The sequence below is a fragment of the Cellulomonas sp. genome (genome assembly GCF_015234515.1).
Lineage (GTDB): Bacteria > Actinomycetota > Actinomycetes > Actinomycetales > Cellulomonadaceae > Cellulomonas.
Map to the genome: position 1 here is coordinate 468,969 of NZ_JADGMY010000028.1, position 52,137 is coordinate 521,105.

Genomic DNA, 52,137 nt, shown 5'->3' on the forward strand with positions numbered 1-52,137 from the left:
GGCGAGGTTCGTCTGGGTGGCGCTGGCCTGTGCGGCCGTCGTCCCCCCGGCGCTGTCCGCCGTCACGTCGATGCCCGTGAGGCCGAGGCCACCCGAGGACAGACCGCCCGTACCGGTGACACCGGTCGCGAGGCCGGCGAGGTCGGTGGTGGTGAGCCCGACCTTGATCTGGTTGTCGTCGCCCGTGTTGGCACCGACGTGGAAGACGCCCGAGTAGGTGCCGTCCAGGAGCTTCGCCCCGTTGAACTGCGTCGTCTTGGCGATGCGGTCGAGCTCGGTGCTCAGCTCGCCGATCTCGTCCTGGATGTTGGACTTCGCCGCGGCCGACAGACCACCGGTGTTGGCGGCCTGCACCGACAGGGTGCGCATACGCTGCAGGATCGAGTGCGTCTCGGTGAGCGCACCCTCCGCGGTCTGGACGACGGAGATGCCGTCCTGGGCGTTGCGGACGGCCTGCTTGGTGCCGCCGATCTGGGCGCGCAGGCCCTCGGAGATCGCCAGGCCGGCCGCGTCGTCGGCCGCGCGGTTGATCCGCAGACCGGACGAGAGCTTCTCGAGCGAGGACGACAGGTCACCCTGCGTCGCCGAGAGGTTGCGGTACGAGTTCATCGCCGCGATGTTCGTGTTGATGGAGAGACCCATGGTTCTCTTCCTCCTTGAGTCGGGTCAGGACAGCCCATCCGTGGGCACGACCTGCTCATCGGAGGCGCCGGCCCGCTCCTGAGGAGTTCGGTCCGGCGGCGTTCTCAGGCGGTGTGGACGCCGGTCTCCGAGGAGACCGGCCCGTGCTGCGTCGGCACGGCCGCCGAGGGCGCGGTGACGGCGCCGGCGAGCGCCGCCCGCGCCGCGATCGCCGCGTAGTACGCCTGCCGCCGCCGCTCGGCCACGCCGTCGGGCCGCGTGGGGGCGGCGACGAGGTCGGGGTCGAACGCGGTGTTCAGGCCGTCACGCATGAGGTTGAGCGCCTCGGTACGGAGCTGGCTGATGCGCGACTGCGTCACGCCGAGCTCGGCGGCGAGGTCCGCGATCGTGCCGTCGTGCAGGTACAGCCCTTCGACGACGACGCGCAGCCGCTCGGGCAGCTCGGCGACGGCGGCCCGCAGCCAGTGCGCGCGCTCCTGGGTGAGCACCTCCTCCTCAGGGGTGCGCGACGGGTCGCGCAGCGAGTCCGCGACAGAGCTCTCCGGCACGTCGAGGGAGAGCACACGCCGCTCGGCGTCGAGCCGGGCCGCGTCGACGGCCTGCGTGTCGACGCCCATGGCCTCGGCGAGCTCGGCCCTCGTCGGGGTCCGGCCGAGGGCCGCACGCAGCCGCTCCGCGGCGCACTCGAGCTCGCGTCCGCGCCGGCGGGCACCGCGGGTCGCCCAGTCCATCGAGCGCAGCTCGTCGAGGATCGCGCCCTTGATCCGCAGCGTCGCGTACCGCGCGAAGGGCACGTTCGTCGACGGGTCGTAGGCGCGGGCGGCGAGCACGAGAGCGAGCGCACCGGCGGACGCGAGCTCGTCGCGGGTGACGGTCGGGGGCACTCGGTGCAGCGCCTCGGTAACGTTGTAACCGACGAGGGGCAGGTGCTCGAGGACGAGGGCCTCAATGTCGGCCTCGGGAGGGGAAACGCTCACATCAATGCAGGTCGGCGGGTCACGGCCTCATTCTTGACCCCCAACGGGTAAGTGCATTGACCCGCGTCAGACGGACATTCCCCGCACGCACGTGCCGAACCGGTGCGAACCGGTTCAGCAGGCCGTCTCCGGGATGACCAGATTCGTGCAGAATGCAAGGAAGTCGCGGCACGCCGGTGTGATCAACGTCACTTGACCTGGACATATGCCCAGGTCGGCACGTCGCCGCAGGCGTGACGTGTGGGTGCTATCACCTAGGACCGGAGACCTGTGGGTCAGAAGCCGGCGCGGCCGGCCGATAGGCAGTGGAGGCACCACGAAGGGTGCCTCCGGGAGGAGCGTGAGCAGTGAGCACGAGAGCAGTCCTCGAGCGGCTGTCCGAGGTGCTGTGGCGCGAGCGCCACCTCCTCGAGCTGCTGCTGTTCAAGCTGGAGGAGGAGCAGCTCGTCCTCACCTCCGGGCGCACCCGCTGGCTCGGCCACGCCACTCGCGAGGTCGAGGCGGTGCTCGACGAGATCCGCACGGCCGAGCTCGGGCGCGCCGTCGAGGCGGACGCCGCCGCGCAGGCCCTCGGGCTCGAGCCCGGCGCGAGCCTCGCCGAGCTCGCCGCGCACGCGCCCGCCCCGTGGGACGAGCTGCTGCGCACCCACCGCGACGCGTTCGCGTCCCTCACCGCCGAGATCTCCGCGCTCGCCGACGGCAACCGCGAGCTGCTCGCGGTCTCGCACCGTGCCGCGCAGGAGACACTCATGTCCCTCCGGGACACCGTCCAGACGTACGACGGCTCCGGTCAGCGGAGCAACGTCGCCGTCCCGGACGCCCAGCTCGTCGACCGGTCCATCTAGGGAGCACCAACCACGTGAGCACCTTCTCCGGCCTCGGCACGGCCCTGAGCTCGCTCGTCGCGCAGCGTCAGGCGCTCGACGTGTCCGCCCAGAACGTCGCCAACGCGAACACCGTCGGTTACACGCGCCAGCGCGCCTCGCTCGTCGCGGTGCCCGGCCAGACGCTCCCGGCGATGTTCGCCACGGGCGACGGCATCGGCAACGGCGTGCGCGCCGCGACCGTCGACCGCCTCGGTGACGTCTTCCTCGACGCCAAGGTCCGCGCCGCGAGCTCGAACGCCTCGTTCCTCACCGCCCGCGCCGACGCGCTGGCCACGCTCGAGAAGAGCCTCGGCGAGCCCTCAGAGACGGGCCTCGCCGCCCAGCTCGCGGACTTCTGGGGCGGCTGGGCGGACGTCGCCAACGGCTCCGACCGCGACGCGGCCCGGGCCGTCCTGCTCGAGCGCGGCGTGGCCGTCGCCACGGCGGTGCAGACCCGCTACAGCGACGTGCAGACGCAGTGGCAGCAGGCACGTGGCACCGCCGTCGCGCTCGTCGACCGCGTCAACGCAGCCGCCGCGTCGATCGCCGACCTCAACGAGAAGATCCTGGCCATCGAGAACTCGGGCGGCACCGCCCACGAGCTGTCCGACCAGCGCGACCTGCTCGTCACCGAGCTCTCGGGCCTCGTCGGGGCGTCGATGCGGACCCGGGACAACGGGCAGGTCGACGTGCTCGTCGGCGGCAACGCGCTCGTCTCCGGCACGCACGTGAGCACGCTCGAGCTCGGCGGGCCCGCCGCGTTCTCGCAGGCCATGGCCGGGCAGTCCGTGACCGTCGTGTGGGCCGACGGCGCGGGGCACCGCGCCGAGCTCGGCGGCGGCCGCATCGCCGGCCTCGTCTCCGTCCTCGCGCCCGCGGGCGACGGCGGCCTGCTCACCGGCGCGGGCGCGCGGCTCGACGGTCTCGCCCGCTCGCTCGCGGACGCGGTCAACGACGTCCACGCCCAGGGCGTCACCCGCGACGGCACCCCCGGTGGGCCCTTCTTCACGCAGGACCCGGCGGGAGCGCTCGACCTGCGGGTCGTCCTCACCGACCCCGCCTCGGTCGCCGCAGCCGCCCCGGGCACGGGCGCGCTCGACGGGTCGGTCGCGGCGCGGGTCGCCGCGATCGGGTCGACGTCGGAGGGCCCGGACGCGACGTGGCGCTCGATCGTCACCGACCTCGGCGTCCAGGCCGCTGCGGCGACCTCGCGGGCCACGGTCTCGCAGAAGGCGCTGCAGTCCGTGTCGCTGCAGCAGCTCGCGAACGCGGGCGTCGACCTCGACGAGGAGTCGGTGAGCATGCTCGCGCACCAGCGTGCGTACGAGGGTGCCGCACGAGTCCTCACCGTGATCGACGAGATGCTCGACACGCTCATCAACCGCACCGGCATCGTCGGGAGGTGACCGGAATGGTCGCTCGCATCACTCATGGCACGATCCAGCGCTCCACGCTGGCCAACCTCCAGACCAACCTCACGGCCGTCGCGCGCCTCCAGGCCCAGATGTCCAGCGGCACGAAGATCTCGGTGCCCTCGGACGACCCGGCCGGCGCGCACGACGTGCTCCGGCTGCGTGCCGACCAGCGCACCGCGGTGCAGCACAAGCGCAACACCGACGACGGCGACGCGTGGCTCACCACCATCGACACAGCCCTCCAGGCCTCGCTCGCCATCGTGCGCCGGTCGCGCGACCTCGCGGTCCGCGCCGGTGCGCAGGGCTCGCTCGGCCCGGACTCCCGCGAGGCGCTGGCCGCCGAGGTGGAGGCCCGTCGCGACGAGCTGCTCCAGCAGGCCAACTCGACGTACTCGGGCCGGCACGTCTTCGCCGGGACGAGCGCAGACGCCGCGTTCGCCGTCGACACCTCGACGCCGACGCGCACCTACGTGTGGTCCGGCACCCCCGCCGCCACGGTGACCCGCGAGGTCGGGCCGGGCACGAACGTCCGGGTCGACGCCGACGGCTCGGCGGTCTTCGGTGTCGGGGGCGCGTCGGTCTTCGCGGCGCTCGACCGGCTCGCCGCCGACATCCGCGCCGGCGCCGACATCTCCCCGTCCATCGACGCGATCGACGCCCACATGTCGAGCATGCTCCGGGAGGTGGCCGCCGTCGGTGCCCGCCACAACCAGGTGCTCGGCGCCAAGGACGTCCTCGCCGAGCGCGACATCACGCTGCGGACGCAGGTCTCGGCCCTCATCGACGTCGACCTCGCCGCGATCATCGTCGAGATCCAGTCCCAGGAGCTCGCCTACCGCGGCGCCCTCGGGGCGGCGTCGAAGGTGCTCGCGCCCTCGCTCATGGACTTCCTGCGATGAGCACCGCGGGCGTGACCGTCGCCACGCCGGACGGGCCGCGCGCGCTGCCGGCCGTGCTGCGCACCGCCCGGCCGCTGCCCGGCCTGCCGGAGCACGAGGAGTTCACGCTCGCACCGCTCGACGGCTCGGGGGCGGTCCTCACCCTCACCTCGACGCCGGGTCGAGCGCGGCCGGTCCGGTTGTTCGTCGTCGCGCCGCACACGTTCTTCCCGTCCTACGCGCCCGAGGTGCCCGCCGACACCCGCGCGACGCTCGGCCTGGCCGAGGGCGAGAGCCCCGTGCTGCTCGCCGTCGTCCACCCCGCCGGCGTCGACCGCGAGGTGCCGTCGGCGAACCTGCTGGCGCCGCTCGTCGTCCACCCTGCCGACGGCCGGGTGGTCCAGGCCGTGCTCGACGGGGACCTGCCGTTGCGCGCACCGCTCGGCTGAGGGCGCCGCAGGGTGCAGCGGCTCAGGTCGGCACCGGGCCGGCCGATGGTGTGGGGGTGAGACCAGCCCCGTCGCAGGAGGTCGCGTGAGCATCCCGTCCACCCCCGTCCGCACCGGTGTGACGATCCAGCGGCAGCCCGTCCTGCACCCCGACCGCAGCGTCTTCGCCTACGCGGTGCGCGGCGTCGTCCCGGACGTCGACGGCCGCCCGATGCCCGAGGGCTCGGTCGAGCACATGGTCGACGCGATGTTCCGCACCATCGACCTGGAGACGCTCGCCGGCGAGCGCCCGCTCGTCGTGCGACTCACCCGCGGCCTGCTCGCCTCCCCCGGCGAGCTGCTCCACCTGCCACGCGGCGTCGTCCTCGAGGTCCCGCCGCACGTGCTCGCGGACCCGACGGCGCTCGACCGCCTGCGCGCCATGGTCGACGACGAGCAGCGCCTGGCCCTCGCGGACTACGTCGGCCGGCCGGACCAGGACGCGGCGCTGCCGCTCGTCCAGATGGTCAAGGTCGACGCCGCGTGCGACCGCAGGCTCCTCGACGTGCGCGTCGCGCGGGCGTCGTCACGCGGTGCCGTCGTCGTCGCCGAGAACGCCACGACGCCGGCCCGCGTCGACGCCGCCCTCGAGGCCGGTGCCGAGCTGCTCCAGGGGCCGCTCGTCATCGACCGCCGCCATGAGCCCGAGCGCGCGATGAGCGTCGGCGAGATCCAGTGCGTCGAGCTCATCCGCCTCGTCTCCGGCCCGAACCCCGACCCGGCCGCGTGCGCCGACACCATCTCGCGCGACCCGGAGCTCTCCATCCGCGTGCTCCACCTCGTCAACTCCTCGGCGATGGGCGTGCGGCACAAGGTGGACTCGGTGCAGCGCGCCGTCGTGCTGCTCGGCCCGCGCCCGCTCGGGGCGCTGGCGACCGCGGCGATCATCGGCTCGACGCCCGCGACGATGGAGACCCTCTGGTACCTGCTCACGCGTGCCACGGCCTGCGGCACGATCGTGGGCGACGACGTCGCCTACACCGTCGGCCTGCTGTCCTCGGTCGCGGCGCGGCTCCAGCTCCCCCCGGCGACGATCGTCTCCCGCTCCGGGGTCTCGGCCGAGGTGGCCGACGCCCTCGAGCGCGGCACCGGCCGCTACGGCCCGGTGCTGCGTGCCGTCCTCGCCCAGGAGCGCAACGACAGCGAGGGCGTCGCCGCGGCCGGGTTCGACCCGCGCGACGTCGCCCGCGCCTACCTCGACGCGGTCGCCACCGCGCTGTCCGTCGCGAGCCGCATCGCCGCGACCGGCTGACCGCCCGGCGGGCCGACCGCACGGGCCCCCGAGCAGCCCCGGACGCGCCGAGGGCCGGCCACCCCTGCGGGTGACCGGCCCTCGTGCCGTTCAGGTGGTGCTCAGCGACTCAGAAACCGCCGCCGAAGTCCTCGCCACCGCCGCCGCCGCCGGCCGGGGCCGACTTCTCCGGCTTGTCGGCCACGACGGCCTCCGTGGTGAGGAACAGCGCCGCGATGGACGCGGCGTTCTGCAGCGCGGAGCGCGTGACCTTGACCGGGTCGTTGACGCCCGCGGCCAGCAGGTCCTCGTACACGCCGGTCGCGGCGTTGAGGCCGTGCCCGGCGGGGAGGTTGCGGACCTTCTCCGCCACGACGCCGCCCTCGAGGCCGGCGTTGATGGCGATCTGCTTGAGCGGGGCCTCGATCGCGTACTTCACGATGTTGGCACCGGTCGCCTCGTCACCCTCGAGCTCGAGCTTCTCGAACGCGACCTTGCCGGCCTGGATGAGCGCCACGCCACCACCGGCGACGATGCCCTCCTCGACGGCCGCCTTGGCGTTGCGCACGGCGTCCTCGATGCGGTGCTTGCGCTCCTTGAGCTCGACCTCGGTGGCCGCGCCCGCCTTGATGACGGCGACGCCACCGGCGAGCTTCGCGAGACGCTCCTGGAGCTTCTCGCGGTCGTAGTCCGAGTCCGAGTTCTCGATCTCGGCACGGATCTGGTTGACGCGGCCCGCGATCAGCGAGGCCTCGCCACCACCCTCGACGATGGTCGTCTCGTCCTTCGTGACGACGACCTTGCGCGCGGTGCCGAGCACCTCGAGGCCGACCGAGTCCAGCTTCAGACCGACGGTCTCGGAGACGACCTGGCCACCGGTGAGGACGGCCATGTCCTGCAGCATCGCCTTGCGGCGGTCGCCGAAGCCCGGCGCCTTGACGGCGATGGACTTGAAGATGCCGCGGATGCGGTTGACGACGAGCGTCGCCAGCGCCTCGGACTCGACGTCCTCGGCCACGATGAGCAGCGGCTTGCCGGCCTGGATGACCTTCTCCAGCAGCGGCAGCAGGTCCTTGACGTTCGAGACCTTGGACTCGACGAGCAGGACGTACGCGTCCTCCAGGACGGCCTCCTGGCGCTCCGGGTCCGTCACGAAGTACGCCGACAGGAAGCCCTTGTCGAAGCGCATGCCCTCGGTGAGCTCGAGCTCGAGGCCCAGGGCGCTCGACTCCTCGACGGTGATGACGCCCTCCTTGCCCACCTTGTCGAGGGCCTCGGCGATGAGCTCGCCGATCGCGGGGTCACCGGCGGAGATGGCGGCGGTGGCCGCGATCTCCTCCTTGGTCTCGATCTCCTTGGCCTGGGCCAGGAGCTGCGCCGTGACGGCCTCGACGGCCTTCTCGATGCCCTTCTTCAGGGCGATCGGGTTGGCACCCGCGGCGACGTTGCGCAGACCCTCGCGCACGAGCGCCTGGGCCAGCACGGTGGCGGTGGTGGTGCCGTCACCGGCGACGTCGTCCGTCTTCTTGGCGACCTCCTTGACGAGCTCGGCGCCGATGCGCTCGAACGGCTCCTCGAGGTCGATCTCCTTGGCGATGGAGACGCCGTCGTTGGTGATCGTCGGCGCGCCCCACTTCTTGTCGAGCACGACGTTGCGGCCCTTCGGGCCCAGGGTGACCTTGACGGTGTCGGCGAGGACGTTGAGCCCACGCTCCATGCTCCGTCGGGCCTCCTCGTCGAAGGCGATGATCTTGGCCATGGGGCTGTGATCCTTCTTCCAGTTCGTGGGTGGCCGGTCGGTGCCCGCGACGGACGGACCGCCGCGCGCGCTCACGTCCCGCTCGCGACGACCCTCACCTGACGGCCGGGTGTTCTGTCACTCTCCACCGGAGAGTGCTAAGTCCAATGGTTAGCACTCGACCCCCTCGAGTGCAAGCAGCAGACGTGTCAGCCCCTTCGCCGAGCGCGAACCCCTAAGGTGCTCGTTGTGCTCGACACGGTGGTCGTGAGCCGCGCCCTGCGCACCCGCGCCGGCGCGGTCACCCTGCTGGGCGGCCTGCTGCTGATCACGAGCACGGCGGGCGGGACCCCCGGCGCCGCGCCGGGCACGGACCCGGTCGACATCGCCGTCGGAGCCGGAGCGGCCGCGGGCGTCGGGCGGGGGGTGGGCGCCCTGGCCGACGCGCAGATCCCGCTGTACCAGCAGGCCGTGTCGGTCCTGCCGGACGGCGCGCGCGACGCCGTGCCGTCGGACGCCCTCGCGGTCTACCTGCCCGGCACGCGCGTCCCGGACCCCGCGGCCGCGGTGCTCGCGGGCGCGGTCGGCGCGACACCGACCACGACCGTCGTCGTCGGGCCGCGCGCCGCCGCGTCCGCGGCCGCCGAGCAGCACGCGTGGCTCGCCGCCGGTCAGGTCCCCGGGGCGGGGGGACCGCACGAGGACCTCGCGCGTGCCGCCCTGCTCGACCTGCACTCGCTGACGGTCGCGGACGGGGTCGTCGTCGCCGGCTGGTCCCCGCGATGGCGCTACGTGTGGCCCCGCGACTCGGCCTTCGTCGCCGTCGCGCTGGCACGTACGGGCCACGTCGACGACGCGCTCGCCGTGCTGGACTTCCTCGCCGGCGTCCAGGCGCCCGACGGGTCGTTCCACGCGCGGTACCTGCCCGACGGCTCCGGCCCGCCCGACGACCGCGGCCTGCAGACGGACGGCACGGGGTGGGCGATGTGGGCGGCGGGCCTCGTCCTCGCCGAGGTCGACGACGCGGACCGGGTCGCCCAGGCGCAGCGCCTGGCGCCGCTCGTCGAGCGGTCGGCCGGACGTGCCCTGAGCCTCGTCGCAGGCGGTCTGCCGCCCGCGTCACCGGACTACTGGGAGGTCGCCGAGGGCGAGGTGACGCTCGGCACGGCCGCACCCCTGGTGGCCGGGCTGGAGCAGGCGGCGGTCGTGCTCGACGCCGCCGGCCTGCCCGGTCGCGCGGCGGCGGCCGCGACCGGTGCCGCCCGCGCACGCCAGGCCGTCGTCGACGCGTTCGGCCCCACCGGCTACGGCCGGTACGCGACCCGCACGGTGCCGGACGCCGCGAGCGCGTTCGTCCTCGCCCCGTTCTGGGCGCAGCCGCCGCCCGGCGCGGGCGCCGCGTGGCAGGCCTCCGTGCCCTCCATGCTCCGGCCGGCCCAGGGGCTGGCTCCGGGGGGCGGCTGGCGCCGCGACGGGGTGTCGTGGACGCCGCAGACGACGCTGTACGCCTGGGTGGCCGCCGAGCAGGGCGACCCCGCCGGGGCGGCGCACTGGTTGGGCGTCGTCGAGCGGCACCGGACGCCGTCCGGTGCGATCCCCGAGAAGCTGCTGGCGGACGGCGCACCCGCCGCGGTCGCACCGCTCGGGTGGAGCGCGGCGTGCGTGCTCCTCGCGATCGACGCCCTCGACACCGCGCGCTCGTCGCCGACGTGACGCCCGGGCCGGCGCGGTGCGCGTCGACCGGTCGGTGCGTGGGACCGCCGGTCAGGCGTCGGGGTCGCTGACCAGCACCACGGTGATCCCGCCGCCGGCCTGCTGGGGTGAGACCTCGATCGTCGGGACCCCGACGGTGGTGGCCACCAGCTCAGCGGTCGGGCGCAGGTCCTCCGACGTGACGAAGACGGTGGACACGGCCGGGACGGTACCGGTCGCGTTGTCCGGGAAGACGGCGGTGAAGCCCGCGCCCTCGAGCTCGTCCGCCACACGGCCTGCGAGCCCGGAGACGCGCGCGCCGTTGAGCACGGAGACCGGCGTCGCGAGGTCCGGCGCGGGCGGCGGGGGCTCCTCCGTCGCGGGCACCTCGGGCTCGGTGTCGGCCGGGGGCTCCTCGCCCGGGTCCTCGCCCGCGGCCGCGTCGTCGGGCGGCACCGCCGGCGCCTCCTCGCCCTGGGACGAGCCGCCCGCCAGCGGCAGGTCACCGGTGCGCGACAGGTACGCGACGGCACCGTAGGCCAGCACGGGCACCACCAGGAGCACGACCAGGAACGGCCACCACCGACTCCAGGCGGACCGGGGCGCACGGTGGACACCGGTCGGCGCGTCGGGCGAGATCGCGTCGAACTCGTCCTCGGGGTAGGGGTAGTCGGCCTTGCTCACGGCCGCAAGGCTAACCGCTCGCCGCGACGGGCAGGTCGCGCCCCGCCGCCGGGCCGCCGACCAGCCAGGAGCGACCTGGACGTACCCGGCACCCGGTCCTCAGGCCTCGGCGCCCAGCCGGCGCGCGGTACGGGCCCGCTGGCGCGACGACCGCATGCGGCGCAGCCGCTTGACGAGCATCGGGTCGTGCGCGAGCGCGGCCGGGTCGTCGATGAGCGCGTTGAGGAGCTGGTAGTACCGGGTGGCGGACATGTCGAACAGCTCGCGGACGGCCTGCTCCTTGGCGCCTGCGTACTTCCACCACTGCCGCTCGAACGCGAGGACCTCCCGGTCGCGCGGGCTCAGCCCGTCGCTCCCGCGCTCGTCGTCGCGCAGGTCGTCCCCGACCACGTGGGTCGCCGTGCCGGCTGTGCCGTCCATGGCTCTCCTCCTCGCGGGTCGTGCCGTGGGTGCTCCGCCCGGCATCGTACGCGGCGAACGACACGGGTGTCATTCGCACGCGCGGGTGGTGCCGTGGTCCGCCGACCCGGCGACGTCGGGGCCGTGGGGCGGTAGCCTGCGTCGCCGTGAACGCACCCCTGGAGGACCTGGTCGCACCGGACTGGGCGCACGCGCTGGCGCCCGCCGAGCCGGCGCTGCGTGCCGCCGGGCAGTTCCTGCGCGACGAGGTCGCCGCCGGGCGGGAGTACCTGCCCGCGGCGGACGCGGTCCTGCGCGCGTTCCACCGCCCGCTCGCGGACGTCCGCGTGCTGGTCGTCGGACAGGACCCGTACCCCACGCCCGGGCACCCGATGGGCCTGTCGTTCGCGGTCCAGGCGGACGTGCGGCCCCTGCCCCGCTCGCTCGACAACGTCTTCCGCGAGCTGGTGGCCGACGTGGGGGTCCCCCGTCCGACGACCGGGGACCTCACGCCGTGGGCGGACCAGGGCGTCATGCTGCTCAACAGGGTGCTCACGGTGCGCCCCGGTGCGCCCGCGTCCCACCGCCGCAGGGGCTGGGAGCAGGTGACCGACCGTGCGATCGCCGCGCTCGTCGAGCGCGGCGGGCCGCTCGTGGCCGTGCTGTGGGGCCGCGACGCGCAGTCGCTGCGGCCGGCCCTGCGCGACGTGCCGGTCGTGGCGAGCGCGCACCCCAGCCCGCTGTCGGCGTCGCGCGGCTTCTTCGGCTCCCGGCCGTTCTCCCGGGTCGACGCGCTGCTGCGCGAGCAGGGTGCCGACCCCGTGGACTGGCGCCTGCCGTGACCCACGGGCGGACACCGGCCCGCGGCGGTCCCGTTCGTCGCATGATGGGGGGATGACGTCGCACGAGGGGTCCCGTCCTACGACCGCCGGCGCTCCCCTTCCTGCCGGTCCGCCGCGCTGGACCCGCTACGTCGCCTGCGGCGACTCGTTCTCCGAAGGGTTGTGGGACGCGCCCGACGGTCCGGACGCGCCGCTGCGCGGGTGGGCCGACCTGCTCGCGTCCCACCTGTCGCGCCGCCGCACGGACGCCGGCTCCGAGCCCCTGCAGTACGCGAACCTCGCTGTCCGCGGCCGCCTCGTGCGGTCCATCCTCACCGACCAGGTGCCGGCAGCCCTCGAGCTCGAGCCCGACCTCGTCAGCATCGTCGGCGGCGGCAACGACATCCTGCGCCCGTCCGTCGACGTGGACACCGTGGCGGCCGACATCGAGCGGACCGTCGCTCAGGTGCGCTCGCGCGGCGTGGACGTGCTGCTGAGCACCGGCTTCGACACGCGGGACAGCCCGCTGGTGCGGGCGACGCGAGCTCGCGTGGGCGTCTTCAACGCGCACATCTGGTCGATCGCGCGGCGGAACGGCGCCTACGTCCTCGACCCCTGGGGCATGCGCAGCCTGCGGGACTGGCGCATGTGGTCCGACGACCGGATCCACCTGACCACCGACGGGCACGCGCGCGTCGCCCAGGGTGCGCTGGTCGCCCTCGGGCAGTCACCCGACCGCGCCGACTGGGACGACCCGCTCGCCCCCCTGCCGCCCGTCCCGCGGCTCGCCCGGGCCCGGCAGGACGCCCGCTGGCTGCGCGAGCACGCCTACCCGTGGGCGACGCGGCGACTGCGCCGACGGTCGTCCGGGGACCTGCTGAGCGCGAAGCGGCCACAGGCGCTCCCCGTGGAGTGAGCGACCCGCGGTGCCGGTGGGTCCGGCGCCTCAGTGGTCGTCCGCGAGGACCCCGAGCCGCATGGTGGCCTCCACCCGGGCACCCGTCGGGACGCGCGGCACGACACGCAGCGCACCACCCACGAGCCGCAGCCGCTGGTCCAGACGCGCCGTGCCCGACGCCGGGTCCGGCTCGGCGGGGGGCACGTACGGGTCGCCGTCGTTGGACACGACGATCCGCAGCTCGTCGGCCACCAGGTCGAGCTCCGCCTCGACGAGCGCGGGCGGTCCGTTCTTGAGCGCGTTGGACACCGCCTCCTCGACCACGCGCACCGCCAGCAGCCGCTCGGCGACCGTCAGGCCCACCGCGGACGGGTCGTCGACGGCCCGCAGCCCGTCACCCACCCGCAGCCGAGTCGCGATCGTCGCGGGCAACCGGCCCAGCAGGGCCCGGACCGCCGGCACCAGGCCCAGCTCGAGCCGGTCCGGGTACAGCAGCCGGCTCATCTGACGCACGTCCTGCTCGCGCGACTCCGCCAGCTCGGCGCGTACCAGCGCGATCTCCTCGGCGACCTCCGGCAGCACACCGGCGGCCCCCTGCTGGACCGCCGCGAGCCGCGCGTCCACCACCAGCAGCCGCTGCTGGACCGTGCCGTGCAGACCCTCGGCGACCTGCCGGCGCACCCGGATCTCCTCCGCCTCCAGCGCCTGCAGCGCGAGCTCGACGCTGACCGCCTGCCGCTCCACCGCGCGCGTGGTGACCCGCATCCGGCGACGCGAGACGAGGGCCCACACCCCGATGCCCGCGGAGACGAACGCGATGAACGCCCCGGTGGTGACCTCGGCCGCCAGCATCGGCTTGTCGTCCAGCGGGTGCACGCCCAGCACCACCTGCGCCGCGACCCGCAGCACGCCCATGAAGACGGCCGCCACCGCCGCGCGCCCGACGACCGCGACGACGCTCCGGGGGCGGTGGGCCCGCAGCACCGCCAACGCCGCGACCAGCCCCAGCACCGCGGTGCCGTTCGCCACCAGCCTGCGCCACAGGTCGACCTGCGCCCACTCGGGCACCAGCTCGGAGTAGATCCACTCGCTCTGGATCGAGGCACCCAGCGCGAAGCCGAGCGCGACGACCCCCGTGCCGCGCAGGAGCGTCAGACGGTCCGCCGCCTCGTCGTGCCGCCGCACGGCGGCGGGCGTCATGTCACGGTCGACCGCCATCGTCCCCCACCCCTCACGTCGACGTGCGCCGAGCCGTCCGCGCACGTCGCAGGCGCAACAGCCCAGGCGTGACCATACTGGTCCGGATGATCCCTCCACCGTCCCGACGCCTGCGCGTCGCCCTCGTCGAGGACCAGCCCCTGTTCCGCTCGATGCTGGAGCGGACGATCGCCGACATGCGTGGCCTCGACGTCGTGGCCGCGGTCGGCACGGTCGCCGAGGCGCGCCGGATCCTGCAGCCTGGCGTCGCCGACGTCGTGGTGCTCGACATCGACCTGCCCGACGGCAACGGCATCGCGCTGGGCGTCACGCTGCGCCGCGCGCAGCCCGATCTGGGGGTGCTGCTGCTGTCCGCGCACGACGCGATGGACCTGCTGCTCGACCTGCCGCCCGATGTCGCGCACGGCTGGTGCTACCTGTCGAAGAACAGCGGCACGAGCGAGCAGGTCCTGCTGCGCGCCGTCCACGCCGCCGCCGCAGGTGAGACCGTGCTCGACCCGGCCCTGCTCGACCGGGTCTCCCCGCGCGTCGGGTCCGCGGTCTCACGGCTGACGCAGCGCCAGTACGAGGTGCTGCGGCTGCTCGCCCAGGGGTTCTCCAACGCCGGCATCGCCGCGAGGCTCGAGATCGCCGAGAAGTCGGTCCAGAACCACGTGTACGCGGTCTACTCGGCCCTCGGCATCGACGCCGAACCCGCGCGCAACCCGCGGGTGAGGGCCGCGCTGCGGCTCCTCGAGGAGACGGGGCCGTCCCTGTGATCCCGGCGTGCGGTCCGCACGCCCGTCCGTCCGGAACGAGGAGGTCGTCGTGGTGCTGATCGGGGCGCACGTGCGCGGTACGGAGCCCGTGACCGAGGCCGAGCGTGTGGGTGCGCAGGCCGTGCAGGTCTTCCTCGCCGACCCGCAGGGCTGGAAGAAGCCGGTGCGTCGGGAGGACGCCGACGCGCTCGTCGCCTCCGGGCTCGGCATCTACGCGCACGCGCCGTACCTGGTGAACGTCGCGTCGACCAACAACCGCATCCGGATCCCGAGCCGCAACATGATCGCCCAGCACACCGCGGCCGCCGCCGACCTGGGCGCGCGCGGGCTCGTCGTGCACGGGGGGCACGTCGGCGACGGCGAGGACGTCGCGGTCGGTATCGACAACTGGCGCAAGACCTTCGAGCGCGCGACGTTCCCCGTACGCGTGCTCGTCGAGAACACCGCGGGCGGCGAGAACGCGTGCGCCCGCACGCTCGACCGGTGGGCGATGCTGTGGGACGCCATCGGCGGGTACGACGTGGGCGTGTGCCTCGACACGTGCCACGCGTGGGCGGCGGGCGAGGACCTCGAGACGATCGTGGAGCGGCTGACGGCCATCACGGGACGCGTCGACCTCGTGCACGCCAACTCCTCGCGCGACCCGCACGGCTCGAGCCGCGACCGTCACGCCGGCTTCGCCGACGGCACGATCCCTCTCGAGCTCATCGCCCACGTCGTGCGCGAGGCCGGCTGCGACGTCGTCGTCGAGACGCCGGCCGAGACGCAGGCCGACGACATCGCGTACCTGCGCGAGGCGCTCGACCTCTAGATGTACTTCCTCGACCAGGGCGTCTCGCACGTCGGGGCCTGCCAGCGGCAGGACTGCACGCACAACGACCACCTCGGGTGCAGCGCCCCGTCGGTGCGGACCGGCGCGGGGCCCGACCTCGCCGACTGCCTGACGTCCGCCTCGCGCTGAGGCACGCGACACGGCGGCCGCACCCGGACCGGGCGCGGCCGCCGAACCTGCGACCTGTGGCGGTCTGCCGGCGGTCGCGTGCTCACGTCGCCTACGGGGCGGCCGGGTGCAGCAGCTCGGCCATGCCGAGCCGCTGCACGAAGGCGGCGCGCGCCTGGTAGGCCGCCCAGTTCACGTGCTCGACCCCTGCGTCGGCGTCGTCGACGACCGTGCGGAACGGCTTGGCCCCGAAGGGCAGGGCCAGGACCCGGACGACCTCCTTCGCCACACCCTCGGCACCCTGGAGCGGTCCGGGTCCCAGGAGCCCCGCGGTCGCCTGCTCGTTCGCGGCGACCAGCGGGTCGAGCACCTGGTAGGCGCTGGTCCGCTCGAGGTCGCTCGCACGGCCGGCGTTCGGGAAGTGCTGGGTGCCCTGCGTGATCGGGCCCGGCATGACGATCACCGTCTCGATGCCGAACGCGTTGGCCTCGTAGGCCGTGGTGACGGCGAGGGCGTCCATGGCCGCCTTCGAGACGACGTAGGGCCCGAGGAACGGTGGCGTCGTGACCGGGATGGTGCTGCCGATGTACAGCAGCGTGCCCGACCGCCGCTCGCGGAAGTGCGGCAGGACGGCGCGGTTCACCCGGTGGACGCCGATGGTGTTGACGTCGATCAGGTGCATGAGCTCCTCGGGCGCGAACGCCTCGACGTACCCGACGTTGAGGTGGCCTGCGTTGTTCACGACGACGTCGAGCCCGCCCGCCTCGGTGACGACCCGGTCGACGGCCGCCTGCACGGAGGCCTCCGACGTCACGTCCAGCTCGACGACCCGCAGGTCGACGCCGTCACGCGCCGCGGTGTCGAGGAGGCTCGCGGCACGCTCGGCGTTGCGTCCGTCGACGCCGCGCATGCTGGCGAAGACGGTGTGCCCGTCGGCGGCGAGGTGCCGGGCGGTGAGGTTGCCGATGCCCGTGGCGGCACCGGTGATGAGGATGACCGACATGACTTCCTTCTTTCTCTTCCTGATGGTGTGTCGTGGGTGGTGGCGGACGACCGGCCCCGCGGGACCTAGGCCTGGCCGCCGTTGACGAAGAGCGTCTGGCCGTTGATCCACCGCGCGGGGCCGGCCAGCGCGGAGATCACCTCGGCCAGGTCGCCCGGGGTGCCGATGCGTCCCATCGGGTTCTGGCCGGCGATCTGCTCGACGAGCTCGGCGCTCTTGCCCTCGAGGAAGAGCGCGGTCGCCGTGGGGCCCGGAGCGACGGCGTTGACCGTGACGTCGCGGCCGCGCAGCTCCCGGGCGAGGATGAGGCTGAGCGCCTCGACAGCCGCCTTGCTCGCGGCGTACGCGGCGTAGCCGGGGGTGCTCAGCCGTGTCACCGACGTGGACACGTTGATGATCGCTCCACCCTGTCGGACCCGCCGGGCCGCCTGCTGAGCGACCACGAAGGTGCCGCGCACGTTGGTGCGGTGCATGCGGTCCAGTGCGACGAGATCGATGTCCGCCACCGGCGCCAGGACCATGACTCCTGCGGCGTTGACGACGACGTCGACGCCGCCGAAGTCCCGTTCCGCCGCGTCGAACAGTGCGGCGACCGCGGCCTCGTCGGCCACGTCCGCCTGGACGGCGATGGCGCGGCCACCGGCGTCCTGGATGCCGCCCACTGCGGCGTCCGCCTCGGCCTGGTTGCCGACGTACGCGATGACGACGGCGAGGCCGTCGGCGGCGAGCCGCTCGGCAGTGGCCCGACCGATGCCTCGCGAGCCTCCCGTCACGATGGCGACGCGACCCGTTGTCCCGTTCATGTGGTTCTCCTCGACTGGCTGGTGCCGTTGATAACACCGCGACACTATCACCGCTACCTGCCACTGACAACATCGATATGTTGTCAGCGGTAGTACCGCAGTTATCGCCGGTCCGTTATCATCGCCAGGTGGCTACCCCATCGACCCGCGAGCGCATCGTCCGGAGCGCAGCAGCCCTTCTCGCCGAAGGCGGCCGCGAGGCCGTCTCGACGCGGTCGGTGTCCGCTGCCGCAGGCGTGCAGTCGCCCGCCATCTACCGGCACTTCGTCGACATGAGGGCGCTCCTGGACGCCGTCGCCGAGCACGGGTTCGAGGACTACCTGCTGAGGAAGGGTGCTCTGGCCCCCTCAGGAGACCCGGTCGAGGACCTCCGGCGGGGGTGGGACCTGCACGTGGAGTTCGGGGTGAGCCATCCCGCGCTGTACTCGCTCGCGTACGGCCAGGGGCAGCCCGGCGTGCAGACCCCGGCGGCAGAGAAGGCCTCCGCCATCCTCGCTGCGCAGATCAAGGCCATCGCTCTCGCCGGACGGCTTCAGATGAGTGAGGGCACGGCGGCGCACCTGGTCCACGCCGCGGGCTGTGGCGTCACGTTCACCCTCATCTCGATGCCGCAGGACCAGCGCGACCCGGATCTCTCAGCGCGTGCCCGCGAGGCGGCGATCGCGGCCGTCACCACCGATGGCGGCCCCGGCGACGTCGGCCGGGGGCGGCGCGGCACCGTCGTCGCGATGCGTGCCATGGCGCCGGAGCTCACCGAGCTCAGCGACGCGGAACGCGCGCTCCTGGCGGAGTGGATGGAGCGCGCCTCGCGGTAGGACCCCCGGCGACGTCGCGGGGCCGCCCTCCGGGGTCAGGGTGATCACGCGGTGTCGAACCCGGAGGTCCTCGCTCGTGTCGAGGACGTCCGTGGGCACGGCACCTGGATGGAGCCCCCTGTCGGATTCGAACCGACGACCTGCTGTTTACAAGACAGCTGCTCTGGCCATCTGAGCTAAGGAGGCGAGGCGGCCAGGGTACCGGCCGCACCGCCGCGGGCGCCCGCCCCTCGCGGGGGACGGACGCCCGTGGCGTGTCGGGTCAGCCCTTGGCGGCCGCGGCCTCGAGGACCGCCTGGGTGAGCGGACCGGGGTTGTACAGGTCGCCCTCCCACTTCTCGCCGTCGATGAGCACGGTCGGCGTGCTGAGGCCGCCGAGGTCCTCCCCGGCCTGCTGCGTGGTCGCCACGACGAACGGGGCGAAGCGGCGCCACGTGCCCTCGCGGGACTCCTTCTCGTCCTCGGAGGTCGCGACCTCGAACGTGCCGTCCACCGTCTCCGTGAAGCTGTCGACGACCTCCTGCGGGACGCCCACCTCGGTCGCGATCTCGGCGATCCGCTTGTCCTTCAGGCCCGCGGTCGCCTCCTCCGGCTGGTTCGCGAACAGGGCCGTGACGAAGTCGGTGAAGTGCTCCGGGTCCTCCGCGGCGACCGTGGCGGCGGCGTTGGCGGCCCGCGTCGAGTAGAAGGTGCCCTGCGAGTTGCCGTCGAGGAAGGCGATGTTCTTGTAGACGACGGTCACGCCCTCGCCGGCGGCGAGCGCCTCGAGCTCACTGGAGTTGGCGAGGTCGAACTTCCCGCACCAGGGGCACATGAAGTCGTAGTAGACCTCGACCACGACGTCGTCCTCGCCCCCTGCCTCACCGACACCTGCGGCACTGATCGGGATGCCGCCGGTCTCGTCGGCGACGTCAGGGGTGTCGATGTCGTCGAACGCCGGGGCGAGCGCGTTCTCGGACCCGCCGGCGAAGACGACGTCGCCGTACGCCTCCGCGTTGGCCTGGCCCTGGCGGACGATCGCGAAGATCACGCCACCGAGCACGAGGACGGCCGCGAGCAGGCCGCCGATCGCGATCAGCCGCGTGCGCTTCGCCTTGCGCTCCTGCTCCTGGCGCATCGCGAGCGCCTTGGCACGTGCGTCGTCGCGGCGCTGCGACTTGGTGGGACGGGGGTCGTTGGTGGGCATGGGTGCTCCTGGTCTCGGGTGCCGGTCCGACCGGCGGGGACGTGCGGGGCTGCTGAGGTCCTGCGCGGGGTGCGCGTCAGGGCGCCGGGGGCCCGCGACGCGGGCGCGCGGGGTCGTGCCCTCGATCGCGCCGCACGCGGACGGCGACGCCCGACGTCGGCAGGCCCGACCGTCCGGGGAAGGCCGGGAGACCCACCACCGCGACGGGGGGCACGAGGTGCGACGCGAGCAGGCCGACGACAGCGGCCACACCACGGCGCGTCACCACCCCGAGGCCCAGGCCGCACGCGGTCAGCAGGACGTGGGCGGCGACCACGGGCAGCGCGACGCTCAGCAGCAGCACGGCACCGGTCGAGACGGAACCGAGGCCGAGGGCGCCGTCGGGGCACTCGGAGGCCGAGCGCAGCACCGCCATGCGGACCCCGAGGGCCGCCAGCGGGCCCTCGGCGCTGACGCACTGGTGCAGCAGGACGCGTCCCTGCACGCCCAGCACGACGGACAGCACGGCGAGCACGCCGGCCAGGGCCCCGAGGAACGGGGTCCGGGCAGCGACGGGCAGGCGGGCACGCCGAGCCACGGGGGCTACCGCCCGCACCGTCGACGTCGCACGCACGGCACCAGGGTAGGGCCACGCGCACCGCGGGTCATCCACCCGCTGTCCGGCCCGGGAGCGGTCAGGGACGAGGGAGGGTGGGCGTCGACGCGGGCCACCAGGTGATCGGCGGGACGTCCAGCAGGCGGTCGGTGAGCACCACCGCGGCGACGAGGGCGACGACGACCACCACCAGGCTCCCCACCGGAGCGGGCGCGACGGCCGCCAGGGTCCGACGGGCGCCCGTGCGCGTCATGCGGGAGAGCGGCCCCCACCACAGGAAGGCGATCGCGAGGACCACGAGCGCACCCACGACCAGCACGGCCGTCTGCCCCTGCGGCTCCTGGCCGGGGGGCGACCCGCCGATCTCCCAGCGTCCCGACGCCAGCAGCCACCAGCCCAGCCCGCCGACGATGAGCACGACCGCTCCGCCGACGAGCACCGCCGGCAGCACGCCCAGGACCGAGCGCAGCAGGTACCAGGGCGTCGACACCGCGGCGAGCAGCCGGTCCCCCCGGCGCACGCCGCGCCGCTCACGGCGGCCGTGCATCGCCTCGACGGTCGCCCCGACGGTGCGCACGACGACGACGAGCACCAGGACCACCGCGATGGTCGCGACCGGGTACTGCATGCCCGCGAGCGCGGCGACCGCCCCGAGTGCGAGCAGCGACCCCCAGCGGCGGCGGGCCGGCGGACGCTCGTACCAGGGCCCCTCCTCGTCGGTCCACTCCGACTCGTCGACGTCCTGGTCGAGCCAGTCGACGCCGTCGGCGTCGTGCTCGTCGGCGTAGGTGCTGTCGTCGTCGGGGTCGGTGGTGCCGTCCCCGGTCCCGGCGTCCGGCGGTGCAGCGGGTGACGCGGGACGCCGCACCGGGACCGCGACCGTGCGACCGTCGTGCACGGGCGCCTCGGCCGGTGCCACGACCGCGGCGGCACCTGCGGCGCCCGCCGAGGTCCCGACGGCGACGGTCGGCAGCTCGTCCCGCGGCGACGGTGGCCGCTGCGTGACGAGCTCGGTCGGGAGCTCGTCCTCGTCCCACGCGTCGTCGTCCTCCGCGTCGGGGTCCTCCGCGTCGAGGTCGTCGTCCGCGGGGTCCTCGTCCGCGAGGTCCTCGTCCGCGAGGTCCTCGCCCGCGTCGAGGTCGTCGTCCTCACCACGGTCCTCGGCGACGAGGCCCTCGGGGTCGTCGACGTCGTCCACATCGGCCTCGTCGACGTCCTCCGCGTCGGCGACGTCCTCGTCCACCTCCTCGTCGGCCTCGTCGAGCGCGCCGTCCAGGTCGTCGTCCGCGAGCGGGTCGTCATCCGGGTCGACGCCCGCCTCGGCGCCGGTGTCGACGTCCGCGTCGTCCGGCGTCCCGGCCGCTGCGAGCGCGCCGGCACCGGCGGCTGCCGCTGCGGCCGCCACCGCGGGCCCCGACGTCTCACCGCTCGAGAGCGCGATCGTCGGCACCGCACCGGGCGGCAGCTCCCCCTGCGTCGCGACGGTCCGGAGCGCTGCGACCACGTCCGCCGGGTCCGTGCGGTCGGCGGGGGCGGGACGCAGGGCGCCCGCGAGCGCGGCGCGCGTGAGCGGTCCCACCCCGAGAAGGTCGACCTCGCCGGCGCGGGCGCGCGCCAGCACGGCCTCCACCGGCCGGCTGCCGAACGGGTCCCGCCCGGTCGCCGCGAACGCGAGCACCGCCGCCCAGCCCCACAGGTCCGTCGCCGGGCCGGGCTCCCCGCCGTCGAGCAGCTCGGGTGCGAGGTACCCCGGGGTGCCCAGCACGAAGCCCGCGGTCGTGAGGTTCGCGTCGTCGTCGACGCCCTGCGCGAGCCCGAAGTCGATGAGCACGGGTCCGTCGTCCGTCAGCAGCACGTTCGAGGGCTTCATGTCGCGGTGCACGACACCTGCGGCGTGCACGGCCGTGAGCGCCGAGCGCAGCCCCTCGGCCAGCAGCAGGAGCTCGTCGGCGTCGAGCGGGCCGCTCGCGCGCACGCGCTCGGTCAGGGTGTCGCCCGCCACCAGCTCGGTGACGAGGAACGCCTCGGTCGAGTCCGCCTCGGCGTCCAGCACGGCGGCGACCGACCCGTGCCGCAGACGCTGCAGCGCGGCGACCTCCCGCATGAGCCTGGCGCGCACCACGGAGTCCGACGCGACGTGCGGGTGCAGCAGCTTGAGCGCGACGGGCTCGCCGCCGCCGTCGACCGCGCGGTACACGGTGCCCATGCCGCCCGAGCCCAGGGGGGCGACGATCGTGTACCCGCCGATCTGGGACCCCGGCGTCAGACCGATCCGCTCCATGACGGGAAACCTAGCCGGTCGGGCCGACGCACGGCGCGGTCCGGCGCCCGAGCGTGTCACCCGTGGGACGACTAGGGTCGGAGACCGAACCACCCGCGAGGAGCTGATCCGGTGCCCATCGACGCGCCACACGACGGCCAGGACCTGGTCGTCGTCGCGAACCGCCTGCCGGTCGACGTGACCCTGGACGACCAGGGGGAGCCGACCTGGACGCGGTCCCCCGGCGGCCTCGTGACGGCGCTCGCGCCGGTCATGGCCCAGACCAAGGGCGCGTGGGTCGGCTGGGGCGGGTCACCGGGCCTGGAGCTCGAGCCGTTCGACGTCGACGGCACCGAGCTGGTCCCGGTGATGCTGACGGAGACCGACGTCGAGCGGTACTACGAGGGGTTCTCGAACGACACCCTGTGGCCGCTGTACCACGACGTGATCGCCCCGCCGCAGTTCCACCGGCAGTGGTGGGACGCGTACCGGCGCGTCAACGAGCGCTTCGCGCAGGCGGCCGCCGCCAACGCGGCGCACGGCGCGACGGTGTGGGTGCACGACTACCAGCTGCAGCTCGTCCCGGCGTACCTGCGGGCGCTGCGCCCCGACCTGCGCATCGGGTACTTCCACCACATCCCCTTCCCCCCGCTCGAGATCTTCGCGCAGCTGCCGTGGCGCAAGCAGGTGGTCGAGGGCCTGCTCGGCGCGGACCTCATCGGGTTCCAGCGCGGCGGGGACGCGGCGAACTTCGTCCGGATCGTGCGGCGGCTGACGGACCTGACGACGCGCGGGCAGATGATCACGGTCGACGAGGGCACCCCGACGCAGCGCCACGTGCGCGCCCAGGCGTTCCCCATCTCGATCGACTCGCACGCGTTCGACCAGCTCGCGCGCACCGAGGCCGTCCAGGAGCGCGCGCGGGAGATCCGCCGCGAGCTCGGTGACCCGCAGTACCTGCTGCTGGGCGTCGACCGGCTCGACTACACCAAGGGCATCCGCCACCGCATCAAGGCGTACGGCGAGCTGCTCGAGGACGGGCGGCTGTCGGCCACGCAGACCACGCTGGTGCAGGTGGCCAGCCCCAGCCGCGAGAACGTCGGCGCCTACCAGCAGCTGCGCGACGACGTCGAGCTGCTGGTCGGCCGCATCAACGGGGACCACGGGCAGGTGGGCCACGCGCCCGTGCAGTACCTGCACCAGTCGTTCCCCATGGAGGAGATGGCGGCCCTCTACCTCGCCGCCGACGTCATGCTGGTGACAGCCCTGCGCGACGGGATGAACCTGGTCGCCAAGGAGTACGTGGCGGCGCGGTCGGACGAGCGCGGCTGCCTGGTGCTCAGCGAGTTCACGGGCGCCGCGGACGAGCTGGTGGGCGCCGTGCTGGTCAACCCGCACGACATCGACGGCATGAAGGACGCGATCACGTACGCCGTGCACCTCGACCCCAAGGAGGCGCGCAAGCGCATGCGCAGGTTGCGACGCCGCGTGCTGACCCACGACGTCGCCGCGTGGTCGGGGCAGTTCCTGGCCGCGCTGACGGCCGTACCGGTGAGGGACGGGAATGCCTGACGCGCCGACGCCCGACGACGTCGTCACGCACGGCCCCGACGGGGGCGTGCCCGCCGACCTGCGCGACCGGCTCCTGGCCCTCGCCGCCGACACCGCGGCGCGGCCCCTGCTCGTGGCCCTGGACTTCGACGGCACGCTCGCCCCGCTCCAGGACGACCCGGCGGCCTCGCGCATCCTGCCCGCGGGCGTCGAGGTGCTCGCCTCGCTGGCGGGCCTGGACGGCGTCGCGCTGGCGCTGGTGTCCGGACGCGCGATGGCGGACCTGCACACGCTCGCCGAGGTGCCCCCGGGGACGTACCTGGTCGGCAGCCACGGCGTCGAACGTGCGCGCGTCACCCCGTTCGGCCTGGACCGCGACGTCGTCGAGCTGACGCACGAGCAGGCGGACCTGCTCGCCGGCCTGGGGGCACGCGCGGCCGCGGTGGCGCGGGGTCGCGACGGCGTGTGGGTCGAGACCAAGCCGACGGCCGTGGTGGTGCACACGCGCCTCGCGGAGCCGCAGGACGCCGTGCCGGCCGAGGCCGAGGCCGTCGCGCTCGGCACCGAGCTGGGGGTGGGCACGCTGCACGGCAAGGACGTCGTGGAGCTGACCGTCCTGCGGGCGGACAAGGGGACGGCGCTGCAGGCGCTGCGCCACGAGCTGGGGGCCCCCGTCGTGCTGTACGCCGGTGACGACGTCACGGACGAGCACGCCTTCGCCGCCCTCGACCCGCAGGACGTGACGATCAAGGTCGGGCCGGGGACGACCGTCGCGCGTCACCGCGTCGCGGACCCGGCGGCGGGAGTCGCCGCGCTGGCCGTGCTGCGCGACGCGCTCGAGCGGGCGTCGCGCGCCTGACGGACGGTCACGTGCACGGCACGCTGCGTCCCGGGCCTGGTCCTGCCCCACGTGTCCTGTGCCATACTGTCCGCGACCGGGGGAGGTCCGACGGACCCCCCTCGTTCCGTGTCAGCGGAGACACATGGGCTCAGCAGGCCCGCACCCGCGGACCTGCGTTGACACTCTTCACGACGGATCGTCCGGCACGTACCTGCCGGTGAAGGGAAAGTACAACCATGGCTACGGTCAGCTTCGACCACGCGACCCGGATCTACCCGGGCACCGAGCGTCCCGCGGTGGACGCCCTCAACCTCCACGTCGAGGACGGCGAGTTCCTCGTCCTCGTCGGCCCCTCCGGCTGCGGCAAGTCGACCTCCCTGCGCATGCTCGCAGGTCTCGAGGACGTCAACGCCGGGCGCATCCTCATCGGTGACCGCGACGTCACCGACGTGCAGCCCAAGGACCGGGACATCGCGATGGTGTTCCAGAACTACGCGCTGTACCCGCACATGACGGTCGCCGACAACATGGGCTTCGCGCTCAAGATCGCCGGCACCCCGAAGGCGGAGATCCGTCAGCGTGTCGAGGAGGCTGCCAAGATCCTCGACCTGCAGCAGTACCTGGACCGCAAGCCGAAGGCGCTCTCCGGTGGCCAGCGCCAGCGCGTCGCCATGGGCCGTGCCATCGTGCGTCAGCCCCAGGTGTTCCTCATGGACGAGCCGCTGTCGAACCTCGACGCCAAGCTCCGCGTCCAGACGCGCACGCAGATCGCGTCGCTGCAGCGCCGCCTCGGCGTCACGACGGTCTACGTCACGCACGACCAGACCGAGGCCCTGACCATGGGTGACCGCATCGCGGTCCTCAAGGACGGCATCCTCCAGCAGGTCGGCACGCCGCGTGACATGTACGACACCCCGGCCAACGTCTTCGTCGCCGGCTTCATCGGCTCGCCGGCCATGAACATCGGCACGTTCCCCGTGCTCGAGGGCTCGGCGTCGGTCGGCTCGTCGCGTCTGGCGCTCCCGCGCGAGGCCATCACGACGCTCACCGACGACGACCGCGGCCACATCACGGTCGGCTTCCGCCCCGAGTCGCTGGACGTCGTCCCCCAGGGCACGCCGGACTCGTTCCCGGTCGTCGTCAACATCGTCGAGGAGCTCGGCTCGGACGCGTACGTCTACGGTGCGCTGACGAACGACTTCGGCGAGGCGTCCGCGGTGCACTCCGGCGCCGGTGACGCGCAGATCATCGTGCGCGTCGACCCCCGCCAGGTCCCGCCGAAGGGCTCGACGATCTTCGTCCGCATCCGCCCGACGGAGCAGCACCTGTTCCACGCGGGCTCGGGCGAGCGCATCTCCTGACACCCAGCACCACACGCAGAGGCGGGTCCGGCGCATGCCGGGCCCGCCTCTGGCGTCTCGTAGGCCAGGGGTCGCGGCAGGATGTCGCCAGGACCTGAGAAGATCTGTGCATGAGCGTCACGGCACAACGCCTGCAGATCACGGCGGCGAACCCGGACCCCGCCCTCCTGGACCTGCCGTGGCACATCCCGCTGGAGGACTGGCCCTCGGAGACGCTGGCGGCCCTGCCGCGCGGCATCTCCCGGCACATCGTGCGGTTCGCGCGGCTGTCCGGGCGAGTGATCGCCATCAAGGAGATCGGCGAGACGGTCGCCTACCGGGAGTACGAGCTGCTGCGCCAGCTGCGCAAGCTCGACGTCCCGAGCGTCGAGCCCGTGGGGGTCATCACGGGACGTCGTTCACCCGAGGGCGAGCCGCTCGAGGCCGTGCTCATCACGCAGCACCTGAGCTTCTCGCTGCCGTACCGCGCCCTGTTCAGCCAGTCGCTGCGGCCCGACACGGCGACCCGCCTCATCGACGCCCTCGCCGTGCTCCTCGTGCGCCTGCACCTCGCGGGCTTCTACTGGGGCGACGTGTCGCTGTCGAACACGTTGTTCCGCCGCGACGCCGAGACGTTCGCCGCGTACCTGGTCGACGCGGAGACCGGCGACCTGCACGACGTCCTGACCCCCGGGCAGCGCGGGTACGACCTCGAGGTCGCGCGGGTCAACATCATCGGCGAGCTCATGGACCTGCAGGCCGGGGAGTTCCTCGACGAGGACGAGGACGCCGTCGGGATCGGCGAGGCGCTCGTCGTGCGGTACGAGGAGCTGTGGCGTGCGCTGACCGAGACGGAGTCGTTCGGGTTCGGCGAGCGCTGGCGCGTGCAGGCCCGCATCGACCGGCTCAACGACCTCGGGTTCGACGTGGGTGAGCTCGCCATCACGACGGACCTCGACGGCACGTCCGTGCGGATCCAGCCGAAGGTCGTCGACGCGGGCCACCACTCCCGTCGGCTCATGCGCCTGACGGGCCTGGACGTGCAGGAGAACCAGGCGCGGCGCCTGCTCAACGACCTCGACGAGTTCCGGGCCGCGACGGACCGGCAGGCCGACGACGAGGCGTTCGTCGCCCACGACTGGTTGACCGACATCTTCGAGCCCGCGGTGCGCAGCGTGCCGCGCGAGCTGCGCGGCAAGCTCGAGCCCGCGCAGATCTACCACGAGCTGCTCGACCACCGCTGGTACCTCTCGCAGCAGCAGCACCGGGACGTCCCGATGCCCGAGGTCGCGGCGAGCTACGTCGACACCATCCTGCCGACGCGCCCCGACGAGCACGCCGTCCTGGGCACCCGGGCGGAGGACCTCCGCGACGGCGAGCCCGGCGCCGGCGGTGCCGACGACGACTACGACCCGGATCAGGTCATCGGCTGACGCACACCGAGGTCGAGCGCGAGCTCGACCTCGGCGGCGCCGTCGGCGACGACGTCAGGCGCGCTGCCGGGCGACCTCGTACAGGGCGATGCCCGCCGCGACGCCCGCGTTGAGCGACTCCACGGCCGAGGCGATCGGGATCGAGACGATCGCGTCGCACTGCTCGCGCACGAGCCGTGACAGGCCCTTGCCCTCCGAGCCGACGACGAGCACCAGCGGGTCGGCGGCGAAGGGCAGGCCGCTGAGCGGCACGTCCCCGCCGGCGTCGAGCCCGACGACGAACACCCCGGCACGCCGGTAGTCCTGCAGGGCGCGTGTGAGGTTCGTGGCCCGTGCCACCGGCACGCGCGCCGCGGCACCGGCCGAGACCTTCCACGCCGACGCCGTCACGCCCGCAGCCCGGCGCTCCGGGACGAGGACGCCGTGGGCGCCGAACGCACCGGCGGACCGCAGCACGGCCCCCAGGTTGCGCGGGTCGGTGACGCCGTCGAGCGCCACGACGAGCGGAGCGGTCTGCGAGGCCTCGGCGGTGTCCAGCAGGTCGTCCGGGTCGAGGTACTCGTACGGCGGCACCTGGATCGCGACGCCCTGGTGCACGGCGCCGTCGGTGAGCCGGTCGATCTCCGCGCGGCCGACCTCGAGCAGGGGGTACCCCGAGTCGGCGGCGATGGAGATGATCTCGCGCGTGCGGTCGTCCGCCTCGAGGCGGGCCGCCAGGTACACGGTCGCGACGGGGATGCCGGCGCGCAGCGCCTCGAGGACGGAGTTGCGCCCCGACACGATCTCGTGGGTGGAGCTGGTCTTGCCGCCACGCTTGCCCTGGGCGCCGCGTGCGGTGCGCGCCGACGGGCGACCCGAGCCGCCCGGCGCCTCCGCAGCCTTCTCGGCCGCGACCTTGCGCTTGTGGGCGACGTGGTACGGGCGGTCCTCCGCCTTGGGCGTCGGGCCCCTGCCCTCGAGCGCGCGGCGGCTGTGACCGCCGGTGCCGACGCGGGCACCCTTCTTGGATCCCGCCTTGCGGGTAGCGCCACGGCGCTGGGAGTTGCCGGCCATCAGTCCTCCGAGTTGTCGGTCGCGGACGCGGCGAGCGTCCAGCGCGCGCCCGTCGGGGAGTCCTCCACGACGACGCCTGCAGCAGTGAGCCGGTCGCGGATCGCGTCGGCGGTGGCCCAGTCACGGGCAGCGCGCGCGGCAGCGCGCGCGTCGAGCTCCGCGCGGACGAGCGAGTCGAGGGCACGGTCCGTGCGGCTGTCGCCCCCGGTCGTGCTCCAGTGCGGCGAGCCCGGGTCGAGCCCCAGGACGTCGAGCATGCCGCGCAGCGTCACCATCGCACGGCGCGCGACGGCGTCGTCACCGGCCGCGAGCGCGGTGTTGCCGGCCCGCAGGGTCTCGTGGACGACCGCGAGCGCGGCGGGCACGTTGAGGTCGTCGTCGAGCGCGGCCGCGAACGGTGCCGGCAGGTCGACCGCCGTCACCTCGTCGGGCGCCACGGCGCCCACCCGCTCGGTGGCGCGCTGCACGAACCCGGCGAGCCGCTCCCACGTCGCCTCGGCCTCGGCCAGGGTGTCGTCCGTCCACTCGAGCATCGAGCGGTACTGCACGGCCGTCAGCGCGTACCGGACGACGGCCGCGGGCGCCTTCTCGAGCACCGCGGTGACGAGCAGGCCGTTGCCGAGCGACTTGCTCATCTTGGCGCCGCCCTGGGTGACCCAGCCGTTGTGGAGCCAGTACTGCGCGAACCGGTAGCCGGCCGCACGCGACTGCGCCTGCTCGTTCTCGTGGTGCGGGAAGCGCAGGTCGAGCCCGCCACCGTGGATGTCGAACGCCTCGCCGAGGTACCGGTGGGCCATCGCGGAGCACTCGAGGTGCCAGCCCGGCCGGCCACGCCCGTACGGGGTCTCCCAGGACGCCGTGGCCGGCTCCCCGGGCTTCGACGACTTCCACAGCGCGAAGTCGTGCGGGTCGCGCTTGCCGGAGCCCGCGTCCTCGGGGACGTCGGTCATGTCGTCGACCCGCTGGTTGGTCAGCGAGCCGTACTCGGGCCAGGAGCGGACGTCGAAGTACACGTCGCCAGGGCCGGCGGCGTAGGCGTGGCCGCGCTCGACGAGGCGGTCCATCAGCTCGAGCATCGCCGGGACGTGCGCGGTGGCCCGCGGCTCGTAGTCGGGCGGCACCACGCCGAGGGCGTCGTAGGCGGCGGTGAAGGCGCGTTCGTTGGCCAGGGCCCACGCCCACCACTCGACACCCGCCGCAGCGGCCTTCGCGAGGATCTTGTCGTCGATGTCGGTGACGTTGCGGATCACCGTGACACGCACGCCCTTGCGACGCAGCCAACGCACGAGCACGTCGAACGCGACGGCCGAGCGCACGTGGCCGACGTGCGGGGGCGCCTGCACCGTGGCACCGCACAGGTAGACGCCGACCTCGCCCTCGACGAGAGGGACGAAGTCACGCACCGACTGGGTGCCGCTGTCGAACAGCCGCAGGCTCACGCGCCCAGGCTACCGGCGCGCGGGCTCGCGCCCGACCGCAGCGGGCGCCCACGCGCTCAGCCGACGCAGACGCCCTCGCCGCGGTACGTCGGCACGGTGGCCTCGACCCGCTCACCCCGCACGAGGTGCACGTGCGTGAAACGCTCCATCACCTCGCCGGCCTTGGCGTGGCGGAACCACACCCGGTCACCGATGCGCAGGTCCGCCCGGGCGGGCACGCGCAGCGGCGTCTGCACCTCGCCCGCACCCTCCCGCGGGCCCAGGCGCAGACCCGCGGGCCACACGGGTCGCGGCAGCCGGCTCGCGGAGGCGGGACCCGACGCGACGTAGCCGCCACCGAAGACGGTCGCCCACCCGTCACCGGGCACGCGGACGACGTCGAGACCGAAGTAGGCAGCGGGGCGCGGCGCGAAGGCGCGGTAGCCGTCGAAGAGGGTCGGGACGAACAGGCCCGAGCCGGCCGTCACCTCCGTGACGCCCGGTGCTGACGCACTGACCTCGAGGCACCCGGTACCACCCGAGTTGACGAGCTCGAGGGCCCGGCCGAGCGCGTCGGAGACGGCGTCGACGACGTCCGTGCGCCGGCGCGCGAGCTCGCGCACCGACGCCCGCTTCACGAGCCGCACCGCGGCCGAGCTGTCCGGCAGCCCGGCGACCTGCGCCTCGTAGAACATCACGCCCCGGACCTCGAGGCACCCGCGCCGCTCGACGGCGGTCGCGAGCGTCGCGACGTCGTCCGGCATGCGCACGGGTGAGCGGCGGACCCCGAGGTGGACCGTCAACGGGCCGCGACCGAGCCGCAGCGACGCGTCCACGTCGAGGCAGACCCGCAGCCGCCGCCCGTGGCGTCGTGCGGCTGCCGCGAGCAGGTCGGCCTGGGCGGTGTCGTCGACCATGAACGTCACCGCCCGCGCCGCGTCGGCGTCGGCGGCGATCGCGTCGACGGCCGCGGTGTCGACCGTCGGGTAGCCCAGCAGCACGTCACGCACGCCGTGCGCGACGAGCCACCGCGCCTCCGCGGCGGCGTACGCCATGACCCCGCCGAAGCCGGGCCGTGCGAGCACGTCCTCGAGCACGTGGCGCACCCGCACCGACTTGCTCGCGACACGGACGGGCGTGCCCCCGGCGCGCCGCAGGACGTCGTCCGTGTTCGCGTCGAGGGCGTCGAGGTCGACGACGACCACCGGCGCGGGCAGGTGCGCCGTGGCCGCGTCGAGCCTCTGGCCGAGGGTGCGCGGGGCCACCCCGGGGGACCTCTCCGCGTCGCTGTGGCGGGTCGTCGTCGGGGCGGTCATGCCCGGTGCCTCGTCATGCCAGGGCAGACACCCCCGCCGGGACGGTCGGTGCGGCGAACGGGTGCACGTCGGCCGCGGGCTCGTCGGCCGCGGTGGTGCCCGTACCCAGCATGGCCGTCTCGTCGATCGGGACGGCGAGGGACGCGAGGTGCTCGGCGAACAGGCGCAGCCCCTGGTAGGCGGCGTCGTCGTCCCCGTCGACCAGCCACGCGAGCGAGAACCCGTCGATGGTCGCGATGATCGTGCGCGCCACGGTGTGGCGGGGCACACGCCACACGATGCCGGCCGCGCGCTCCACCTCCTCGAGGAAGCGCTCGGCAGCCGCCCAGCTGACCACGTACTGGTCGACCCCGACCTGCCGGAGCTCGGGGTGACGCAACGAGGTGGTGGTGAGCTCGTAGGTCAGCAGCTGCGGCCCGCGCGTGGCCCGGATGTTCGACCAGAGCTCCTCGAGGACCCCCAGGACGAGGTCGCGCGCCGGTGCGGACTCCGGCATCTCGGCGACGCCACGACCGAGGTTGCGCTCGGTGATGGTGTGAGCCATCGCACGCAGGAGCTCGTCCTTGTCGCGGAAGCAGTAGTGGACGACGCCCAACGACACGCCCGCTTCCGCGGCGACGGCGCGCACCGTGGCACCGTCGATGCCCTCACGACTCGCGACACTGAGTGCTGCTTCGATGAGCTGCTCACGGCGCTCGGCAACCGGCAGACGGTTCATGGCTTCCTCCTAGCGGACGCATCGCCACACACCCCCCCGGGTGCGGTCATATGCGTCTTCGGGATCATCTCATCGGTTGTCTTGACGATAGTCAAGACTTTCGTGCACTTGACTTGGACACTCGCCCAGCCGATCCTGCGAAGATGGGAGCACGTCGTGCCGGACGACCGGCCGGCTCGTGGCAGAACTGGGCTCGCACGCAACGCGCGAACCCGCGCAGGGTGGCACGTCCGCGCGACGTCGGCGAGCTCGTCCAGGAGGTGGGCGCGGCGACGGCCGCCGGGACCCGCCTGCGGGCCGTCGGTGCAGGCCACTCGTTCACGGGCGCCGCCGTGACCGACGGCGTCCACGTCCATCTGGACGCCCTGGCGGGGTTCGAACGGGTCGTCACGCGCCCGGACGGCTCCGCGCTCGTGACGGTCGGCGCGGGCATCCGGCTCGCCGCCCTGAACGCCGGGCTCGCCGCCCGCGGCCTGGCCCTGCGCAACCTCGGGGACATCGACGCCCAGTCCCTGGCGGGCGCCATCAGCACCGGCACGCACGGCACCGGTGCGCGGCTCGGCGGGCTCGCGACACAGGTCGTCGGCTGCCGTGTCGTCACCGGAACGGGTGACGTGCTCGACGTCTCGCCCGAGCAGGATCCCGACGTCTTCGAGCTCGCGCGCCTGGGGCTGGGGACGGCGGGCGTCCTGGCGTCCGTCACGCTGGAGGCGGTGCCCTCGTTCCGACTGCTGGCCCGGGAGGAGCCCTCGAGCCTGCACGAGGTCCTCGAACGGCTCGACGCCCTCGTCGACGGCAACGAGCACTTCGAGTTCTTCTGGTTCCCCCACACCGACCGCGTGCTCAGCAAGCGCAACAACCGCGCGACGGACGACGAGGACCGCCCGCTGTCCCCGCTGCGTCACCTCGTCGACGACGAGCTGCTGTCCAACGGGGTCTTCACCCTGACCAACAGGGTCGCCACCGCGCGGCCGACCCTCGTCCCCCGCCTCAACGCCCTCGCCAGCCGCGCGCTCACCGCGCGGACCTACACCGGCGCGTCGGCCGACGTGTTCGTCTCCCCGCGTCGCGTCAGGTTCCGCGAGATGGAGTACGCGGTCCCGCGCGAGCACGTGCCCGACGTCCTGCGCGAGGTCGACGCGTGGCTGCGCACGACGGGCGACCCGGTCCCCTTCCCCGTGGAGGTGCGCTTCGCCGCGCCCGACGACCTGTGGCTGTCGACCGCCCACGGCCGCGCGACGGGGTACGTGGCGGTGCACCAGTACCACCGCATGCCGTACCGCCGGTACTTCGACGCCGTCGAGCGGATCGTCGCGCAGGTCGACGGGCGGCCCCACTGGGGCAAGCTGCACGGGCTCGACCACACCCGCCTGGCGGAGCTGTACCCGCGCATGCCGGACGTGCGCCGGGTCCGCGCCCGCGTCGACCCCGCCGGCACGTTCCGCAACGCCTACGTCGACCAGGTGCTCGGGCCGCCGGCCTGACGGGCGCCTGTCGAGGTTTCAGGCGAACGAGCGACCCGCCCCGCCTGGTCAGCGAGGCGATCCGGCGTCAGGCTGGCCCGATGGCGGACGTGGGACGAGCGGTCGTGGCAAGCGCTCTCGGCGGGCCGGAGGTGCTGCGGGTCCTGGAGGTCCGGGCACCGGAGCCGGGGCCCGGCGAGGTCCAGGTCCGTGTCGAGGCCGCGGGCGTCAACCCGTGGGACTGGAAGTCGTACGCGCCCGGTGCGGGCGGCCGGCCGCCCGTCCGCCTCGGGCTCGAGGTCGCGGGCGTCGTGCAGGCGGTGGGACCGGGCGTGCGCTGGTACTCGCCGGGCGACGAGGTCGTCGCCTGGCCCGTCACCGGCGGGTACGCCGACGTGGTGACGGCGCCGCAGCGGGTGCTGGTGCGACGGCCCGACCAGCTCGGTGCCGTGCAGGCGGCGGGGCTCCTCGGGTCCGGCGTCGCCGCGGCGCACGCCGTGGCCGCGACCGGCGTGGCGGACGAGGACGTCGTGCTGGTCCACGGGGCGTCGGGGGGTGTCGGGCGCATGGCCGTGCAGCTCGCGGTGCTGCGAGGGGCGCGGGTGATCGCGACGGCGTCACCCCGGTGGCACGACTGCCTGCGGCGTTTCGGGGCCGAGCCCGTCGACTACGGACCGGGCCTCCTCGGCCGGGTCCGTGACCTCGAGGCGACGATCGGCCGCGTGACCGTCGCGATCGACGCGGTCGGCACACCGGAGGCGCTGGACACGTCGGTGACGCTGGTGACGGACCGGCGCCGCGTCGCGACGCTCGTCGCCCTCGACCGTGCGGCCGAGCTCGGGATCCTCGGCCTGGGCCACGGGGCAGGAGCCGATCCCGGCGTCGACATCCGGGACGCCGCACGCAGCCAGCTCACGGCCCTCGCGGCCGACGGCTCGCTGGACGTGCTGGTCACGGGCACGTACCCGCTCGAGGAGGCGGCTGCCGCCCACCGGCGCAGCCGCGAGGGTCACGCGGGAGGCAAGCTGGTGCTGGTCACCGGGTGACGCGCGGCTGGCTCCCCGTGACGCGCGGGTGGCTGCCGGTCACCGGCGGCCACAGGTCGGCCGGGGGGTCGAGCGGCGCGGTGGGGCGTGCGCTCTCGTCGACCTGCTGCAGGCCGGCGAACGTGGCCTCCAGCGTCTCCAGCGCCACCCGGTTGCGAGGCCGGACGGGCAGGGTCCGCGCACGCTGCGGCAGGCCGGTCGGGCCCGTCGCAGGCGTCGGCGCGTCGCGCGTGGGAGCGCGTTCGCTGTCGGTGGGTGGCGCAGTCACGTGGACGGACGGTACCGGCGATTCGTCCGGATCGCGACGCCTCGGGAGCCCTCGACCTCGTCACTTTCGGAATCGGTTCCGACAGTTCACCCGGGCGAGTGGCGCCCTGCCCACATCCTGACACGTGCGTCCGGGACCGCTCTCTGCGCTCCGCACGCCCCACAGGGGTGGCACGCGACCCGGCCCAGCACGCGTGGACGCACCCGGCCACCACGGCCCCACGGGGCCGACCACGGACCCCGCTGCGGTGGCGAGCGTCACCTGAGCCGGCGGGCAGCGGCGGGCGGGTCAGACGGTGTCGAGCGTGATCAGTGCGGTCGCGATGGCCGCGACGCCCTCGCCACGACCGGTCAGGCCCAGCCCGTCGGTCGTCGTCGCACTGACCGTGACGGTCGCACCGCAGGCCATGGACATGATCGCCTGCGCCTCGACGCGCCGCGGCCCCAGCTTGGGGCGGTTGCCGACGACCTGCACCGCGACGTTGCCGATCGTGAACCCCACCGCCCGGACCCGGCGTGCGGCCTCGGCGAGCAGCGCGGCGCCGGACGCACCGGCCCAGCGCGGGTCGTCGGTGCCGAACTGCAGGCCGAGGTCGCCCAGGCCCGCCGCGGACAGCAGCGCGTCGGCCGCGGCGTGCGCCGCGACGTCCGCGTCGGAGTGACCCGCCAGGGGTCGCTCGCCGGGCCACTCCAGGCCCGCGAGGTGCAGCACGGCGTCGGGTGCGGGGTCGGGGTCGTAGGCGTGCACGTCGATGCCGATGCCGGTCCGCACGTTCACGCGAGGGCTCCCGTCGTCAGGGCGTGGGCGACGAGCAGGTCGCGGGCCGTCGTCACCTTGGCGGCCCGCTCGTCACCGGGCACCACCCAGACCGGCACGCCCGCCGCCTCGACCAGCCCGGCGTCGTCCGAGGCCGCCGTCGCCTCGTGCGAGCCGAGCCCCGACCCCACCGCGTGCGCCCGCTCGAGGACGTCCCGGGCGAAGCCCTGCGGCGTCTGGACCGCGACCAGGTCGGCGCGCGGCACCGTCTCGAGGACGGGCCGCCCGGTGGCGTCGCCCCGCCCGACACGCTTCACCGTGTCGACGACGGGCAGCCCTGGCACGACCGCGGGGTGGCCCGCACGCACGGCGTCCACGACGCGGGCGACGAGCTCCGGCGGGACGAAGGGACGTGCGGCGTCGTGCACGAGGACCACGTCGACCTCGTCGACCAGCTCGGCCAGGCCCGCGGCGACGGACTCCTGCCGGGTGCGTCCACCCCCGACGACGTCCAGCCGCACGTCCGACGCCACCGCGTCGACGACACCGCCGACGAGTGCGGCCACCTCGTCGAGGTGAGCGGCAGGGGCGGTGACGACGAGCTGGCTGACGGCGGAACCGTCGGCCGCGCGGGCGGCGAGCAGCGCGCGGGCCGCGTGCACGACCAGCGGCTCCCCTGCGACGGGCACGACCGCCTTGGGCAGGTCGAGCCCGAGGCGCGACCCGCTCCCGGCGGCCGTGAGGACTGCGGCGATCGTCATGTGCGCATCGTGCACCGTGCGGCTCCCGGACGCTCACCCGACACAGCAGACGGCCCGGGCGCCGTGCACCCGGACCGTCGCGTGCGGATCAGGACGCGAGGACCTCGTCGAGGATGGCCTCGGCCTTGTCCTCCTCGGTCTTCTCGGCGAGCGCGAGCTCCGAGACCAGGATCTGACGGGCCTTGGCGAGCATCCGCTTCTCGCCGGCGGACAGACCGCGGTCGGCGTCACGGCGGGAGAGGTCGCGCACGACCTCCGCCACCTTGATGACGTCGCCGGACTGCAGCTTCTCGAGGTTGGCCTTGTAGCGTCGCGACCAGTTGGTCGGCTCCTCCGTGTACGGGGCGCGCAGCACCTCGAACACGCGGTCGAGCCCTTCCTGGCCCACGACGTCACGGACACCCACGAGATCGACGTTCTCCGCCGGCACCTCGATCGTCAGGTCGCCGTGCGCGACCTTGAGCTTGAGGTAGAGCTTCTCCTCGCCCCGGATGGTCCGGCTCTTGATCTCTTCGATCTTGGCTGCACCGTGGTGCGGGTAGACGACGGTCTCCCCAACAGTGAAAGTCATCTGTCGGTGTCCCCTTTCGCAGACGTGTATGGTATCACGCCCGCTTCGTGCGGATTCCGTGGCCGGGACGGTGTCCGCGCTGGTCAGCGCGGGGTCGAGCGGAGCCGACGACCCGCTGGAGCACCGGTCACGCCCTCGACCCGGCGGCCCGACGGTAGGGTGGTCGCGACCTGCCTGTGTCCGGCCGCCGCCGTCGGCCCGGACCCGGGCAGCCCGCCCACCCGCACCCGCCGCCTCCGCGCGCGAGACCAGCAGGAGCCCTCGTGACCCGCCTCCGCCCCCGCCCCGCCCGGGCCGCCGTCGCCGGCCTGGTCGCCGCCGCCGCCCTCGCCCTGACCGGCTGCTCGGCGACCAACCCGATCACGACGAGCTGGGACTACGAGGCCTCCGACGGCGCCGGCACCACCGTGGGCGACGTCCGCGTGCTCAACATGCTGGTCGTGACGGCCGAGAAGGGCGCACCTGGCGTCCTCACCGGCGCACTCGCCAACGGCTCGTCGGACGACGAGGACGTGACGCTCGCGGTCGGCGACGCGGAGCCGGTGCGCGTCAGCGTCGGCGGCGGCGGCACGGTGCTGCTGGGCGTCAGCGACGCCCCGCCGCGCTACACGACGCAGGACGTCCCGCTGGCCGCCGTCGACACCGCCCCCGGCGGGCTGACCAGGCTCACGGTCACCACCTCCAGCGGCGGCACCGTCGAGGTGCGCATCCCCGTGCTCGACGGCGCCCTGCCCGAGTACGCGGCTGTCCTCGAGGCGATCGAGACGCCGGGCGCGACCCCGACCGACGACACCACCCAGGACGCCTCCGAGCCGCAGGAGCAGGAGCAGGAGCAGGGCGAGTAGCACCCGCCCGTCAGCGAGCCGTCGCGCACGAGGGGCCGACCACCGCCCGGTGGTCGGCCCCTCGTGCGTCGGTGCGCGGGTGCGTCAGCCGAAGCGACCCGAGATGTAGTCCTCCGTGGCCTGCTCGCGCGGCGAGGAGAACATCGTCGAGGTGTCGTCCATCTCGATGAGCCGGCCCGGCTTGCCGGTGCCTGCGATGTTGAAGAACGCCGTGCGGTCCGAGACCCGGGCGGCCTGCTGCATGTTGTGCGTGACGATCACGATCGTGTACTCGCTCTTGAGCTCGGCGATGAGGTCCTCGATCGCGAGCGTCGAGATCGGGTCGAGCGCCGAGCACGGCTCGTCCATGAGCAGGACCTGCGGCTTCACCGCGATCGCGCGCGCGATGCACAGCCGCTGCTGCTGCCCGCCGGACAGGCTCGACCCGGGCCGCGCCAGGCGGTCCTTGACCTCGTTCCACAGGTTCGCGCCGCGCAGGGAGCGCTCGACGAGCTCCTGCTGGTCACCCTTCGACATGCGGCGGTTGTTCAGGCGCACACCCGCGAGCACGTTGTCCGCGATCGACATCGTCGGGAACGGGTTGGGCCGCTGGAACACCATGCCGACCAGACGCCGGACCGTCACCGGGTCGACGTCCGCGCCGTACAGGTCCTGACCGTCCATGAGGGCCTTGCCCTGGACGCGGGCACCGGGGATGACCTCGTGCATGCGGTTGAGGGTGCGCAGGAACGTCGACTTGCCGCAGCCCGACGGGCCGATGAGCGCCGTGGCCTGCCGCGCCTCGATGGTCATGTTGACGCCCTGCACGGCGAGGAAGTCGCCGTAGTAGACGTCGAGGTCCGAGACGTCGATCCGATTGGACATGGGGGTCCTTCCTGGGGTCGGTGCGGCCCGCGTCAGCGGGCGCCCTTCGGGGCGAACCAGCGGCTGACGAGCCGGGCCACGAGGTTGAGGAGCATGACGAGCAGGATCAGCGTGAGCGCGGCGGCCCAGGCCCGGTCGATGCCGGTGCCGCCCTGCTCGTACTGGCGGTACGCGAACACGGGCAGCGTGGCCATGCGCCCGTCGAAGAGGTCGGTGTTGGTCTGCGCGACCAGGCCGACCGTGAGCAGCAGGGGCGCGGTCTCGCCGATGACGCGCGCGACCGCGAGCATGACGCCCGTGACGATGCCGGCGGCCGAGGTCCGCAGCACGACCTTGACGATCGTCAGCCACTTCGGCACACCCAGCGCGTACGACGCCTCACGCAGCTCGTTGGGCACGAGCCGCAGCATCTCCTCGACCGAGCGGATGACGACGGGCGTCATCAGCAGGGCCAGCGCGACGGCGCCCATGATCCCCGCGCGGTACGCCGGGCCCATGACCAGCGTGAACAGCGCGAACGCGAACAGCCCCGCGACGATCGACGGGATGCCCGTCATGACGTCGACGAGCAGCGTGATGCCGCGCGCCAGCGGACCGCGGCCGTACTCCACGAGGTAGATGGCCGTGAGCAGCCCGACCGGCACGGAGATGACCGCCGCGGCGAGCGTGACCAGGAGCGTCCCGACGAGCGCGTGGGCGATGCCGCCGGACGTCATCTCACCGAAGACGCCGACCATGTCGGTCGTCAGGAACGTCCAGCCGAACGACGACGCGCCCCGCGTGACGACGAGCACGACGAGCGACACCAGCGGCACCAGGGCGAGCAGGAAGGCGCCGGTCACCAGGGTCGTCGCCAGGCGGTCCGCGGCCCGCCGGGGCCCCTCGACGACGCGGGACGTGATGCTCGACGACAGCACGAACAGCACGGCACCGAGCACGACCACGCTCGTCGGCGACGCCGCGCCGGCGGTCACCAGCACGAGCAGCGCCGTCGCGAGCGAGCCGCCCGCGAACGCCCACGGGCTCCACGACGGCAGGCGACGGTACGCATCGTCGGTGAGCAGGCCCGCGGTGCGCGCGGGGGCGGTGGCGTGGGTCATCAGTTGGCTCCCGAGAACTCGGCGCGCCGCGCGATGACCCACCGCGCCGCGAAGTTGACCGCGAACGTGATGACGAACAGCGCGAGGCCCGTCGCGATGAGCGCGCTCACGCTCAGGCCGCTGGCCTCGGGGAACTTGGACGCGATGTTCGCGGCGATGGTCTGCTGCTGGCCGGGCTTCAGCAGGAAGAACGAGAACAGGAACCCGGGCGAGATGACCATGAGCACGGCCATCGTCTCCCCCAGCGCGCGCCCCAGGCCGAGCATCGAGGCGCTGATGACGCCCGAACGGCCGAAGGGCAGGACGGCCTGGCGGACCATCTCCCAGCGGGTCGCGCCGAGGGCGAGCGACGCCTCCTCGTGCAGCCGCGGGGTCTGCAGGAACACCTCGCGCGAGACGGCGGTGATGATCGGCAGGATCATCACCGCGAGCACCACCGACGCCGACATGATGTTCTTGGCCGGCGCCTGGTAGTCCGCGAACAGCGGGATGAAGCCGAGGTTCGACGACAGCCACGTGAACACGGGGTCGAGCCGCCCGATCAGCCACAGCGCTCCCCACAGGCCGTAGACGACCGAGGGGATGGCCGCCAGCAGGTCGATCAGGTAGCCGAGGCCGCTCGCGAGGCGGCGCGGCGCGTAGTGCGAGATGAACAGCGCGATGCCGATCGACACGGGCACCGCGAGCGCCAGCGCCAGCAGGGAGGCGAGCAGCGTCCCGAAGATCAGCGGGCCCACGTACTGCGCGACCGAGCCGCCGTGGAACCACGAGATGGCCTCGAGGTCCTCCCGGGAGGCGGTCAGTGCCGGCCACGCGCGCAGCACGAGGAAGACCGCGACCGCGGCGAGCGTCACGAGGATGAGCAGGCCGGCGCCGGTCGACAGGCCGGCGAAGACGCGCCCGGCCAGCCGTCCGGTCGAGGCGGCGCGTGCGGCGGCGCCCGGCGGGTCCGCGGCGTCGGACGAGGGACGCGCGGACGCGCCGCCTCGCGGGGGTGGGGTGGTGGTGACAGCCACTGCTGCTCCGTCGGTCGGGGAGGGTGGGGGCACCGCGCGTGCCGTCCCGGGGTGGGCGTCGTGCCCGACCCGGGACGGCCCGGCGTGGTGCGGTCGTCCGGTCGTCGTCAGCCCGCGGCAATCGAGTCGATGGCGGCCTGGACCTCGGCGCGCAGGGCGTCGGAGATCGGTGCGGAGCCCGCGACGCCCGGGTCGGCGGCGCGGTCCTGGCCCTCGGCGCTCGCCACGTAGGTGAGGTACGCCTTGACGTTGTTCGCGTCGGCCTCGTCGGCGTACGTCGAGCACGCGATCGAGTACGAGATGAGGACCAGCGGGTAGGTGCCGGCCTCGGTCGTGGTCCGGTCCAGCTCGACGACGAGACGCTTGTCCGTCGCGCCCTCGGCACGCGGCGAGGCGTCGACGACCGCGGCTGCGGCCTCGGCCGAGAACGGCACGTACTCGTCACCGACCTTGAGCGCGACGGTGCCCAGGTCCCCGGCGCGTGACGCGTCCGCGTAGCCGATCGCGCCCTCGGCGCCCGAGACCGTGTCGATGACACCCTGCGTGCCCTGGCCCGACTGCCCGCCGGACAGCGGCCAGTCACCGGAGGCCTCGTGGGGCCAGGCGCCGTCCGACGCGGCCTCGAGGTACTCGGTGAAGTTCTCCGTGGTGCCCGACTCGTCGGAGCGGTTCACGGGGATGATGTCGATCGACGGGAGCGTGACACCGGGGTTCTCCGCGGCGATCGCCGCGTCGTCCCACGTGGTGATGTCGCGGTTGAAGATCTTCGCGATCGTCGCGGCGGACAGCTGCACGTGGTCCGCGTCGACGTCGGGCAGGTTGTAGACCACCGCGATCGGGCTGATGTACAGCGGCAGCTCGACGGCCTCGCCGCCCTCGCAGCGCTCGGCGGCCGTCGCGAGCTCGTCCTCCTTGAGCGCGGCGTCGGACCCGGCGAGCTGCACGGCGCCCGCGAGGAACTGCTCGCGACCCCCGCCCGAGCCCACGGCGTCGTAGCTGACGGCCACGTCGGGGTGGGTGTCGTTGAAACCCGCGATCCAGCCGGCGACCGCCTTCTCCTGCGAGGACGCACCGGCGGCCGCGAGCGAGCCGCTGAGCTCGGCGCTGCCGGCGGTCGATCCGGGCTCCGCCGACGACCCGGAGCTGCACGCGGCGAGCACCAACGCCACCGCGCCGGTGAGCGCGACGGCACCGAAACGGCTGTGGGGGGTGAGCTTCACTGTGTCCCGTCCTCATCACGTCTGCGCGCACCGGTCGGTGCGCGGCCGACGCCGACGCTAGGCGGGGCAGGTGACCGCACCGGCGGCCCCGGGTGAACCCCGGGTGAACGCTCGTCGACCAGACGCGCGCTACTCCCCCGTGCCGTCGGACAGCTTGTAGCCCAGGCCCCGCACGGTCGTCAGCAGCGTCGGCGCGGACGGGTCCTGCTCGATCTTCGCGCGGACGCGCTTGACGTGGACGTCCAGGGTCTTGGTGTCCCCCACGTAGTCCGATCCCCACACCCGGTCGATGAGCTGCCCGCGCGTCAGCACCCGGTCCGGGTTGCGCAGCAGCATCTCCAGCAGCTCGAACTCCTTGAGCGGGAACGGCACGAGCTCGCCGTCCACGTGGACGGTGTGCCGGTCGACGTCCATCCGCACGCCGCCGACCTGCAGGACCCCGTCGTCGTCCGCGTCGGCCGTCCGCGCGCCGGTGTCCCTGCGGCGCAGGACCGCCCGGATGCGTGCGAGGAGCTCGCGCGACGAGTACGGCTTGGTCACGTAGTCGTCGGCGCCCAGCTCCAGGCCCACGACCTTGTCGATCTCGTCGTCCTTGGCGGTCAGCATGATCACCGGGACGTCGGACTCGAGCCGCAGGCGCCGGCACACCTCCGTGCCGGGCAGGCCCGGCAGCATGAGGTCGAGCAGGACGAGGTCCGCGCCGTGCTGCGCGAACTGCTCCAGCGCCTCGGGCCCGGTCGCCGCCGTCACGACGTCGTAGCCCTCGCGGCCGAGCTGGTAGGACAGCGGGTCGCGGTAGGACTCCTCGTCCTCGACGAGAAGGATGCGGGTCACGTGGCGCTCCTGGAGGGGGTCGTGGCGGTGCCGGGCCGGGGCGTGGACGTGGGCGCGTCGGCGTCGACGGCGGGCGCGGCGACGGGCAGGCGCAGGGTGAACGTGGACCCGCGGCCCGGCTGCGACCACACCGACACGTCGCCGCCGTGGTCGCCCGCGACGTGCTTGACGATCGACAGGCCCAGGCCCGTCCCGCCGGTGTCGCGCGAGCGCGCGGGGTCCACGCGGTAGAACCGCTCGAAGACGCGTTCCTGGTCGGCCTCGGCGATGCCGACGCCCTCGTCGACGACCGCGACCTCCACCAGGTCGCCCCGGCGCCGCACGCCGACGCTGACCCGCGTCCCGTCCGGCGAGTACGCGACCGCGTTGTCGAGAAGGTTGCGTACGGCCGTGACCAGCAGGTTGCGGTCCCCGATCACGACGACGCCACGGTCGCCGCCGGCCACGACCCGGACCGCCTTCGCGTCGGCGGCCGTGCGCGCGCGGTCGACGGCCTCGGCGACGACGTCGTCGACCGCGACCTCCTCGGCGTTCTCCAGGGCGCCCGCGACCTGCAGGCGGGACAGCTCGATGATCTCGTGCACGAGGGCCGAGAGCCGGGCGGCCTCGGTGAGCATCCGCCCGCTGAACCGGCGCACCGCCTCCGGGTCGTCGGCCGCGTCCTGGACCGTCTCGGCCAGCAGCGACAACGCGCCGACGGGGGTCTTGAGCTCGTGCGACACGTTGACGACGAAGTCGCGGCGGACGGCCTCGAGCCGTCGTGCCTGCGTGAGGTCCTCGGCGAGCAGCAGCAGGTGGTCCGGCGTCACCTGGGCGACGCGCACCTGCAGGAGCAGGCGCGAGGGGCCCACGGGGCCCCGCGGCACGTCGAGCTCCTCGTCGCGGATCACGCCGTCGCGGCGGACGTCGGCGACCATGTCACGCATCGAGGCGTGCACCAGCTGCCCGTCGCGGACGACGCCGAGCGCGTACGCGGGCGGGCTCGCCCGCACCACGCGGTCCTCCGCGTCGAGGACGACCGCGGCCGAGCGCAGCACCGCGAGCGTGCGCACCAGGCCGTCCTCGAGCTCGGGCTCGGCCTGCGGCGGCACCGTGTGCTGCTCCCGCTCGCTCCAGCGGAACGCAGCGACCGCGACGGCGCCGACGAGCACGCCGATCAGCCCCGCGACCAGGGGCGCCGCCTCCAGGATCCAGTCCACGACATCCACAGTAGGCCGCCCGCCCGGCCGCCCCGAGCCGCCGTCAGGCCCGGACGCCCAACCGCCGCCACGTGTTCACCTGCCGGGCGGCAGTCGTTCACCGGCGCGTGCGACCGTGGCGGCCGCGACACCGACGAGAGGGAGCACATGCGGGACATCTTCGAGGCCGAGCTCACCCAGCTCGGCCAGGACCTGGTCGCGATGAGCGGCCGGGTCGAGCACGCCATGAGCAACGCCGGCACCGCGCTGCTGACGGCCGACCTCCAGCTCGCGGAGTCCGTCATCGCCGACGACCTGGCGATCGACGCCCTCGAGCGGGACCTCGACGACCGGTGCGTGCGCCTCCTCGCGCAGCAGCAGCCCGTCGCGACGGACCTGCGCGTCGTCGTCTCGGCGCTGCGCATGAGCGCGTCGCTGGAGCGCATGGGCGACCTCGCACGGCACGTCGCCCAGGTCACGCGCGCCCGCTACCCCGTCGTCGCCGTGCCGACGGGCATGGAGGCGACCTTCACGCAGATGCAGGACGCCGCCGTGCGCGTCGCCCGGCGCGTGACCACGCTGCTGCGCACCCGGGACATGGCCCTCGCCGAGTCGATCCAGCAGGACGACGACCTGCTGGACGCGCTGCACGCCAGCACGTTCGCCTCCATGCTGTCCGGCCCGTGGGACCGCTCGGCGCAGGAGACGGTCGACGTCACGCTGCTCGGGCGGTACTACGAGCGGTTCGGCGACCACGGCGTGTCCGTGGCGCGGCGCATGGTCTACCTGGTGACGGGCGACGTGGCCGACGCGCTCGACCCCGGCGCGGTGCGCGCACGCTGACACCCGGACCGCGGGGCCCGTCGTGGTCCCGTGCACGCGAGAGGCGCCCGTGCCGGGGAGGGGGCGGGCGCCTCTCGTCGTGGTGGTCGCGTCGGGACCCGGGTCAGCGACCCTGGTTGGCGACCGCCGCGATGGCGGCCTTGGCGGCCTCGGGGTCGAGGTACATGCCGCCCTTCGTGACCGGCTTGAGGGTCTCCTCGTCCAGCTCGTACAGCAGCGGGATGCCCGTGGGGATGTTGATGCCGGCGATGGTCTGCTCGTCCACGTCGTCGAGGTACTTGACGATCGAGCGGATCGAGTTGCCGTGGGCGGCGACCAGGACGACCTTGCGCGCCTTGAGGTCGGGCACGATCTCGGCCTCCCAGTACGGCAGCGCCCGCTCGAGGACCTGCGCGAGGGCCTCGGTGCGCGGGATCGGCTCACCCGCGTAGCGGGGGTCGGCGTCCTGCGAGTACTCGGAGCCGAGCTCGATCTCCGGCGGCGGGACGTCGTACGAGCGGCGCCAGAGCATGAACTGCTCCTCGCCGTACTCCTCGAGCGTCTCCTTCTTGTTCTTGCCCTGCAGCGCGCCGTAGTGACGCTCGTTGAGGCGCCACGACCGCTTCACGGGGATCCAGTGGCGGTCCGCGACGTCGAGCGCGAGGTTCGCGGTCGTGATCGCGCGGCGCAGCAGCGACGTGTGCACGACGTCGGGCAGCACGCCCGCGTCGGTCAGCAGCGTGCCGCCACGCTTGGCCTCCTCGACGCCCTTCTCGGACAGGGGCACGTCCACCCAGCCGGTGAACAGGTTCTTGGCGTTCCACTCGCTCTCGCCGTGGCGGAGCAGCACGAGGGTGTAGGTCATGCCCCTCATCCTGCCGCAGCCCCGGAAGACCCGCAGGGACGTCCGTCCCCCGGTCGCACCCCCCAGAGTTCGTGAGAGTGCAATCCAGCACCCACCCCAGGTGGTGACAGTGCAACCCAGCACCCACCCCAGGTGGTGACAGTGCAACCCAGCACCCACCCCAGGTGGTGACAGTGCAATCCAGCACCCACCCCAGGTGGTGACAGTGCAATCCAGCACCCACCCCAGGTGGTGACAGTGCAATCCAGTCGCCCTGACGCCGGCGCGGCGCGTGTCTGCTGTGACTGGATTGCACTCTCACGCCCCGGAGGGGGACCGGATTGCACTCTCACGCCCCGGAGGGGGACTGGATTGCACTCTCACGACCCCACGGTGGGTAGGGGTCAGCGGGTGGGCTCGGCCGCGATCTCGTAGACCTTGAGGACCTGGTCGGCGGCCGTCGGCCACGCGTAGCGCTCCGCGACCTGGCGTGCGCCGACCGACCAGCGCGCGCGGCGCGGTGCGTCTGCGAGCGCGTCCGCGATGACGTCGGCCCAGTCGGCCGGGTCGTGGCCCGGCACCAGGCGGCCGGAGACGTCGTCGTCGACGACGGTCCGCAGGCCACCGACGTCCGCCGCGATCACCGGCGTGCCGCTGGCCTGCGCCTCGACGGCGACGAGGCCGAAGGACTCCGAGCGCGACGGCATCGCCACGAGGTCGGCCGCGCGGTACCAGGCGACGAGCTCGTCGCGCGGCGCGGGGGGACGGACCACGACGTCGTCGTCGACACCGAGGGTCACCGCCAGCGCACGCAGCTCGCGCACCGCGGTCAACCGCCCGGACGGGCCACCGAGCACGACCAGCAGCGGGACCGGGCGGCCGCTCGCGCGCAGCGCACCGATCGCGCGGACCAGCACGTCGGGCGCCTTGAGCGGCTGGACGCGGCCCGCGAACAGCACCACGGGCCGGTCGGTCGGCAGCCCGAGCCGACGACGTGCCTCGTCACGCGCCCCGGGCGGCCCCGGACGGAACCGGTCGAGGTCTACCCCGGGCTCGACGACGTGGACCCGCGCCGGGTCGGCCCCGTACAGCTCGACCAGCTCGCGCGCCTCCACGGGCGTCGAGGCGACCAGCGCGTCGGCGTCGGCGACGACCTGCTCCTCGCCCACGACGCGCACGCTCGGCTCGGCGGTGTCCCCCGGCCCCAGGCTCGCGTTCTTCACCTTCGCGAGGGTGTGGGCCGTGTGCACGAGCGGCACCTCCCACCGCTGCGCCGCGATCGCACCGACCTGCCCCGACAGCCAGTAGTGCGAGTGCACGACGTCGTACCACCCCGGGCGGCGCGCGGCCTCGGACCGCAGGACGCCGGCGGCCATGCCGCACAGCACGCCCGGCAGGTCGTTCTTGTCGAGCGCCTCGAAGGGGCCTGCCGGCACGTGGTGCACGAGCACGGGCGGCGTGACGCCGGGCGGCACGTCGTCGGCGAGCAGGACCTCGCGCGCGTCGTCGGCCGTGAGTGCGCGACCCTGCGCGTCGGTGCCGTCGAGCACGACCGTCTCCGGGGAGTCGGACCGCGTCGCACGCGTGAACACCTCGACGCGCGCGCCGCGGGCCGCGAGCGCGTGCGCGAGCTCCAGGACATACACGTTCATGCCCCCGGCATCGCCCGTCCCGGGCTGGTCGAGGGGGGAGGTGTGCACCGAGAGCATGGCGACGCGCGGCGCTCGGTCGGTGGTCACCGGACCATTGTCGCCCGGCACGGTGCCGTGCGCGCCACCGCACCGAGGCGCCGGTCGGGGCGCGTGCGGTCGGCGGACGGGCTCAGCCCCGGGCGACGGGGACACGACCCCGCGCACGCTCGGTGTCCGCCATGACGCGCAGCGGGACGCCGAGGCCGTAGGTCACGAAGTCGCCGTGGGGCGTGAGCCGCACCATCACGACGTCCCCGCGCTCGGCGTCCGGCTCGGTCAGCCCGCGCAGCAGGCGCCGGCGCACGTCGTCCGGGGCGTCGCCGACCGGCAGCACCTGCGCGGTCGCGGGGACGGTGACGGTCGCGGGCGGGATCGGCGCGACCAGCGCGAGCAGGCCGCCGCGGCGGACCGGGACCGTGACGGAGACCTCCGGCTGGTGCCGCAGGTGGGTCACCTTCCAGTCCGTCTCCGTCGCGGCGAACCACAGGTCGTCGCCGTGCACGGCGGGGGTGACGCCGACGCTGCGGCCCCGCCCGTGCCGGTTGACCATCGCGATCACCATGAACGGCTGGCGGGCCAGCGCGCGCCACACCTGCTCGGTCGTCAGCGAAGGGCGGCCTGCCGCCGGCCGGTCCGTCTCGGGCTGCGGCATCGGGACTCCTCCAAGGGTGCTGACGGTCCGGTGACCGTCGGGCGTGACGCTACCCCGGGCTCACGGGGGGACCGACCGGCGCACGGCCGCGCGGACGAGCGCCTGCGTCACGACGGGGTGCGCGAGCCGGACGGGGGCGAAGTAGGCACGACCGCGCCAGCCGTGCAGCGGAACGGCCGTGACGACGCGCAGCAGGCGGCGCTGCGCGTCGACGCCCACACCGACCCGGAAGTCGCGCCGGGTCACGGCGCGCCGCCCGCGACGACGAAGAGCGCCTGTCGCCTCGACGCCCACGGGCGTCAGCGCGGAGCCACCTGGACCACGCACGCCGGTGACGGCAGCTCCACCCGGGACACCTGCGCGCCGTGCGGGTCGTGCACGACGAGCGCGTGCGCGTCCTGCAGCGCGACGACCGTCCAGCCGTGCACGACCTCGAGGTGGCGCGGCGTCGGACCGCTCAGGGGCTGCGTCCGCGGGGCGCCGAGGGAGCCGTCGGCGTGCACGTCGAACACGCGCAGGACGTCGGGACCCTGCAGGCCCAGCGCCCGCACCCCCAGGACGAGCCGGTCGCCGTCGAGCAGGACGTGCGACGGCGAGCGTCGCACGCCGTCGGCCGACTGGTCCTCGGGCACCGCGGGGACGCGCTGCAGCACCGTGCCGGTGGCCGACGCCGCGTCCCAGAGCAGCACGTGGACGCTCGCGTCGAGCTCCCCGACGACGTACAGGTTCGCGCCGTCGGCCGCGAAGGCGACGTGCCGCGGGCCGGTGCCGGGCGGGAGGGTCGCGGCGACGCCGTCGGGCGTGAGCAGGCCGTCGACGCGGCGCGCGTAGCGCCGCAGCTCGTCGGTGCCGAGGTCGGCGACGAGGACGTGCCGGCCGTCGGGCGTCAGCGCGACGAAGTGGGCGTGCGGCCCCTCCTGGCGATCGGTGTCCGGGCCCGTGCCGGCGTGGCCGAACGTCTGCGCCGGTCTGCCGGAGGCGACGACGTCGGGGGCGAACGCGCCGTCGGGCGTCAGGGGCACGACGCCCAGGACGCCGTCGACGTAGTTGGCGACGTAGAGCGTGTCGTCGACGACGAGCAGGTGGCAGGGCGCCACGCCGCCGGACGTGACCGTGGCGCGCGCGGTCAGGCCGCCGTCGTCGTCGACCTCGAAGGCCGTCACGGCCCCAGGGTCGCTCTCCCCCGCCGCGTACAGCCACCGGCCGCCCGGGTGCGTCGCGACGAACGTCGGCGCCGGGGTCTCGACGACCAGCCGCGGCTCGCCCAGCACGCCGGTCGTCTCGTCGAGGCCGACGCGCCACACCCCCTCGCCGAGCCCGGCCGTGGTGCCGATGCCGGCGTGCGGAAACGTGCCGATCCACAGGTCTGTCGCAGCGCTCACGCCAGGACCCTACGCAACGACCCCCCACCCCGTCCCGACCACTCGAACCCGAACCCGCCGAACACGCACTTCGGCGGCTCATGGCGTCGCAGAAGCCGCCGAAGTGCGGGCTCGACGGCGGGACGTCAGGAGGTGGTCGCGAACCAGGGGGTCGGGTCGGAGACGACCGTGCGCAGGACCGCGAGCGCGCCACCCGTCATCGCCGGGTAGTCCCCCGCGGCCGAGCGGCGGACGCTCGGGGCGGACCAGTCGGCGAAGATCACGCGGTCGGCCAGCGCCTCGCGGACGACGTCCTGCACCTCGTCGAAGACGAGCCCGAACGTCCCGCCGAGCACGACCTCGCTGACGTCGACCACGTTGGCGACGGTCGCGACGGCCAGCCCGAGCCACCGTGCCGCACCCCGCACGGCGTCCCGCGCGCGGGGGTCACCGGCAGCCAGGGCAGCGACGACGTCCGCGAACGGCGCGCCGGGTGCCAGCCCGGCCGCCTGGGCGATGGCGTCCTGACCCGCGCGCTGCTCGAGCGACACGGGCCGCGTGCCGTCCGGGCCGCCGTCGACGACGACGTGCCCGATCTCGCCGCTCCAGCCGTGGCGGCCGAGGAAGATCTCGCCGTCGAGCACGAGCGCGCCACCCACGCCCACCTCGCCCGACACGTACAGGAACGAGGGTGCGACCCGTCCGCGGCGCGCATGGGCCTCGGCGCGCGCGGCGAGGTTCGCCTCGTTGGCGACGCGCGGCGGCAGGTCGGCCAGGACGGGGTGCGCCGCGAGCCGGCCGACGACGTCGACGTCGCGCCACCCGAGGTTCGGCGCGTAGCGCAACGGCCCGGTGATGCGGTCGACGAGGCCGGGCACCGCGAGCGCGGTGCCGGCGACGCGCACACCGTCGGCGGCGAGCGACGCCAGGACCGGTGCGGCGAGGTTCGCGAGTCGGTCGAGCACGGCGTCGGGCTCGCTGCCGCGCAGGTCGGCACGCTCGACCGTCTCGACGAGCACACCCCCCGCGAGGTCGACGGCCCGCAGCCCGAGGTAGTCGACGTTGACCTCCATGCCGACACCCGCGACGCGACCGGGCGTGGGCTCCAGCGGCACGGCGGGGCGCCCGGCGCGCGCGACGACGACCGGGTCCAGCTCGCGGACGATGCCGGCCTCGATGAGCAGGTCGACCAGCCCGGTGACCGTGCCGCGCGCGAGCCCCGTCGACGCGGCGATCTGCGCCCGGGAAGGCGGTGTGTGCGCGTCGACGACCTGCGCGAGCGTCACGGACAGGTTGTGGGCGCGCATCTGCGCCTGCCGTGCCGCGCGTCCGCGGTCGGGCATGCGCTCGGCGGCCTGACCCTCGCGCGTCCGCGGGTTGTCGGCGAGAGTGGTGGCACTCCCGGGAGCCGCGACGACGACGGCCTGCGCGGCAGCGCCCGATCCGTCGTCCTTGCTCGGCATGGCTTGACCCTACCGACTCCCGGGGATAAATTCATCCCGAGAACAAAACCCGGTCGCTCGACTGACGCGCGCCCGGTCCCCCCTCGACGCGGAGGCCTCCATGGTTCGCAAGCCCACCCCTGACGACAGGTTCTCCTTCGGTCTCTGGACCGTCGGATGGAACGCTCAGGACCCGTTCGGTGCCGCCACCCGCCCGTGGCTCGACCCGGTCGAGTCCGTGCACAAGCTCGCCGAGCTCGGCGCCTCGCACGTGACCTTCCACGACGACGACGTCGTCCCGTTCGGCTCCTCGGACGCCGAGCGCGAGAAGATCCTCGACCGCTTCCGCGGCGCGCTGGCCGAGACCGGCATCACGGTCGAGATGGTCACGACCAACACGTTCACGCACCCCATCTTCAAGGACGGCGCGTTCACGTCCAACGACCGTCGCGTGCGCCGCTACGCGCTGCGCAAGATCCTGCGCAACGTCGACCTGGCGGCCTCGCTCGACGCCGACACGTTCGTCATGTGGGGCGGCCGCGAGGGCGCCGAGTACGACAGCGCGAAGGACCTGTACGCCGCGCACCAGGCGTACGCCGACGGCATCGACACCGTCGCGGCGTACATCAAGGAGAAGGGCTACGGCCTGCGCATCGCGATCGAGCCCAAGCCCAACGAGCCCCGCGGCGACATCCTGCTCCCGACGATCGGGCACGCGCTCGGCCTCATCGCCAAGCTCGAGCACGGCGACATCGTCGGCCTCAACCCGGAGACGGGCCACGAGCAGATGGCCGGCCTGAACTACACGACCGGCCTCGCGCAGGCGCTGTGGGCGGACAAGCTGTTCCACATCGACCTCAACGGCCAGCGCGGCATCAAGTACGACCAGGACCTGGTCTTCGGCCACGGCGACCTGTTCTCCGCGTTCGCGACGGTCGACCTGGTCGAGAACGGCTTCCCCAGCGGCGGCCCCAAGTACACCGGCCCGGTGCACTTCGACTACAAGCCCTCGCGCACCGAGGACTTCGACGGCGTGTGGGCCTCGGCCGCCGCCAACATGTCGACCTACATCCTCCTCAAGGAGCGGGCGCAGGCGTTCCGCGCCGACCCCGAGGTCCAGGAGGCCATGGAGGCCGCCGGCGTCTTCGAGCTCGCGAAGCCCACGCTGAACGAGGGCGAGTCGCTCGAGGACTTCCTCGCGGACCGCTCCGCGTTCGAGGACTTCGACGTCGAGGGTGTCGCCAAGCACGGCTACGGCTTCGTCCGCCTCAACCAGCTCGCGGTCGAGCACGCCATGGGCGCGCGCGGCTGATCGACGCACCACCCGACGCCCGGGGAGCCTCGCGCTCCCCGGGCGTCGTCCGTCCCCGGCACCCGACGTCCGAGCGGGCCGCAGGACGCCACCCCTCGGACACCCCACGCCCGG

The 52,137-nt window shown here is 74.0% G+C and carries 52 protein-coding genes and 1 tRNA gene (1 of these 53 cut by a window edge); 21 read left to right on the top strand and 32 right to left on the bottom strand.

Features of this window, described 5'->3' with window-relative positions; translation table 11 throughout:
* Together IR158_RS15750 and IR158_RS15755 are read right to left on the bottom strand one after the other, a co-directional pair.
* Window positions 1-642 carry the 5' portion of a flagellin gene (locus IR158_RS15750; protein ID WP_291814435.1) on the bottom strand. Its footprint begins 531 nt before the window's first position, so the window shows 642 of its 1,173 coding nt (coding positions 1-642); it begins with the start codon at window positions 640-642; its stop codon lies beyond the left edge, outside the window.
* A gap of 104 nt (window positions 643-746) precedes the next feature.
* Window positions 747-1,619 carry a sigma-70 family RNA polymerase sigma factor gene (locus IR158_RS15755; RefSeq protein WP_291814436.1) on the bottom strand — a complete coding sequence of 291 codons (873 nt, stop codon included), beginning with the start codon at window positions 1,617-1,619 and terminating at the stop codon, window positions 747-749.
* A 347-nt stretch (window positions 1,620-1,966) separates the two neighbouring features.
* Here IR158_RS15755 and flgN point away from each other — a divergent pair, with 347 nt between their 5' ends.
* The 5 genes from flgN to IR158_RS15780 all read left to right on the top strand — a co-directional run bounded on the left by flgN (window position 1,967) and on the right by IR158_RS15780 (window position 6,518).
* On the top strand, window positions 1,967-2,464 hold the full coding sequence (flgN, locus tag IR158_RS15760; RefSeq protein WP_291814437.1) for a flagellar export chaperone FlgN: 498 nt from the start codon (window positions 1,967-1,969) through the stop codon (window positions 2,462-2,464).
* 14 nt (window positions 2,465-2,478) lie between these two features.
* Window positions 2,479-3,891 carry a flagellar hook-associated protein FlgK gene (flgK, locus tag IR158_RS15765; RefSeq protein WP_291814438.1) on the top strand — a complete coding sequence of 471 codons (1,413 nt, stop codon included), beginning with the start codon at window positions 2,479-2,481 and terminating at the stop codon, window positions 3,889-3,891.
* A 5-nt stretch (window positions 3,892-3,896) separates the two neighbouring features.
* Complete coding sequence (gene flgL / locus IR158_RS15770) at window positions 3,897-4,799, top strand: flagellar hook-associated protein FlgL (protein WP_291814439.1); 903 nt, start codon at window positions 3,897-3,899, stop codon at window positions 4,797-4,799.
* A complete protein-coding gene (locus tag IR158_RS15775; RefSeq protein ID WP_291814440.1) occupies window positions 4,796-5,227 on the top strand; it encodes a flagellar assembly protein FliW in 432 nt (143 codons plus the stop codon). Before flgL ends, IR158_RS15775 begins: the two co-directional genes overlap by 4 nt.
* Window positions 5,228-5,312: 85 nt before the next feature.
* Complete coding sequence (locus tag IR158_RS15780) at window positions 5,313-6,518, top strand: EAL and HDOD domain-containing protein (protein WP_291814441.1); 1,206 nt, start codon at window positions 5,313-5,315, stop codon at window positions 6,516-6,518.
* 109 nt (window positions 6,519-6,627) lie between these two features.
* On the opposite strand, the gene groL is transcribed toward IR158_RS15780, so the two are convergent.
* Window positions 6,628-8,256, bottom strand: coding sequence for a chaperonin GroEL (groL, locus tag IR158_RS15785; protein WP_291814442.1), 1,629 nt, complete (start codon window positions 8,254-8,256; stop codon window positions 6,628-6,630).
* A 228-nt stretch (window positions 8,257-8,484) separates the two neighbouring features.
* Here groL and IR158_RS15790 point away from each other — a divergent pair, with 228 nt between their 5' ends.
* Window positions 8,485-9,948, top strand: coding sequence for a glycoside hydrolase family 15 (locus IR158_RS15790; RefSeq protein WP_291814443.1), 1,464 nt, complete (start codon window positions 8,485-8,487; stop codon window positions 9,946-9,948).
* 51 nt (window positions 9,949-9,999) lie between these two features.
* Here the strand turns inward: IR158_RS15790 and IR158_RS15795 are convergent, their stop codons facing one another.
* A complete protein-coding gene (locus IR158_RS15795; RefSeq protein ID WP_291814444.1) occupies window positions 10,000-10,611 on the bottom strand; it encodes a LytR C-terminal domain-containing protein in 612 nt (203 codons plus the stop codon).
* 99 nt (window positions 10,612-10,710) lie between these two features.
* On the bottom strand, window positions 10,711-11,031 hold the full coding sequence (locus IR158_RS15800; protein ID WP_291814445.1) for a DUF3263 domain-containing protein: 321 nt from the start codon (window positions 11,029-11,031) through the stop codon (window positions 10,711-10,713).
* Between the two features lie 146 nt (window positions 11,032-11,177).
* Between IR158_RS15800 and IR158_RS15805 the strand changes: the two genes are divergently transcribed.
* The gene (locus tag IR158_RS15805; protein WP_291814446.1) at window positions 11,178-11,852 is read left to right on the top strand and encodes a uracil-DNA glycosylase; all 675 of its coding nucleotides are present in this window, start codon (window positions 11,178-11,180) and stop codon (window positions 11,850-11,852) included.
* Window positions 11,853-11,904: 52 nt separating this feature from the next.
* The gene (locus tag IR158_RS15810) at window positions 11,905-12,747 is read left to right on the top strand and encodes an SGNH/GDSL hydrolase family protein (protein ID WP_291814448.1); all 843 of its coding nucleotides are present in this window, start codon (window positions 11,905-11,907) and stop codon (window positions 12,745-12,747) included.
* A gap of 30 nt (window positions 12,748-12,777) precedes the next feature.
* Here the strand turns inward: IR158_RS15810 and IR158_RS15815 are convergent, their stop codons facing one another.
* Window positions 12,778-13,947 (bottom strand): ATP-binding protein, encoded by a 1,170-nt coding sequence (locus IR158_RS15815; protein ID WP_291814450.1) that lies wholly within the window; start codon window positions 13,945-13,947, stop codon window positions 12,778-12,780.
* Between the two features lie 86 nt (window positions 13,948-14,033).
* Between IR158_RS15815 and IR158_RS15820 the strand changes: the two genes are divergently transcribed.
* Genes IR158_RS15820 through IR158_RS15830 form a run of 3 tightly spaced genes read left to right on the top strand, consistent with a single transcriptional unit; the run spans window position 14,034 to window position 15,666 of the window.
* Window positions 14,034-14,705 (top strand): response regulator transcription factor, encoded by a 672-nt coding sequence (locus IR158_RS15820; RefSeq protein ID WP_291814452.1) that lies wholly within the window; start codon window positions 14,034-14,036, stop codon window positions 14,703-14,705.
* A 49-nt stretch (window positions 14,706-14,754) separates the two neighbouring features.
* Window positions 14,755-15,516 carry a deoxyribonuclease IV gene (locus IR158_RS15825; RefSeq protein ID WP_291814454.1) on the top strand — a complete coding sequence of 254 codons (762 nt, stop codon included), beginning with the start codon at window positions 14,755-14,757 and terminating at the stop codon, window positions 15,514-15,516.
* Complete coding sequence (locus IR158_RS15830) at window positions 15,517-15,666, top strand: hypothetical protein (RefSeq protein WP_366928455.1); 150 nt, start codon at window positions 15,517-15,519, stop codon at window positions 15,664-15,666.
* A gap of 91 nt (window positions 15,667-15,757) precedes the next feature.
* On the opposite strand, the gene IR158_RS15835 is transcribed toward IR158_RS15830, so the two are convergent.
* Together IR158_RS15835 and IR158_RS15840 are read right to left on the bottom strand one after the other, a co-directional pair.
* On the bottom strand, window positions 15,758-16,648 hold the full coding sequence (locus tag IR158_RS15835) for an SDR family NAD(P)-dependent oxidoreductase (protein WP_291814457.1): 891 nt from the start codon (window positions 16,646-16,648) through the stop codon (window positions 15,758-15,760).
* A 65-nt stretch (window positions 16,649-16,713) separates the two neighbouring features.
* On the bottom strand, window positions 16,714-17,451 hold the full coding sequence (locus IR158_RS15840; RefSeq protein WP_291814459.1) for an SDR family oxidoreductase: 738 nt from the start codon (window positions 17,449-17,451) through the stop codon (window positions 16,714-16,716).
* Between the two features lie 128 nt (window positions 17,452-17,579).
* On the opposite strand from IR158_RS15840, the gene IR158_RS15845 reads away from it, so the two are divergent.
* Window positions 17,580-18,266: a TetR/AcrR family transcriptional regulator gene (locus IR158_RS15845; protein ID WP_291814461.1), complete on the top strand. Its 687-nt coding sequence runs from the start codon at window positions 17,580-17,582 to the stop codon at window positions 18,264-18,266.
* Window positions 18,267-18,375: 109 nt separating this feature from the next.
* Here IR158_RS15845 and IR158_RS15850 read toward each other — a convergent pair.
* From IR158_RS15850 to IR158_RS15865, 4 genes are all read right to left on the bottom strand, one after another.
* A tRNA-Thr gene (locus tag IR158_RS15850) sits at window positions 18,376-18,452 on the bottom strand.
* A gap of 76 nt (window positions 18,453-18,528) precedes the next feature.
* Window positions 18,529-19,452, bottom strand: coding sequence for a thioredoxin domain-containing protein (locus IR158_RS15855; RefSeq protein ID WP_291814463.1), 924 nt, complete (start codon window positions 19,450-19,452; stop codon window positions 18,529-18,531).
* A 76-nt stretch (window positions 19,453-19,528) separates the two neighbouring features.
* The gene (locus IR158_RS15860) at window positions 19,529-20,065 is read right to left on the bottom strand and encodes a hypothetical protein (protein WP_291814465.1); all 537 of its coding nucleotides are present in this window, start codon (window positions 20,063-20,065) and stop codon (window positions 19,529-19,531) included.
* Window positions 20,066-20,126: 61 nt separating this feature from the next.
* Window positions 20,127-22,328, bottom strand: coding sequence for a serine/threonine-protein kinase (locus IR158_RS15865; RefSeq protein WP_291814467.1), 2,202 nt, complete (start codon window positions 22,326-22,328; stop codon window positions 20,127-20,129).
* A 111-nt stretch (window positions 22,329-22,439) separates the two neighbouring features.
* Between IR158_RS15865 and IR158_RS15870 the strand changes: the two genes are divergently transcribed.
* From IR158_RS15870 to IR158_RS15885, 4 genes are all read left to right on the top strand, one after another.
* Entirely contained in the window at window positions 22,440-23,879 is a 1,440-nt protein-coding gene (locus IR158_RS15870; RefSeq protein ID WP_291814468.1) for a trehalose-6-phosphate synthase, read from the top strand.
* Window positions 23,872-24,717 (top strand): trehalose-phosphatase, encoded by an 846-nt coding sequence (gene otsB / locus IR158_RS15875; protein WP_291814471.1) that lies wholly within the window; start codon window positions 23,872-23,874, stop codon window positions 24,715-24,717. Before IR158_RS15870 ends, otsB begins: the two co-directional genes overlap by 8 nt.
* 218 nt (window positions 24,718-24,935) lie before the next feature.
* On the top strand, window positions 24,936-26,060 hold the full coding sequence (gene ugpC, locus IR158_RS15880; protein WP_291814472.1) for a sn-glycerol-3-phosphate ABC transporter ATP-binding protein UgpC: 1,125 nt from the start codon (window positions 24,936-24,938) through the stop codon (window positions 26,058-26,060).
* A gap of 110 nt (window positions 26,061-26,170) precedes the next feature.
* Complete coding sequence (locus IR158_RS15885; protein ID WP_291814474.1) at window positions 26,171-27,472, top strand: DUF4032 domain-containing protein; 1,302 nt, start codon at window positions 26,171-26,173, stop codon at window positions 27,470-27,472.
* A gap of 54 nt (window positions 27,473-27,526) precedes the next feature.
* On the opposite strand, the gene rlmB is transcribed toward IR158_RS15885, so the two are convergent.
* The 4 genes from rlmB to IR158_RS15905 are packed head-to-tail and all read right to left on the bottom strand — an operon-like array spanning window position 27,527 to window position 31,977.
* The gene (gene rlmB / locus IR158_RS15890; protein ID WP_291814476.1) at window positions 27,527-28,525 is read right to left on the bottom strand and encodes a 23S rRNA (guanosine(2251)-2'-O)-methyltransferase RlmB; all 999 of its coding nucleotides are present in this window, start codon (window positions 28,523-28,525) and stop codon (window positions 27,527-27,529) included.
* The gene (cysS, locus tag IR158_RS15895) at window positions 28,525-29,964 is read right to left on the bottom strand and encodes a cysteine--tRNA ligase (protein ID WP_291814477.1); all 1,440 of its coding nucleotides are present in this window, start codon (window positions 29,962-29,964) and stop codon (window positions 28,525-28,527) included. Before cysS ends, rlmB begins: the two co-directional genes overlap by 1 nt.
* 56 nt (window positions 29,965-30,020) lie before the next feature.
* Window positions 30,021-31,259, bottom strand: coding sequence for an alanine racemase (locus tag IR158_RS15900; RefSeq protein ID WP_291814479.1), 1,239 nt, complete (start codon window positions 31,257-31,259; stop codon window positions 30,021-30,023).
* A gap of 13 nt (window positions 31,260-31,272) precedes the next feature.
* Window positions 31,273-31,977: a TetR family transcriptional regulator gene (locus tag IR158_RS15905; protein ID WP_291814481.1), complete on the bottom strand. Its 705-nt coding sequence runs from the start codon at window positions 31,975-31,977 to the stop codon at window positions 31,273-31,275.
* Between the two features lie 143 nt (window positions 31,978-32,120).
* Here IR158_RS15905 and IR158_RS15910 point away from each other — a divergent pair, with 143 nt between their 5' ends.
* The gene (locus IR158_RS15910; RefSeq protein WP_291814483.1) at window positions 32,121-33,461 is read left to right on the top strand and encodes a D-arabinono-1,4-lactone oxidase; all 1,341 of its coding nucleotides are present in this window, start codon (window positions 32,121-32,123) and stop codon (window positions 33,459-33,461) included.
* 104 nt (window positions 33,462-33,565) lie between these two features.
* Window positions 33,566-34,486 (top strand): NADP-dependent oxidoreductase, encoded by a 921-nt coding sequence (locus IR158_RS15915; protein ID WP_291814485.1) that lies wholly within the window; start codon window positions 33,566-33,568, stop codon window positions 34,484-34,486.
* On the opposite strand, the gene IR158_RS15920 is transcribed toward IR158_RS15915, so the two are convergent.
* The 4 genes from IR158_RS15920 to IR158_RS15935 all read right to left on the bottom strand — a co-directional run bounded on the left by IR158_RS15920 (window position 34,476) and on the right by IR158_RS15935 (window position 36,842).
* Window positions 34,476-34,754, bottom strand: a complete 279-nt coding sequence (locus tag IR158_RS15920; protein WP_291814487.1) for a hypothetical protein — start codon at window positions 34,752-34,754, stop codon at window positions 34,476-34,478. The two genes, IR158_RS15915 and IR158_RS15920, sit on opposite strands and share 11 nt — an antisense overlap.
* A gap of 288 nt (window positions 34,755-35,042) precedes the next feature.
* Window positions 35,043-35,531, bottom strand: a complete 489-nt coding sequence (gene ispF / locus IR158_RS15925) for a 2-C-methyl-D-erythritol 2,4-cyclodiphosphate synthase (protein ID WP_291814489.1) — start codon at window positions 35,529-35,531, stop codon at window positions 35,043-35,045.
* The gene (gene ispD / locus IR158_RS15930; protein WP_291814491.1) at window positions 35,528-36,271 is read right to left on the bottom strand and encodes a 2-C-methyl-D-erythritol 4-phosphate cytidylyltransferase; all 744 of its coding nucleotides are present in this window, start codon (window positions 36,269-36,271) and stop codon (window positions 35,528-35,530) included. Before ispD ends, ispF begins: the two co-directional genes overlap by 4 nt.
* An 88-nt stretch (window positions 36,272-36,359) precedes the next feature.
* Window positions 36,360-36,842: a CarD family transcriptional regulator gene (locus tag IR158_RS15935; protein WP_191780330.1), complete on the bottom strand. Its 483-nt coding sequence runs from the start codon at window positions 36,840-36,842 to the stop codon at window positions 36,360-36,362.
* 263 nt (window positions 36,843-37,105) lie between these two features.
* Between IR158_RS15935 and IR158_RS15940 the strand changes: the two genes are divergently transcribed.
* Window positions 37,106-37,687, top strand: coding sequence for a hypothetical protein (locus tag IR158_RS15940; protein WP_291814497.1), 582 nt, complete (start codon window positions 37,106-37,108; stop codon window positions 37,685-37,687).
* Window positions 37,688-37,771: 84 nt separating this feature from the next.
* Here IR158_RS15940 and pstB read toward each other — a convergent pair whose 3' ends face one another.
* From pstB to IR158_RS15970, 6 genes are all read right to left on the bottom strand, one after another.
* Complete coding sequence (gene pstB / locus IR158_RS15945) at window positions 37,772-38,551, bottom strand: phosphate ABC transporter ATP-binding protein PstB (RefSeq protein ID WP_291814500.1); 780 nt, start codon at window positions 38,549-38,551, stop codon at window positions 37,772-37,774.
* A 32-nt stretch (window positions 38,552-38,583) separates the two neighbouring features.
* On the bottom strand, window positions 38,584-39,651 hold the full coding sequence (gene pstA, locus IR158_RS15950; RefSeq protein ID WP_291814502.1) for a phosphate ABC transporter permease PstA: 1,068 nt from the start codon (window positions 39,649-39,651) through the stop codon (window positions 38,584-38,586).
* Window positions 39,651-40,667 carry a phosphate ABC transporter permease subunit PstC gene (gene pstC, locus IR158_RS15955; RefSeq protein WP_291814503.1) on the bottom strand — a complete coding sequence of 339 codons (1,017 nt, stop codon included), beginning with the start codon at window positions 40,665-40,667 and terminating at the stop codon, window positions 39,651-39,653. Before pstC ends, pstA begins: the two co-directional genes overlap by 1 nt.
* A 107-nt stretch (window positions 40,668-40,774) precedes the next feature.
* The gene (pstS, locus tag IR158_RS15960) at window positions 40,775-41,887 is read right to left on the bottom strand and encodes a phosphate ABC transporter substrate-binding protein PstS (RefSeq protein WP_291814505.1); all 1,113 of its coding nucleotides are present in this window, start codon (window positions 41,885-41,887) and stop codon (window positions 40,775-40,777) included.
* Between the two features lie 129 nt (window positions 41,888-42,016).
* Entirely contained in the window at window positions 42,017-42,721 is a 705-nt protein-coding gene (locus IR158_RS15965) for a response regulator transcription factor (RefSeq protein ID WP_291814507.1), read from the bottom strand.
* Window positions 42,718-43,920 carry an ATP-binding protein gene (locus IR158_RS15970; protein ID WP_291814508.1) on the bottom strand — a complete coding sequence of 401 codons (1,203 nt, stop codon included), beginning with the start codon at window positions 43,918-43,920 and terminating at the stop codon, window positions 42,718-42,720. The genes IR158_RS15965 and IR158_RS15970 overlap by 4 nt, the downstream gene beginning before the upstream one ends.
* 147 nt (window positions 43,921-44,067) lie before the next feature.
* Between IR158_RS15970 and phoU the strand changes: the two genes are divergently transcribed.
* A complete protein-coding gene (gene phoU, locus IR158_RS15975) occupies window positions 44,068-44,742 on the top strand; it encodes a phosphate signaling complex protein PhoU (protein ID WP_291814510.1) in 675 nt (224 codons plus the stop codon).
* Window positions 44,743-44,845: 103 nt separating this feature from the next.
* On the opposite strand, the gene IR158_RS15980 is transcribed toward phoU, so the two are convergent.
* From IR158_RS15980 to IR158_RS16005, 6 genes are all read right to left on the bottom strand, one after another.
* Window positions 44,846-45,586: a phosphoglyceromutase gene (locus IR158_RS15980; RefSeq protein WP_291814511.1), complete on the bottom strand. Its 741-nt coding sequence runs from the start codon at window positions 45,584-45,586 to the stop codon at window positions 44,846-44,848.
* A gap of 383 nt (window positions 45,587-45,969) precedes the next feature.
* Window positions 45,970-47,304 carry a glycosyltransferase gene (locus IR158_RS15985; protein WP_291814513.1) on the bottom strand — a complete coding sequence of 445 codons (1,335 nt, stop codon included), beginning with the start codon at window positions 47,302-47,304 and terminating at the stop codon, window positions 45,970-45,972.
* Window positions 47,305-47,386: 82 nt separating this feature from the next.
* The gene (locus tag IR158_RS15990) at window positions 47,387-47,908 is read right to left on the bottom strand and encodes a pyridoxamine 5'-phosphate oxidase family protein (protein ID WP_291814514.1); all 522 of its coding nucleotides are present in this window, start codon (window positions 47,906-47,908) and stop codon (window positions 47,387-47,389) included.
* 60 nt (window positions 47,909-47,968) lie between these two features.
* Window positions 47,969-48,154: a DUF2867 domain-containing protein gene (locus IR158_RS15995; RefSeq protein WP_291814516.1), complete on the bottom strand. Its 186-nt coding sequence runs from the start codon at window positions 48,152-48,154 to the stop codon at window positions 47,969-47,971.
* Between the two features lie 53 nt (window positions 48,155-48,207).
* On the bottom strand, window positions 48,208-49,290 hold the full coding sequence (locus IR158_RS16000) for a beta-propeller fold lactonase family protein (RefSeq protein WP_291814518.1): 1,083 nt from the start codon (window positions 49,288-49,290) through the stop codon (window positions 48,208-48,210).
* Between the two features lie 125 nt (window positions 49,291-49,415).
* Window positions 49,416-50,732 carry an ROK family protein gene (locus IR158_RS16005; RefSeq protein ID WP_291814519.1) on the bottom strand — a complete coding sequence of 439 codons (1,317 nt, stop codon included), beginning with the start codon at window positions 50,730-50,732 and terminating at the stop codon, window positions 49,416-49,418.
* A gap of 100 nt (window positions 50,733-50,832) precedes the next feature.
* Here IR158_RS16005 and xylA point away from each other — a divergent pair, with 100 nt between their 5' ends.
* Entirely contained in the window at window positions 50,833-52,023 is a 1,191-nt protein-coding gene (xylA, locus tag IR158_RS16010; RefSeq protein ID WP_291814522.1) for a xylose isomerase, read from the top strand.
* The last annotated feature ends 114 nt before the right edge of the window (window positions 52,024-52,137 follow it).

Bases quoted from the DNA above. Each gene is read 5' to 3' on its own strand.
- flgL (WP_291814439.1), top strand. From the start codon at position 3,897: ATGGTCGCTCGCATCACTCATGGCACGATCCAGCGCTCCACGCTGGCC.
- IR158_RS15775 (WP_291814440.1), top strand. From the start codon at position 4,796: ATGAGCACCGCGGGCGTGACCGTCGCCACGCCGGACGGGCCGCGCGCG.
- groL (WP_291814442.1), bottom strand. From the start codon at position 8,256: ATGGCCAAGATCATCGCCTTCGACGAGGAGGCCCGACGGAGCATGGAG.
- IR158_RS15800 (WP_291814445.1), bottom strand. From the start codon at position 11,031: ATGGACGGCACAGCCGGCACGGCGACCCACGTGGTCGGGGACGACCTG.
- IR158_RS15810 (WP_291814448.1), top strand. From the start codon at position 11,905: ATGACGTCGCACGAGGGGTCCCGTCCTACGACCGCCGGCGCTCCCCTT.
- IR158_RS15815 (WP_291814450.1), bottom strand. From the start codon at position 13,947: ATGGCGGTCGACCGTGACATGACGCCCGCCGCCGTGCGGCGGCACGAC.
- IR158_RS15820 (WP_291814452.1), top strand. From the start codon at position 14,034: ATGATCCCTCCACCGTCCCGACGCCTGCGCGTCGCCCTCGTCGAGGAC.
- IR158_RS15830 (WP_366928455.1), top strand. From the start codon at position 15,517: ATGTACTTCCTCGACCAGGGCGTCTCGCACGTCGGGGCCTGCCAGCGG.
- IR158_RS15835 (WP_291814457.1), bottom strand. From the start codon at position 16,648: ATGTCGGTCATCCTCATCACCGGTGCCGCCACGGGCATCGGCAACCTC.
- IR158_RS15840 (WP_291814459.1), bottom strand. From the start codon at position 17,451: ATGAACGGGACAACGGGTCGCGTCGCCATCGTGACGGGAGGCTCGCGA.
- IR158_RS15855 (WP_291814463.1), bottom strand. From the start codon at position 19,452: ATGCCCACCAACGACCCCCGTCCCACCAAGTCGCAGCGCCGCGACGAC.
- IR158_RS15865 (WP_291814467.1), bottom strand. From the start codon at position 22,328: ATGGAGCGGATCGGTCTGACGCCGGGGTCCCAGATCGGCGGGTACACG.
- otsB (WP_291814471.1), top strand. From the start codon at position 23,872: ATGCCTGACGCGCCGACGCCCGACGACGTCGTCACGCACGGCCCCGAC.
- ugpC (WP_291814472.1), top strand. From the start codon at position 24,936: ATGGCTACGGTCAGCTTCGACCACGCGACCCGGATCTACCCGGGCACC.
- IR158_RS15885 (WP_291814474.1), top strand. From the start codon at position 26,171: ATGAGCGTCACGGCACAACGCCTGCAGATCACGGCGGCGAACCCGGAC.
- rlmB (WP_291814476.1), bottom strand. From the start codon at position 28,525: ATGGCCGGCAACTCCCAGCGCCGTGGCGCTACCCGCAAGGCGGGATCC.
- IR158_RS15900 (WP_291814479.1), bottom strand. From the start codon at position 31,259: ATGACCGCCCCGACGACGACCCGCCACAGCGACGCGGAGAGGTCCCCC.
- IR158_RS15905 (WP_291814481.1), bottom strand. From the start codon at position 31,977: ATGAACCGTCTGCCGGTTGCCGAGCGCCGTGAGCAGCTCATCGAAGCA.
- IR158_RS15910 (WP_291814483.1), top strand. From the start codon at position 32,121: ATGGGAGCACGTCGTGCCGGACGACCGGCCGGCTCGTGGCAGAACTGG.
- ispD (WP_291814491.1), bottom strand. From the start codon at position 36,271: ATGACGATCGCCGCAGTCCTCACGGCCGCCGGGAGCGGGTCGCGCCTC.
- IR158_RS15935 (WP_191780330.1), bottom strand. From the start codon at position 36,842: ATGACTTTCACTGTTGGGGAGACCGTCGTCTACCCGCACCACGGTGCA.
- pstB (WP_291814500.1), bottom strand. From the start codon at position 38,551: ATGTCCAATCGGATCGACGTCTCGGACCTCGACGTCTACTACGGCGAC.
- pstA (WP_291814502.1), bottom strand. From the start codon at position 39,651: ATGACCCACGCCACCGCCCCCGCGCGCACCGCGGGCCTGCTCACCGAC.
- phoU (WP_291814510.1), top strand. From the start codon at position 44,068: ATGCGGGACATCTTCGAGGCCGAGCTCACCCAGCTCGGCCAGGACCTG.
- IR158_RS15980 (WP_291814511.1), bottom strand. From the start codon at position 45,586: ATGACCTACACCCTCGTGCTGCTCCGCCACGGCGAGAGCGAGTGGAAC.
- IR158_RS15990 (WP_291814514.1), bottom strand. From the start codon at position 47,908: ATGCCGCAGCCCGAGACGGACCGGCCGGCGGCAGGCCGCCCTTCGCTG.
- IR158_RS16005 (WP_291814519.1), bottom strand. From the start codon at position 50,732: ATGCCGAGCAAGGACGACGGATCGGGCGCTGCCGCGCAGGCCGTCGTC.
- xylA (WP_291814522.1), top strand. From the start codon at position 50,833: ATGGTTCGCAAGCCCACCCCTGACGACAGGTTCTCCTTCGGTCTCTGG.